The 57671-nt window shown below is 39.4% G+C and carries 52 protein-coding genes and 1 riboswitch (1 of these 53 running past the window's edge); of the genes, 18 read left to right on the top strand and 34 right to left on the bottom strand.

Annotation, left to right across the window (positions count from 1 at the left end; translation table 11 throughout):
• Positions 1–110: the 5' end (the start) of an ATP-dependent DNA helicase DinG gene (gene dinG, locus PR834_RS05055; RefSeq protein WP_272536484.1), read on the bottom strand. Its footprint begins 2002 nt before the window's first position; 110 of the gene's 2112 nt are visible here — the first part of the coding sequence; it begins with the start codon at positions 108–110; its stop codon lies off the left edge, out of view.
• Positions 111–367: 257 nt separating this feature from the next.
• On the opposite strand from dinG, the gene PR834_RS05050 reads away from it, so the two are divergent.
• Both PR834_RS05050 and sseA read left to right on the top strand, forming a co-directional pair.
• Positions 368–529: a hypothetical protein gene (locus PR834_RS05050; protein WP_004256593.1), complete on the top strand. Its 162-nt coding sequence runs from the start codon at positions 368–370 to the stop codon at positions 527–529.
• Between the two features lie 38 nt (positions 530–567).
• Positions 568–1407 (top strand): 3-mercaptopyruvate sulfurtransferase, encoded by an 840-nt coding sequence (gene sseA, locus PR834_RS05045; RefSeq protein WP_272525675.1) that lies wholly within the window; start codon positions 568–570, stop codon positions 1405–1407.
• An 80-nt stretch (positions 1408–1487) separates the two neighbouring features.
• Here sseA and PR834_RS05040 read toward each other — a convergent pair whose 3' ends face one another.
• The 3 genes from PR834_RS05040 to rhlE form a co-directional block, all read right to left on the bottom strand.
• Positions 1488–1736: a GlsB/YeaQ/YmgE family stress response membrane protein gene (locus PR834_RS05040; protein WP_004256598.1), complete on the bottom strand. Its 249-nt coding sequence runs from the start codon at positions 1734–1736 to the stop codon at positions 1488–1490.
• A gap of 159 nt (positions 1737–1895) precedes the next feature.
• A complete protein-coding gene (dusC, locus tag PR834_RS05035) occupies positions 1896–2837 on the bottom strand; it encodes a tRNA dihydrouridine(16) synthase DusC (protein ID WP_172767355.1) in 942 nt (313 codons plus the stop codon).
• Positions 2838–3005: 168 nt separating this feature from the next.
• Positions 3006–4334, bottom strand: a complete 1329-nt coding sequence (rhlE, locus tag PR834_RS05030) for an ATP-dependent RNA helicase RhlE (protein ID WP_110591365.1) — start codon at positions 4332–4334, stop codon at positions 3006–3008.
• Between the two features lie 285 nt (positions 4335–4619).
• Between rhlE and cecR the strand changes: the two genes are divergently transcribed.
• The 5 genes from cecR to PR834_RS05005 all read left to right on the top strand — a co-directional run bounded on the left by cecR (position 4620) and on the right by PR834_RS05005 (position 10468).
• The gene (cecR, locus tag PR834_RS05025) at positions 4620–5318 is read left to right on the top strand and encodes a transcriptional regulator CecR (protein WP_004256610.1); all 699 of its coding nucleotides are present in this window, start codon (positions 4620–4622) and stop codon (positions 5316–5318) included.
• Positions 5319–5471: 153 nt separating this feature from the next.
• Positions 5472–6467, top strand: a complete 996-nt coding sequence (gene hlyD / locus PR834_RS05020; protein ID WP_272525687.1) for a secretion protein HlyD — start codon at positions 5472–5474, stop codon at positions 6465–6467.
• 9 nt (positions 6468–6476) lie between these two features.
• Entirely contained in the window at positions 6477–8216 is a 1740-nt protein-coding gene (locus PR834_RS05015) for an ATP-binding cassette domain-containing protein (protein ID WP_004256654.1), read from the top strand.
• Positions 8213–9352: an ABC transporter permease gene (locus tag PR834_RS05010; RefSeq protein WP_196731827.1), complete on the top strand. Its 1140-nt coding sequence runs from the start codon at positions 8213–8215 to the stop codon at positions 9350–9352. The genes PR834_RS05015 and PR834_RS05010 overlap by 4 nt, the downstream gene beginning before the upstream one ends.
• A 9-nt stretch (positions 9353–9361) precedes the next feature.
• Positions 9362–10468 (top strand): ABC transporter permease, encoded by a 1107-nt coding sequence (locus PR834_RS05005; protein WP_094962425.1) that lies wholly within the window; start codon positions 9362–9364, stop codon positions 10466–10468.
• 211 nt (positions 10469–10679) lie between these two features.
• On the opposite strand, the gene PR834_RS05000 is transcribed toward PR834_RS05005, so the two are convergent.
• The 5 genes from PR834_RS05000 to moaA form a co-directional block, all read right to left on the bottom strand.
• On the bottom strand, positions 10680–11387 hold the full coding sequence (locus tag PR834_RS05000) for a Bax inhibitor-1/YccA family protein (RefSeq protein ID WP_004256664.1): 708 nt from the start codon (positions 11385–11387) through the stop codon (positions 10680–10682).
• Positions 11388–11520: 133 nt separating this feature from the next.
• On the bottom strand, positions 11521–11973 hold the full coding sequence (moaE, locus tag PR834_RS04995) for a molybdopterin synthase catalytic subunit MoaE (protein ID WP_004256668.1): 453 nt from the start codon (positions 11971–11973) through the stop codon (positions 11521–11523).
• 1 nt (position 11974) lies between these two features.
• Positions 11975–12220 carry a molybdopterin synthase sulfur carrier subunit gene (moaD, locus tag PR834_RS04990; protein ID WP_004256672.1) on the bottom strand — a complete coding sequence of 82 codons (246 nt, stop codon included), beginning with the start codon at positions 12218–12220 and terminating at the stop codon, positions 11975–11977.
• A complete protein-coding gene (gene moaC, locus PR834_RS04985) occupies positions 12220–12696 on the bottom strand; it encodes a cyclic pyranopterin monophosphate synthase MoaC (protein WP_094962424.1) in 477 nt (158 codons plus the stop codon). The genes moaD and moaC overlap by 1 nt, the downstream gene beginning before the upstream one ends.
• 24 nt (positions 12697–12720) lie before the next feature.
• On the bottom strand, positions 12721–13701 hold the full coding sequence (moaA, locus tag PR834_RS04980) for a GTP 3',8-cyclase MoaA (protein WP_094962423.1): 981 nt from the start codon (positions 13699–13701) through the stop codon (positions 12721–12723).
• Positions 13691–13830: riboswitch (molybdenum cofactor riboswitch) on the bottom strand. (Overlaps the previous gene by 11 nt.)
• A 657-nt stretch (positions 13831–14487) precedes the next feature.
• On the opposite strand from moaA, the gene PR834_RS04975 reads away from it, so the two are divergent.
• Positions 14488–15396 (top strand): gluconeogenesis factor YvcK family protein, encoded by a 909-nt coding sequence (locus PR834_RS04975; RefSeq protein WP_094962422.1) that lies wholly within the window; start codon positions 14488–14490, stop codon positions 15394–15396.
• A 222-nt stretch (positions 15397–15618) separates the two neighbouring features.
• Here PR834_RS04975 and uvrB read toward each other — a convergent pair whose 3' ends face one another.
• From uvrB to bioB, 5 genes are all read right to left on the bottom strand, one after another.
• Entirely contained in the window at positions 15619–17637 is a 2019-nt protein-coding gene (uvrB, locus tag PR834_RS04970; RefSeq protein ID WP_004256681.1) for an excinuclease ABC subunit UvrB, read from the bottom strand.
• A gap of 627 nt (positions 17638–18264) precedes the next feature.
• Positions 18265–18942 (bottom strand): dethiobiotin synthase, encoded by a 678-nt coding sequence (gene bioD / locus PR834_RS04965; protein WP_262960929.1) that lies wholly within the window; start codon positions 18940–18942, stop codon positions 18265–18267.
• Positions 18935–19720 (bottom strand): malonyl-ACP O-methyltransferase BioC, encoded by a 786-nt coding sequence (gene bioC / locus PR834_RS04960; RefSeq protein WP_004256683.1) that lies wholly within the window; start codon positions 19718–19720, stop codon positions 18935–18937. Before bioC ends, bioD begins: the two co-directional genes overlap by 8 nt.
• On the bottom strand, positions 19698–20855 hold the full coding sequence (gene bioF / locus PR834_RS04955) for an 8-amino-7-oxononanoate synthase (protein ID WP_272536483.1): 1158 nt from the start codon (positions 20853–20855) through the stop codon (positions 19698–19700). The genes bioC and bioF overlap by 23 nt, the downstream gene beginning before the upstream one ends.
• Positions 20855–21892, bottom strand: a complete 1038-nt coding sequence (gene bioB, locus PR834_RS04950; protein WP_164455864.1) for a biotin synthase BioB — start codon at positions 21890–21892, stop codon at positions 20855–20857. The genes bioF and bioB overlap by 1 nt, the downstream gene beginning before the upstream one ends.
• Before the next feature lie 93 nt (positions 21893–21985).
• On the opposite strand from bioB, the gene bioA reads away from it, so the two are divergent.
• The gene (bioA, locus tag PR834_RS04945) at positions 21986–23254 is read left to right on the top strand and encodes an adenosylmethionine--8-amino-7-oxononanoate transaminase (RefSeq protein ID WP_196724495.1); all 1269 of its coding nucleotides are present in this window, start codon (positions 21986–21988) and stop codon (positions 23252–23254) included.
• Between the two features lie 163 nt (positions 23255–23417).
• On the opposite strand, the gene pgl is transcribed toward bioA, so the two are convergent.
• On the bottom strand, positions 23418–24404 hold the full coding sequence (pgl, locus tag PR834_RS04940; protein WP_164455865.1) for a 6-phosphogluconolactonase: 987 nt from the start codon (positions 24402–24404) through the stop codon (positions 23418–23420).
• Between the two features lie 299 nt (positions 24405–24703).
• On the opposite strand from pgl, the gene PR834_RS04935 reads away from it, so the two are divergent.
• Positions 24704–25522: a pyridoxal phosphatase gene (locus PR834_RS04935; RefSeq protein WP_004256692.1), complete on the top strand. Its 819-nt coding sequence runs from the start codon at positions 24704–24706 to the stop codon at positions 25520–25522.
• Between the two features lie 121 nt (positions 25523–25643).
• Here the strand turns inward: PR834_RS04935 and PR834_RS04930 are convergent, their stop codons facing one another.
• From PR834_RS04930 to PR834_RS04915, 4 genes are all read right to left on the bottom strand, one after another.
• A complete protein-coding gene (locus PR834_RS04930) occupies positions 25644–26819 on the bottom strand; it encodes an ROK family protein (protein ID WP_094962416.1) in 1176 nt (391 codons plus the stop codon).
• A 229-nt stretch (positions 26820–27048) separates the two neighbouring features.
• On the bottom strand, positions 27049–28080 hold the full coding sequence (locus PR834_RS04925) for an N-acetylglucosamine-6-phosphate deacetylase (protein WP_004256698.1): 1032 nt from the start codon (positions 28078–28080) through the stop codon (positions 27049–27051).
• Between the two features lie 24 nt (positions 28081–28104).
• The gene (locus PR834_RS04920; protein WP_004256714.1) at positions 28105–28848 is read right to left on the bottom strand and encodes a glucosamine-6-phosphate deaminase; all 744 of its coding nucleotides are present in this window, start codon (positions 28846–28848) and stop codon (positions 28105–28107) included.
• A 40-nt stretch (positions 28849–28888) separates the two neighbouring features.
• On the bottom strand, positions 28889–30226 hold the full coding sequence (locus PR834_RS04915; RefSeq protein ID WP_004256715.1) for an MFS transporter: 1338 nt from the start codon (positions 30224–30226) through the stop codon (positions 28889–28891).
• A 467-nt stretch (positions 30227–30693) separates the two neighbouring features.
• Here PR834_RS04915 and PR834_RS04910 point away from each other — a divergent pair, with 467 nt between their 5' ends.
• Complete coding sequence (locus PR834_RS04910; protein WP_272536482.1) at positions 30694–32178, top strand: mannitol dehydrogenase family protein; 1485 nt, start codon at positions 30694–30696, stop codon at positions 32176–32178.
• Between the two features lie 118 nt (positions 32179–32296).
• Here the strand turns inward: PR834_RS04910 and modC are convergent, their stop codons facing one another.
• The 3 genes from modC to modA are packed head-to-tail and all read right to left on the bottom strand — an operon-like array spanning position 32297 to position 34857.
• Positions 32297–33364, bottom strand: a complete 1068-nt coding sequence (modC, locus tag PR834_RS04905; protein WP_181489509.1) for a molybdenum ABC transporter ATP-binding protein ModC — start codon at positions 33362–33364, stop codon at positions 32297–32299.
• A gap of 1 nt (position 33365) precedes the next feature.
• Entirely contained in the window at positions 33366–34055 is a 690-nt protein-coding gene (modB, locus tag PR834_RS04900; RefSeq protein WP_272536505.1) for a molybdate ABC transporter permease subunit, read from the bottom strand.
• A 25-nt stretch (positions 34056–34080) separates the two neighbouring features.
• Positions 34081–34857 carry a molybdate ABC transporter substrate-binding protein gene (gene modA / locus PR834_RS04895; RefSeq protein ID WP_096864111.1) on the bottom strand — a complete coding sequence of 259 codons (777 nt, stop codon included), beginning with the start codon at positions 34855–34857 and terminating at the stop codon, positions 34081–34083.
• 276 nt (positions 34858–35133) lie between these two features.
• On the opposite strand from modA, the gene PR834_RS04890 reads away from it, so the two are divergent.
• Entirely contained in the window at positions 35134–36210 is a 1077-nt protein-coding gene (locus PR834_RS04890) for an ElaD/SseL family deubiquitinase (protein WP_262960927.1), read from the top strand.
• Between the two features lie 84 nt (positions 36211–36294).
• Here PR834_RS04890 and PR834_RS04885 read toward each other — a convergent pair whose 3' ends face one another.
• Entirely contained in the window at positions 36295–36447 is a 153-nt protein-coding gene (locus PR834_RS04885) for an AcrZ family multidrug efflux pump-associated protein (RefSeq protein ID WP_004256731.1), read from the bottom strand.
• Between the two features lie 218 nt (positions 36448–36665).
• On the opposite strand from PR834_RS04885, the gene modE reads away from it, so the two are divergent.
• The 3 genes from modE to PR834_RS04870 all read left to right on the top strand — a co-directional run bounded on the left by modE (position 36666) and on the right by PR834_RS04870 (position 40101).
• Entirely contained in the window at positions 36666–37454 is a 789-nt protein-coding gene (gene modE / locus PR834_RS04880) for a molybdenum-dependent transcriptional regulator (protein ID WP_094962410.1), read from the top strand.
• Positions 37455–37600: 146 nt separating this feature from the next.
• Positions 37601–39070 (top strand): molybdate ABC transporter ATP-binding protein ModF, encoded by a 1470-nt coding sequence (gene modF / locus PR834_RS04875; protein ID WP_004256733.1) that lies wholly within the window; start codon positions 37601–37603, stop codon positions 39068–39070.
• Positions 39071–39273: 203 nt separating this feature from the next.
• The gene (locus PR834_RS04870; RefSeq protein WP_272536481.1) at positions 39274–40101 is read left to right on the top strand and encodes a CPBP family intramembrane glutamic endopeptidase; all 828 of its coding nucleotides are present in this window, start codon (positions 39274–39276) and stop codon (positions 40099–40101) included.
• A gap of 120 nt (positions 40102–40221) precedes the next feature.
• Here the strand turns inward: PR834_RS04870 and PR834_RS04865 are convergent, their stop codons facing one another.
• The 7 genes from PR834_RS04865 to PR834_RS04835 form a co-directional block, all read right to left on the bottom strand.
• Positions 40222–42339 (bottom strand): metallophosphoesterase family protein, encoded by a 2118-nt coding sequence (locus PR834_RS04865; RefSeq protein ID WP_272536480.1) that lies wholly within the window; start codon positions 42337–42339, stop codon positions 40222–40224.
• A gap of 32 nt (positions 42340–42371) precedes the next feature.
• A complete protein-coding gene (locus PR834_RS04860) occupies positions 42372–43079 on the bottom strand; it encodes an oligogalacturonate-specific porin KdgM family protein (RefSeq protein WP_094962407.1) in 708 nt (235 codons plus the stop codon).
• 176 nt (positions 43080–43255) lie between these two features.
• The gene (locus tag PR834_RS04855; RefSeq protein ID WP_181489505.1) at positions 43256–44806 is read right to left on the bottom strand and encodes a fructose PTS transporter subunit IIA; all 1551 of its coding nucleotides are present in this window, start codon (positions 44804–44806) and stop codon (positions 43256–43258) included.
• A gap of 17 nt (positions 44807–44823) precedes the next feature.
• Positions 44824–47409 (bottom strand): glycoside hydrolase family 38 C-terminal domain-containing protein, encoded by a 2586-nt coding sequence (locus PR834_RS04850; protein WP_272536479.1) that lies wholly within the window; start codon positions 47407–47409, stop codon positions 44824–44826.
• Between the two features lie 91 nt (positions 47410–47500).
• Positions 47501–48619: a PTS fructose transporter subunit IIC gene (locus PR834_RS04845; RefSeq protein WP_004256743.1), complete on the bottom strand. Its 1119-nt coding sequence runs from the start codon at positions 48617–48619 to the stop codon at positions 47501–47503.
• Entirely contained in the window at positions 48606–48926 is a 321-nt protein-coding gene (locus tag PR834_RS04840; RefSeq protein WP_004256746.1) for a PTS fructose transporter subunit IIB, read from the bottom strand. Before PR834_RS04840 ends, PR834_RS04845 begins: the two co-directional genes overlap by 14 nt.
• Positions 48927–48947: 21 nt before the next feature.
• Entirely contained in the window at positions 48948–49394 is a 447-nt protein-coding gene (locus PR834_RS04835; RefSeq protein WP_004256749.1) for a hypothetical protein, read from the bottom strand.
• A 931-nt stretch (positions 49395–50325) separates the two neighbouring features.
• Between PR834_RS04835 and gpmA the strand changes: the two genes are divergently transcribed.
• Both gpmA and PR834_RS04825 read left to right on the top strand, forming a co-directional pair.
• Positions 50326–51078: a 2,3-diphosphoglycerate-dependent phosphoglycerate mutase gene (gene gpmA, locus PR834_RS04830; RefSeq protein WP_004256752.1), complete on the top strand. Its 753-nt coding sequence runs from the start codon at positions 50326–50328 to the stop codon at positions 51076–51078.
• A gap of 164 nt (positions 51079–51242) precedes the next feature.
• Complete coding sequence (locus PR834_RS04825; RefSeq protein WP_004256754.1) at positions 51243–51989, top strand: hypothetical protein; 747 nt, start codon at positions 51243–51245, stop codon at positions 51987–51989.
• Between the two features lie 47 nt (positions 51990–52036).
• Here the strand turns inward: PR834_RS04825 and PR834_RS04820 are convergent, their stop codons facing one another.
• The 4 genes from PR834_RS04820 to nadA form a co-directional block, all read right to left on the bottom strand.
• Entirely contained in the window at positions 52037–52981 is a 945-nt protein-coding gene (locus PR834_RS04820) for a hypothetical protein (protein WP_196724490.1), read from the bottom strand.
• Positions 52982–53184: 203 nt separating this feature from the next.
• Positions 53185–54240 carry a 3-deoxy-7-phosphoheptulonate synthase AroG gene (gene aroG / locus PR834_RS04815; RefSeq protein WP_036957937.1) on the bottom strand — a complete coding sequence of 352 codons (1056 nt, stop codon included), beginning with the start codon at positions 54238–54240 and terminating at the stop codon, positions 53185–53187.
• 353 nt (positions 54241–54593) lie between these two features.
• Entirely contained in the window at positions 54594–55316 is a 723-nt protein-coding gene (pnuC, locus tag PR834_RS04810) for a nicotinamide riboside transporter PnuC (RefSeq protein ID WP_262960923.1), read from the bottom strand.
• A 66-nt stretch (positions 55317–55382) separates the two neighbouring features.
• A complete protein-coding gene (nadA, locus tag PR834_RS04805) occupies positions 55383–56423 on the bottom strand; it encodes a quinolinate synthase NadA (protein WP_112307259.1) in 1041 nt (346 codons plus the stop codon).
• 251 nt (positions 56424–56674) lie between these two features.
• Here nadA and PR834_RS04800 point away from each other — a divergent pair, with 251 nt between their 5' ends.
• Positions 56675–57544 (top strand): aminoglycoside 6-adenylyltransferase, encoded by an 870-nt coding sequence (locus PR834_RS04800; protein ID WP_096864099.1) that lies wholly within the window; start codon positions 56675–56677, stop codon positions 57542–57544.
• Positions 57545–57671 lie beyond the last annotated feature (127 nt).

The following is a 57671-nucleotide window of genomic DNA, read 5'->3' as shown; positions in this document are numbered from 1 at the left end:
TGCGCGATCATCTGCCGCTGCGGTGATCGGGAAACAAACCCGTCAATTTGTACGGACAACCCTTTATACCACTGAGTTATTTGTTCTTTAGTTTTATTCGACAGGGACATAAATTATGCAGGTGACCAAAGTTAAAATGAAAGATAACGAAACTGACAACAATACGGAATATGTAAAAAACGCTTTTGCCAACCGCTTCGCAAAACTACTGTATTAATACCCATTATACATAAAAATTGGGAAGCTTTTTGCAAAACGCCCATTCTGCAACAGAAAAAATAGCTTTTAACTTGTTTGCAACACTCATCCGGTTATACTTTGAGTTCTTATATCATTTGGATTTTTATCACTAGGCAGGCTATAGAAAATGAAAAAGGTTGTTATCGCACTTTGCGCATTATGCGCTTTTGGTTCTGTAGGCGGTATTGTTTTAGCGGGTATGAACATTTATACACGTTCAACCACACCACTTGAGCAAGGGCAACCGCAATCCCCTTCAGCACTGCCAGCACCCAATCAAATTCAGTAATTTTAAAATAATTTATCAGCCCAGGATGGAGATAGCTTATGTACAACGATTATTTCGTAACCCCACAATGGTTAAATTTACATCTATTTAATGATAACATCATTGTACTCGATGCATCTTCTCCGCCACCGACCGCACCTTATGATTGCCGCCAACAATATTTAGAAGAACATATTCCTAACGCTCAGTTCTTTCATCAAGATGAAATTGCAGACAAAAGCTGTGATTTACCCCATATGCTGCCAAGTGCCGATGTTTTTAGCCAAGCAATTAGTGCCATGGGCATAGGTAATGACACCCAAGTTATTATTTATTCGCAGAATAACTTATTTTCATCCCCAAGAGCGTGGTGGACTTTCACCACTATGGGCTGCAAAAACGTTAAAATTTTAGCCGGTGGCATCGATGCTTGGAAAGCAGCAGGGTTTGATGTTCAGTCCGGGGAAGTTACTCCGCCAGCTGCGAAGCAATTCCATGCCACACGTAAAGACAGTAACGCACTGAATCAAGAGCAAATGCTTGATATTGTAAATCAAGGAAAAATTCAAATTATTGATGCTCGTGCAGAACCACGCTTTCTTGCTCAAGCGCCAGAACCACGTCCGGGTCTACGTATGGGGCATATTCCTGGGAGCAAAAACGTCCCATGGGATCTTCTCGTTGAAAAGGGTGAATTCAAATCACCGGAGCAACTTAAAGCTATTTTTACTAAACAAGGTGTCGATATCCATGCACCTTCAGTGATGACCTGTGGTTCAGGAATGACCGCAGCTGTGGTATTAATGGCATTAACATTATTAGGTAACCAAAACGTGCGTTTGTATGATGGTTCATGGGCCCAATGGGGGCAAGATAACGGCCTGCCAATCGAGTCGTAATCCTCTTCTTCCATAAAAATATAAGCCACTTGATATTTAAGTGGCTTATAGAATGAAGATTTACCAAGTAGAGGAAATGGTTATTTGGCAAATATCCCGGCTAAGAACAGTACGACAATCGCACCGATAACCGCGACAACAAAACTCCCAAAGTTGAAACCATCAACTTTTCCTTTACCAAAGAAAGTACTGATGTAACCACCCACAACGGCACCAACGATCCCCAGCACGGTGGTCATAATGAACCCCATGTGATAAGTACCTGGCATCAGCCACTTAGCTAAAACACCTGCAATTAGACCAAAAATAATCCAAGCAATTACACCCATCTTACGCCTCCCAGACTAGGTAATTTCACTATAATGTCAAAATGTTCTCATATAATAGTAGAGCTTTAAATAAATAAAATCGCTCTCCTACCAATTAAGTAAAGACCCTATAAGTTAATTTCGCAACTATAAAATTTTGCCAATCAACATTATTCATAACTAATTGCTCACAATTTCAGTTATCACTTGCGCAATCTGTTGGGCATTTTTTAACGACCTAACCTGAGAAAAAAGTTCATCTGCTTGATGATATTCTTTACGTAAATAGCCTAGCCATTGCTTAATCCGAGCTGCATGGTAATGGCCGGTATCCCCTTGTTTTTCAAGTTCTGTATACTTTAATAACAACCTGCCAACTTGCTCCCAAGGCATTTTAGATTCATTAAATTTGACCACTCGACTTAGGTTTGGGGTGTTTAGTGCTCCACGACCAATCATCACGGCATCACAACCTGTGATTTCAAGGCAGCGCTGTGCACTTGCATAGTCCCAAATTTCACCATTAGCAATCACTGGGATCGATAATTTACGGCGGATCTCTCCAATGGCAGACCAATTAATACTCTCTGCTTTATAACCGTCTTCTTTGGTTCTACCATGGACAGTAAGTTCTGTTGCCCCCGCCTGTTGAACCGCATCTGCAATTTCATAAGCAAATTCAGAACTGTCCCACCCCAAACGAACCTTAACCGAAATAGGTAATTCTTTTGGAACTGCTTCACGCATTGATTTCGCAGCTTGATAAATCAAATCAGGTTGCTTCAATAACGTCGCACCACCACCGTGGCCATTAACTGTTTTTGATGGACACCCGCAATTTAAATCAACCCCCCAAGATCCTAACTCGACCGCTCGGTTTGCGTTCTCTGCCAACCACTGAGGGTGTTGCCCTAATAACTGCACGCGAACTAATGTCCCTGAAGGGGTACGACTGCCATGTTTTAGTTCAGGGCATAAACGGTAAAAAGTTTTTGCCGGTAAAAGAGTATCAACCACGCGAACAAACTCTGTTATGCACAAGTCATAGTTATTAACTTCGCTTAATAGACAACGTACTAAAGGGTCTAAAACTCCTTCCATAGGAGCTAATAAAACGCGCATAAATGGCTCACAAAAAACGTAATAACACCTGCTTATCATACCGTTTATTGAATAGATGAGCAGGAAAATTCTAAGATGGGGGTGACCAGTGACAGGCTTGAAATAGTTTCACAGGTAGCTCTAGTTAATGCCATTAACATTAAAAAGAGCTACAAGCTTTATGGAAGATTAACTGTCACTTCGCCCTTGTTTGACTTTTTTCTGGGCGTTTTTCCATGGGGAACTTGCCCCCTTCCCTGAACTAGGCTTTGACGATGGCGAATTACTGCGACGTGGTGGTTTACCTTGGTTTCTATCACCTGAACGACGTTCATTGCGTTGTGGTGTTTTTTGAATAGGCTCCGCCTTTATGGAGGGGTCGGGCTCATAGCCTTCAATCGCCATCAATGGAATCGATTTTTTCAATAATTTTTCAATATCCTTGAGTAACTTAGCCTCATCGATACATACTAAGGAAACTGCCATCCCAGTTGCTTCTGCACGGCCTGTACGACCGATACGGTGAACATAGTCTTCTGCAACATTAGGAAGCTCAAAATTCACCACATAAGGAAGCTGTTCAATATCAAGGCCACGAGCTGCAATATCCGTTGCCACTAACACACGAATATCCCCAGATTTAAAATCAGCTAATGCACGAGTACGAGCCCCTTGGCTCTTGTTACCATGGATAGCAGCAGCTTTGACACCATCTTTATTTAAATGCTCAGCGAGACGGTTTGCACCATGTTTTGTACGTGTAAAAACAAGAACTTGTTGCCAGTTTTCACGGCCAATCATAAACGAAAGTAATTCCGCTTTTCGTTTTTTATCAACCAGATGAACATATTGAGTCACTTGCTCAGAAGCTGAGTTTCGCGGAGCAACCTCAATAGTTACAGGGTTATTGAGTAATTTATTCGCCAATTGTTTGATTTCGTCAGAAAACGTCGCTGAGAACAATAAGTTTTGACGTTTTTTAGGTAATTTATTAATCACCCTACGAATATCATGAATGAACCCCATATCTAACATACGGTCAGCTTCATCCAGAACAAAAACTTCGACTTGGGAAAGATCTACTGCATTTTGGTGTTCTAAATCTAATAAGCGCCCCGGAGTTGCAATTAAGATATCAACCCCGCCACGTAACTTCATCATTTGTGGGTTAATACTTACCCCACCAAAGACGACAAAAGAACGAATACGCAGGTGACGGCTATATTCTTTTACATTTTCAGCAACTTGCGCTGCAAGCTCCCTTGTTGGCGTCAAAATTAACGCACGAATAGGCTTGCGATCCTTTCCTGCTCGAGGAGTTGTAATAAGCTTCTGTAAAATTGGCAATGTAAAACCCGCTGTTTTACCTGTACCAGTTTGGGCGCTAGCTAAAAGGTCGTTTCCTGCAAGCACGGCTGGGATAGCTTGTTGTTGAATAGGCGTAGGGCTTTCATAACCTAATTCATTAATGGCAAGCAAAATTTCCTCGTTTAACGCGAGGTCTGAAAAAGTAGTCAAATTAAATTACTCCGGGCTTCACCGCTTCAAATTGAATGTGGCAGTTATGGGGGAAGTGAGTCAGAAGAAAAAGCGCAAACTGCCGTGCGACACTGTGTAAAATTCTAACATTATTTACAGATGATAAATATATTAATTTAGTTTGGTTAATAAATTAATATAAAATCCGACCCACATAGTATATATACTTACATTGTACTATGAGATGTCGTTTTTTACTTTTTATAAAAATGAAAAGCCATTAAGAGCTAATTAGGTGTTATTTAATTCTGAATTTTTAAAGGAATGGTTATGAATACAGGTTCATCGTCAACGTTGCGAGGAGAAAATGCGAAAATGCAATTGCTTCTCACTGCTGCTGATGTATATGGAGAACAAGGGCTTGATGGCGCTACTACACGCAAGATCGCACAGGCATCAGGGCAAAATATTGCCGCAATTTCTTATTATTTTGGCTCAAAAGAAGGTCTTTACTTAGCGGTAGCTCAGCTTATCGCAAAAACTATTCGGGACGATTTCCATGATGTTTTTCAAGCAATTGACAACTTTCTAAATCAACCTTTGTCAGTACAAGTAACTGATGATGCACTTGATTTACTACAAAAAACAGTCATTGCCTATAATCATTTTCAGTTGGAAAAGAAAAATTTAAGTTTTTCTCGGATATTAGCACGTGAACAACTCAACCCGACCGAAGCCTATACGGTAATCCATGAACAGGCTTTAGGCCCAATACATTCGCGCCTAAACCGCTTGATTGCGATTTACATTGGTGCTGACCCCAATCATTTAACAACGCTAATCCACACACACGCAATCCTTGGCGAAACACTTTCATTTCGAATTGCTCGAGAAACTTTGTTACGCCAAACGGGTTGGAAACATATCAATGAAAATGAATTTAAAATTATTAATCAAGTTCTTATTGAACATACAAATATATTATTAGCAGGCTTACGCCATCGCAAACAATATGAAAAGTGATATGATAAAATAATTAAAGTGATTCATTCACATTGATAATAACTAGAGGCTGGTGATTTTATTGCAGCTGGTGCCACATTTCTTCATTAAAAACAGCGGCCTCTAACAACAAATTTTGTTTTCATATCGTTGATTCTTTAAGTAAGGTTAGCTATGAGCAATAAAAACCGTTCTGTTGTTGTTTTCATTATTCTCATATTAATCGGTGCTGCAATTGGTGGTTATTACTACTATCAATCACAGCAAGACAAAATATTAACACTCTACGGCAATGTTGATGTCCGAACGGTAAATCTTGGTTTTCGAGTGTCAGGTAAGCTCAAATCCCTAAGCGTTGATGAAGGTGCAAAAATTATTGCAGGCGAGCAACTTGGCCTACTGGATGATGCCCCCTACATTAACGCGTTAAATAAAGCCAAAGGGGTGCGTGACAGCGCCAAAGCCCAACTTGCTTTAAAAGAAAGTGGTTACCGTACTCAAGAGGTTGCACAAGTTGAAGCTGAAGTGGCTCAAAAACAAGCGGCTTGGCAATATGCCGATAACTTCTATAAACGTCAGCAAGGGCTTGCTGCCTCCCGCGTTATTTCAGCTAATGATTTAGATAACGCGAAGAACAATCGAAACCAAGCATTTGCCGCCCTTCAAGCGGCACAAGATAAACTAAATCAATACCAAAGCGGTTTTCGCCAAGAAGAGATAGCTGCCGCTCGAGGCGAATGGTTACAAGCCGAAGCGGCTGTCGCTCAAGCTGAACTCGACTTACAAGACACCGTTTTAACTGCACCTTCCTCTGGGACTATTTTAACCCGAGCAATCGAACCTGGCACAATCATCGGTACAGGTAATACCGTATTTAGCGTCACTTTAACAAATCCTGTTTGGGTCAGAGCCTATGTTAGCGAACCGCACCTCGGTGATGCCATCCCCGGTAGAGAAGTCTTGCTGTATACGGATAGCCGCCCAAATCAGCCTTACCATGGTACCATCGGGTTTGTTTCCCCTACCGCCGAGTTTACCCCTAAAAGCGTACAAACACCGGATTTACGAACCGATTTAGTCTATCGACTACGTATCGTCGTCAATGATGCAGATGATGCTTTACGCCAAGGTATGCCTGTAACTATTCAATTTACTGATAATAAACAGTAAGAGTTTGCTATGAGTGATGATTACAGTATCCGCCTATCCAATGTCGAGAAAACATTTGTTGGCTTGGATACTCCAGCCGTTGAAAGCTTAACAATCGATATTCATGGGGGCTCTGTAACAGGCCTTGTCGGCCCTGATGGTGCAGGAAAAACAACTTTAATGCGCATGATTGCAGGGCTATTAAAACCAGATGCAGGGAAAATTAGCGTGATGGGGCTCGACCCTATCGACGACAGCATTGCTATGCGAGCTGGCCTTGGTTATATGCCCCAAAAATTTGGTTTATATGAAGACCTGACCGTACAAGAAAATTTAAATTTGTACGCAGATTTGCGTGGCGTACTCGGCGAAGAGCGCCAAAAAACCTATCAGCAACTGCTTTCTTTCACCAGCCTAGCCCCTTTTACCAATAGGCTAGCCGGTAAATTATCGGGGGGGATGAAGCAAAAACTCGGGTTAGCCTGTACATTATTAGGAAAACCCAAGGTCCTTTTACTCGACGAACCCGGTGTTGGTGTTGACCCCATCGCTCGACGCGAACTATGGCAAATGGTTCATACTCTTGCCGATGATGGAATGCTCATTCTTTGGAGTACTTCCTATTTAGATGAAGCTCAGCAATGTAAAAATGTGCTGCTATTAAATAAAGGCAAACAGCTTTATGCAGGCAAGCCCGAGTTATTAACTGAAAAAATGGCGGGACGCTCGTTTTTACTTGATGTACCAGCCACACAAAAACGCACTGTATTACAAAACGCACTCGTATTACCAGAAACCACCGATGGTGTAATCCAAGGCCGCTATATTCGCTTAATTTTGAAGCCTAATGCATCACAGACAAATTTATTAACTGCATTAAATATGGCAGATGGAAAACTCATTGAAGCACAGCCACGTTTTGAAGATGCGTTTATTGACTTATTAGGCGGGGGCCCATCTCATCGTTCGGAATTAGCCGCTATCGTACCGCAAATTCCACCTAATCCTGAAGAAACCGTCATAGAAGCGCGTAATTTAACCAAAAAATTTGGCCAATTTGCGGCAACTGATACCGTAAATTTCCAAGTTAAACGAGGAGAAATTTTTGGTTTATTGGGGCCAAATGGTGCGGGAAAATCGACAACTTTTAAAATGATGTGTGCGTTAATGAAGCCAACAGATGGGCAAGCACTCGTTCTTGGAATGGATTTAAAAACGAGTTCAAACAAAGTCAGGCAGCACCTTGGCTATATGGCACAAAAGTTCTCGCTGTACGGTAACCTAAAAGTGGGGCAAAACCTGAAATTCTTTTCGGGTGTTTATGGTTTACATCATCAACAACAAACCAAAAAAATCCAAGAAATGGTTGAGGCCTTTAATTTCAAACCGATTATCAATCAGGTGACTGAATCCCTCCCTCTGGGGTATAAGCAGCGTTTAGCCCTCGCCTGCTCATTAATGCATGAGCCTGATATCTTATTTTTAGATGAGCCAACCTCAGGTGTTGACCCACTAACTCGTAGAGAATTTTGGTTACATATCAATGGAATGGTTGATAAAGGTGTTACCGTTATGGTCACGACTCACTTTATGGATGAGGCAGAGTATTGTGACCGTATCGGGCTGGTTTACCATGGAAAAATTATTGCGGCAGGAACCCCTGATGAACTGAAACAGCAAGTCGCAAGTGCTGAAAACCCTGACCCATCCATGGAAGATGCATTCATCGAGCTAATCATGAATTATGATAAGCAACAGGAGGCACTATGACTCACACCGCTTCTCATTTTTCATGGCGTAGGCTTAAAGCACTATGCTGGAAAGAAAGTAAACAAATTGTGCGGGATCCTAGCAGCGCTCTTATAGCTGTGCTTATTCCATTGATGTTACTATTTATTTTTGGTTATGGTATCAATTTAGACTCAAGTAAATTACGTGTCGGTATTTTACTTGAGCAACAAAGTTCGCAAGCTCGTGAATTGGTTGATACCTTCACTGGTTCGCCATTTATCGATGCGACTATTAGTAATAACCGCCATTTATTAATCGATAAAATGCAAGCGGGTGAAATTCGCGGCATTATCGTCATTCCTGTAAATTTTTCAGCCCAATTGCTGCAAAAACAAGGTCATGCCGCAATTCAAGTCATTACTGATGGCAGCGAACCGAATACGGCTAACTTTGTGCAAGCTTATACTCAAGGTGTGTGGCAAACGTGGCTGGTGCAGCAAGGGGAAAATAAAGGCTACCCAACAGACCCACTAATTGAGCTCAATATGCGCTATTGGTTTAATGAAGCGGCAATTAGTCAGCATTTTATTATTCCAGGGGCAATTAGCATCATTATTACCGTAGTTGGTGCTATTTTGACCTCTTTAGTTATCGCAAGAGAATGGGAACGTGGCACGATGGAAGCATTGCTTTCAACCCAAATCACTAAAACTGAGTTATTACTTTCAAAATTATTGCCTTACCAAGTGCTTGGTACTTTTGTGATGGTGTTATGCATGTTTGTCACCACATTTGTCTTAGGAGTACCTTATCGCGGCTCTCTATTGGTATTATTTGTCATTACCAGCCTTTATTTGGCAACGGCATTAGGGATGGGGTTATTGATTTCAACAATTACTCGTAACCAATTTAATGCAGCGATGGTTGCTCTGAATGCCGCTTTCTTACCTGCTATCATGTTATCTGGGTTTATTTTTGAAATTGATAGTATGCCAGCCATTATTCAAGCTGTGACTTATTTTATCCCTGCTCGGTACTTTGTCAGCAGCTTACAAACTCTCTTTCTTGCGGGTGATATCTATATTGTTTTATTGATAGATTTCCTGCTACTCATCGCTTCTGCAACACTATTTATTGGACTGACGGCGCTAAAAACTCGCCGTCGTTTGGATTGAGGTGAAGTTATGTTTTATCGCCTATACACCTTAATTATGAAAGAGCTTCAATCATTACTTCAAGAACCACAAACACGGGCTATTTTGATTTTACCCGTGATATTTCAGATGATTTTATTTCCTCTGGCTGCCACTCTTGAGGTCACTAACACCACCATTGCAATTTTTGACCAAGACAGTGGTGAGCATTCTATCGAGTTGACTCAACGTCTCGCCAAAGCCAGTGCGTTTTCTCAAGTTTTATTATTGAAGAATGAACATGAAATTCGTGAAACGCTCGATAACCGTAAGGCTCTGCTGGTTGTCCGTTTTGGGCAAAACTTTAGTGCTGATATTGCAAGCCACCATAACGCTAATATGCTGTTACTCCTTGATGGACGTAATTCAAATAGTGCGCAAATTGCAGCAAATTATGTTGCACAAATTGTCACTCAATACCAACATGAGCTAACGCAATCACAGACTTTGCCAAATAACAGTGAATTAATCGTTCGTAATTGGTACAACCCCAATTTAGATTATAAGTGGTTTATTGTGCCTTCATTAGTAGCTTTGATAACTACGATCGGGGTACTGATTGTGACATCTCTTTCTATCGCGAGGGAAAGAGAACAAGGCACCCTGGACCAATTGCTCGTTTCTCCCCTTACCACTTGGCAAATATTTATTGGTAAGGCGGTGCCTGCATTGATAGTAGCGACTGCACAGGCAAGTTTGGTCCTAGTTATTGGGATCTTTTGCTATCAAATTCCTTTTGCTGGCTCCCTACTCCTCTTTTATGCCACCATGTTATTCTATGGGTTGTCCTTGGTGGGGTTTGGTTTACTTATTTCAGCACTGTGTTCAACTCAGCAACAAGCGTTCATTGGGGTATTTGTATTTATGATGCCAGCAGTGCTGCTATCAGGTTATATTTCCCCAGTCGAAAACATGCCAATTTGGCTACAACAAATCACTTGGATTAACCCAATTCGTCATTTCACTGAAATCACCAAACAGATATACCTAAAAAATGCTGATTTTTCAGTTATCTTCCATAGTTTATGGCCATTATTCATCATTGCGATAATCACCAGTTCAGTGGCCTATTACTTATTTAGGAAGAAAATAGCGTGATCAAAAAAAATAATATTACACTTTGAAAATACAATTAAAAGCATTGGAACTATCATTAACGCCTTGAATCACAAACAAGTTAATAATATTCAAATCATATTTTACGATAGTATTTAGATCAAAAAACCCTTGTTACCAAAGTAACAAGGGTTTTCAATTTTAACGACTTCTATCCCCTCATTTCACTGAGTAATGAGGAAAGCCACTCAAATTAGCGACGGTCACCAAAGATACGCAGCAACATTAAGAACAGGTTAATGAAGTCTAAATACAGAGATAATGCACCCATAATAGAGTATTTACGCATTGTTTCTCTGTCGTCTTCATCAATTTGTGAACCCATTTCTTTCAGTTTTTGAGTGTCATAAGCAGTTAAAGCAGCAAACAGTAAAACACCACCGTAAGTGATCACCCAATACATCATGGTGCTTTGCAGCCAGATGTTAACCAAAGAAGCGACAACAATACCAATCAGCGCCATAAACAGGAAGTTACCCATACCTGTTAAGCTACGTTTAGTGGTATAGCCGTAGAAACTTAATGCACCAAACATTACCGCAGTAATGACAAATGTGCCCGCAACGGACTCACCAGTATATGCGGCAAGAATAACTGAAATCGTTAAGCCGGTGAGCAATGAATAGAGCATAAACATGCCCGTTGCTGCCATGCCACTAATTTTTTGCAGCAAGAATGAAATGCCCATCACTAAACCAAGTTCAGCAATAATCATTCCAAAAAAGAGAATCTTATTGGTTGCAATGGTGTAGTACAAACCACTGCTTACAGAATACCATGCCACAAAAGCTGTCAGCAGTAGACCGACTGTCATCCAGCCGTATACTTGCGACATAAATGCCTGAACGCCAGTATTGGCACCCTGGACAAGAGAATCATTACGTTGATCAAACTGACCCATGATGGTTACCCTTTCGCTAAAAGAAAAATCGACCCAGTAAAAATACTGCAATCGGAGAAATTAACCAAAGTCTAACACATTCTTTTGACAATACCATTCAGCAAATTCGTATTTTTTAGCGGAAAAAATGCGATTACCAACGGTTTGCAGACGCCTCGTCAGTTTCTTTCGCTTCCACCCAACGTTCATTTTCAGGTAAGGTTTCTTTTTTCCAAAATGGGGCTTTCGTTTTTAAGTAATCCATAATAAATTCAGCCGCTTGAAATGCAGCATTACGATGAGCACTCGTGACCCCAACAAAAACAATTTCTTCGCCGGGTTGTAAGGTGCCAATGCGGTGGATCACACTAACTCTCTGCAATGGCCAACGCTCTTTTGCTTCTATGACTATATTCGCTAACGCTTTTTCAGTCATTCCTGGGTAGTGTTCGAGTGTTAATGCCGCAACGCTGTCACCTAAATTATGGTTACGCACTTTCCCCGTAAAAGTCACCACTGCGCCATCACTATCACACTGTGCAAGCCATTGATATTGCTCACCAACACTAAAATTTTCAGTTTGTACTGCAATATGGGTGTTTTCCATATTACCCCCCAGTGACAGGTGGGAAAAATGCCACTTCGTCCCCTTCTGAGAGAGGGTGGTCTAGTGAAACAAATGATTGATTAACAGCGGCAAGTAATTTGCCATCTTCAAGTGCCAACGCCCAACGATCCCCTTTTTGTGAAAGTGCTTGGCGCAAGTCTTCCACTTTTTGGTACGAGTCTGTAAGTTCTAAACGTTCCGTTCCAACTAGCTCACGTACCTGAGCAAAAAATAATACTGTGATCATTATTCCACCTTAAAATGTCCAGATTTGCCGCCTGTTTTCTCTAATAAACGAACAGGGCCAATCACCATATCTTTTTGCACGGCTTTACACATGTCATAAATCGTCAACGCAGCAACGGATGCGGCTGTTAACGCTTCCATTTCTACCCCTGTTTTCCCTGTTAACCGGCAACAAGTTTCAATACGGACGCGGTTATGTTCAGGTTCCGCTTTCAAGGTCACTTCAACTTTGGTTAACAACAATGGGTGGCATAATGGGATAAGCTGCCAAGTGTTTTTTGCCGCTTGAATACCCGCAATACGTGCCGTGGCGAACACATCCCCTTTATGATGGCTACCATCGACAATCATCGTTAAGGTTGCTGGGTTCATGGTGACATAAGCTTCTGCGCGAGCTTCACGGACAGTTTCAGCTTTGGCTGAAACATCAACCATATGCGCCTCGCCCGACGCATTGAGGTGAGTCAGTTGGGACATATTTTCTCCTGAAATAAAAAAGAGTTAACCGCCGATTACGGATAAATTTGGTGTAATTCCGCTATCGCCCATATGCAGAAAATGGGTTTCTCGTTTATGGTGTAAGCCCCGTTGAATACGCGCTTTTAACGCTTCGTTTTGGTCATCTGCGCCCAATAAATCACGAAGTGGAATACCATTTTCACCAAATAAACATAAATGGAGATTTCCTAGTGAGGAAACGCGTAAGCGGTTACAACTTTGGCAAAAATCTTTTTCGTAAGGCATGATAAGCCCAATTTCGCCTTGGTAATCTGGATGACTAAAGACTTGAGCTGGCCCATCACTACGAGAACGAGGAAGCATATACCAGCCTTCTTCGATTAAACGTTCGCGAATAGTTTCGCCTGAAATATGAAAGCGTTGGAAGATATCACTTCCATCACCGGTTTCCATGAGTTCAATAAAACGTAATTGAATTGGTCGGTGCTTGATCCAATTTAGGAATGACTTCAACGCAATATCATTGACATTTTTCATGAGCACTGCATTGACTTTTACTTTTTCGAAGCCTGCTTCAAAGGCGGCATCAATGCCTTTCATCACCTGAAAGAATTTATCTTGCCCTGTGATGGCCGCAAATTGGCGTGGATCTAAGCTGTCAACGCTCACATTGATGGCGTTCAACCCTGCGGCTTTCCATTCATGCACATCTCGCGCCATACGGTAGCCGTTGGTTGTTACGGCTATTTTTTTGATTGATTCATTTTCATTGATGGCAGCAATAATATCACTGAAATCTTTGCGCATAGTCGGCTCACCGCCCGTAATACGCACTTTTTCTGTGCCTAATTCTGCAAATGCCGTACTGATACGACGAATTTCATCTAATGTTAAGAATTCATGGCGACCGCTTGGCTTGTAGCCATCGGGTAGGCAGTATGTGCAACGAAAGTTGCAAACATCTGTTATAGAAAGCCGAAGATAATAAAATTTCCGGTCAAATTGATCGACAAGTTGCTGCATAATCACACCTTTCCAAGTACGGGAGATGCAGACATTTCTATCTTGCACCCTGGTGGCTCTAGGCCACGGCCAGTGCATCATATTCAGTCGTTCAAACTTAGACGCAAAGGCTAGGAGTTTTATCTGGAACCGAGTCACTGATTTTAAACTGCAAAATGCGTCACTCTGTTCACTTAATTTATGTAAGGATTCTAGCCGATAGAAATTGAAAAAGCGAATTGCAATTCGATATATATCATTATATACAACGACTTACAAAAGACATAGTTGAATCACCGAAGCTATTATTATCAATGACAATTTTCCATTTTGAGTGGTTTCAAACCGTATAATTTCATACTAATTGATTAACATCCCTAACTATTTAATTAAACATTTATTGATATAGATCTAAAATGGGGAGCAAGCTCCCCATCTGATTGTTTACGTTATAAATATCAGCACTTAACGCTTATCAAAACCGATATTTCAAATTGAATAATTGGCATATCAATTAAAAATAAATAGTGAAGCACAGAATTCATTAATCAAAACGCTAAATAATTTGCGTTGTTAGTTGTGATTAGGCGACAGATGAAGATACCTTGGAATTACACACCAATACAGAATCGTCTCTTTTATTGTTTTTTGTCACGGTACTTAAGCCAAGAATGATGTTTTATGGTAGATTAACGCCCAATTTATTTTAGTCGCCATAAAACGGGCATTAGCGTAAAAAACGTATTTCGTAACTCGCTGGTTTACTTGCTTTTATAAGTACTGAAAATTAACTGATATAGGAACACTATGCCGAATTGTAGTCTGGCGGATCTCAAACATGTTGTCGCTTTAGGTGGCGGCCATGGGCTTGGTCGCGTGATGTCTTCACTTTCTTCTTTAGGTTCTCGTTTAACGGGTATTGTCACCACAACCGATAATGGGGGCTCGACTGGTCGTATTCGTCGCTCTGAAGGTGGGATAGCTTGGGGAGACATGCGTAACTGTTTAAATCAGCTAATTACTGAGCCGTCCATTGCTTCAGCGATGTTTGAATACCGTTTTAGCGGAAATGGTGAGCTTTCAGGCCATAATTTAGGTAATTTAATGTTAAAATCATTAGATCACTTAAGTGTGCGACCACTAGAAGCCATAAATCTTATCCGTAATATGCTAAAAGTCGATGCGCAGTTGATCCCGATGTCGGAATCTCCTGTTGATTTAATGGCTGTCGATGAAATGGGTAATGAAGTGTACGGTGAGGTGAATGTTGATGCCTTACATGAAATCCCACAAGAGTTACGTTTGTATCCAACAGTCAAGGCAACTAAAGAAGCCTTGCAGGCTATCCACCAAGCAGACTTAATTATTATCGGCCCTGGCAGTTTTTTTACTAGTTTAATGCCATTATTACTTTTGGATGAAATTGCGGCTGCACTACGCGAATGTAAAGCCCCGATGATTTATATTGGCAATTTAGCGAAAGAAATTAGCTCCCCTGCTGCAAACCTGTCTTTACCTGACAAACTAAAAATGATGGAACAGTATATTGGCTGCCAAAAAATTGATGCGTTAATCCTTGGCCCACGCACACAAACCAATAATATCAGCCCTGACCGCAAAATAATCCAACGGGTACTCGAAGCTGACGATATTCCGTATCGCCATGATAGAAAGCTGTTACTGCAAGCCATCGAAGAAACCATCAACTTGTTATAATCCCCAACCGCCATTCCGCTGCTAAATACCCGCAGCGGAAAACCTTCCCTAAAATTAGCCCTTTGTTTCCCGTATTTCCACAAAATCTATTTTCAAAATACTTTGCGTTGTGGGTAGGCGGCAAGTGAAGGCAGCTCGGGGAGCATACATAAAGTATGTGACCCGAGTGACTGAACGAAGCCAACACCCCCACAACGCGAAGTATGAAGAAAATGATGAAAATTAGGAATTAGCGATAAACTGGGAGCGTATCTCCTGCAATTCGTCTCTGACTCGCGCAGCCGCTTCAAATTCAAGATCTTGAGCATGTTTATACATTTGCGCTTCAAGTTGCGAAATCCGTTGCTCCAATTCTTTTGTTGACATTGATTGAATATCAACCGAATTATTATTTTTGGTATTGTCTTTCGTGCGACTTTTTCCTTTGCCACCCACTTTGTGACCAATTTGCAGAATATCACCGATTTTCTTATTCAACCCTTGTGGAACAATGCCATGTTCTTCGTTGAACGCCATTTGTTTAGCACGGCGACGCTCTGTTTCTGCAATCGCTTTTTGCATGGAGTTGGTGATCCTGTCTCCATAGAGGATTGCCTTACCATTTAAGTTACGAGCCGCACGCCCTATGGTTTGAATAAGCGAACGTTCCGAACGCAAGAAACCTTCTTTATCCGCGTCTAAAATAGCCACCAGAGATACCTCTGGCATATCCAAGCCTTCTCTTAATAAGTTGATCCCAACCAGCACATCAAACTCACCAAGCCGCAAGTCGCGAATAATTTCCACGCGCTCGACTGTATCGATATCTGAGTGAAGATAACGAACTCGCTCCCCGTGTTCTTCGAGATATTCCGTTAAATCCTCGGCCATACGTTTAGTTAATGTGGTGACTAACACACGTTCATTTTTCTGCACACGTATACGAATTTCAGACAGTAAATCATCTACTTGGGTAGAAACTGGGCGAACTTCAATTATCGGGTCAAGTAGGCCTGTAGGCCTAACAACTTGCTCAATCACCTCATTGCCTGATTTATCAAGCTCATAGTTACCCGGTGTTGCTGAAACATAAATAGTTTGCGGCGCTAAAGCTTCGAATTCTTCAAAACGCATTGGCCGGTTATCTAATGCAGAAGGAAGACGAAAACCATATTCAACTAAGGTCTCTTTTCTTGAGCGGTCCCCTTTGTACATCGCGCCTATTTGTGGGATGGTAACGTGAGACTCATCTACCACTAGCAAGCCATCTGCAGGCAAGTAATCGAATAATGTCGGAGGTGGTTCACCGGGCGCACGACCCGATAAGTAGCGCGAATAGTTTTCGATACCTGAACAATAACCGAGCTCATTCATCATTTCTAAGTCGAATTGTGTTCGTTGGGTAATACGCTGTTCTTCAAGTAGTTTATTGTTTTCCAGTAATACTTTTCGCCTATCCGCTAATTCAACCTTAATTTGTTCCATTGCTTCAAGGATACGTTCTCTCGGTGTGACATAGTGCGTTTTTGGATAAACGGTAAAGCGAGGAACACGATGTTGTATTTGACCTGTCAATGGGTCAAATAATGATAACCGTTCAACTTCGTCATCAAATAGCTCAACGCGTAAGGCATATTCGTCTGATTCCGCTGGGAAAATATCGATAACTTCGCCGCGAACACGGAAAGTCCCTCGCGTGAAGGCTTGGTCATTACGCGTATATTGTAAGTCCGCTAAACGCCTTAAAATTGAGCGCTGGTCGATGATCATGCCATCCGTTAGGTGCAACATCATTTTTAAATAGCTGTCAGGGTCACCCAAACCATAAATAGCTGATACAGAAGCCACCACAATTACATCGCGGCGTTCGAGTAAGGCCTTAGTCGCAGATAGACGCATTTGCTCAATATGTTCGTTTACAGAGGCGTCTTTTTCAATGAAAGTATCTGAGCTTGGGACGTAAGCTTCAGGCTGATAATAGTCATAGTAAGAAACGAAATATTCCACAGCGTTATCTGGGAAGAAGGCTTTCATTTCACTATAAAGCTGTGCCGCTAAGGTTTTATTATGCGCCATTAGCATGGTGGGCCGGTTCTCTTGCGCAATGACGTTGGCAATAGTGAACGTTTTACCGGACCCCGTTACGCCTAATAGAGTTTGATGAGCAAGTCCATCTTGTAGCCCTTCCCTTAATTTATGGATAGCTTCGGGTTGGTCCCCTCCCGGCTGAAAATCAGAATACAGCTTAAAATCCTTACTCATATTAACGCCCCTTAACAAGTTTCTTCCAATATAATACTGGATAAAAAACCAGCTTCAAGTATTGAAGCTAAATTTTCTGTTAATCTCCGCTCTGATATGTTTATAAAAATGTTATCCCCAAAAAAGTACTTGACCTTTTTGAAACTTTATATTTTATGCTATTGCATTTTTATGCCATACCTCAAATACAAATTGAAGGCTTGATTTTATTTAACCATTTGTATTTATTATAGATTAGTTTAAAGTCCAGAATCACATCAAATAAACCCAAAGCCGCTTGTCACCTAGCGTAGAACTTGTTTTATAACGTTAATACACAAGGTTATCCACAGAAATGGTGGATAACTCTTGAAGCCCTTAGAGCTCATGGATTCACAGGATCTCTAAGATTTGCTCAATGGAGGCAAAATGACAAAAAGATGGCAGTTTAATGAAAAAATTTTTAAGTAGTAACTGCTATGAAAAACAGATTTTATATTTTTTATTAAGATCTGAGTGGTATTTTTACTGAAATACTTGACAGTATTTTAGTTGAGAACGTTAAAAAAGATCGGCTCCCTATTTAACAATTGATCAGCCCCAAGCATTGAGTGTGGCTTGGGGAAAAGTATTGATATTTTTATATAATCAAATAGTTAATAAAGAAAGATCCAAATAGCTTCCTAATTTACCGTTGAGTGTTTTTTGGTGTGGGATCACCCCTAAACAAGGTGCTTTGATCATTCGGTTAAGTGTTGACAAATATTGCTCTTGGAAAATACCTGCGGGTTCAACTTCATTGGCAACCCAGCCGGCTACGAGTAAACCTGCAGCTTCGATAGATTCCATGGTTAACAATGCATGGTTTATACAGCCTAACTTAACACCAACAACTAAAATAACGGGGAGTTGCTGTTCAATCACCCAATCTGCATAAGTTTTTTCTACAGATAACGGAGTATACCATCCACCAGCCCCCTCGACTAATAACCAATCCGCTTGGGACTTCAAATAAACCAACCCTTTATTTATCACTGAAAATTCAATGGGTTGATTTAATTTCTCACTGATAATGTGCGGTGAAGTTGGCGCTTCAAATACAATAGGGTTAATCGCCTCATAGGGTAATTTTACTCGACTATTGGCTTGTAATAACAACGCATCGCTATTACGTAGGCCATCCGCCGTGAGCTCACTCCCAGATGCGACAGGCTTATAGCCCACCGTATTCAAACCTTGATAACCCGCAGCTTGCAATAAAGCACAACTTACAACGGTTTTCCCTACTTCTGTATCCGTTCCTGTTACAAAGTACATTTTAGTCACGGTAAATCGCTCCAAACACCGTATGATAAGTTAGAGGTAAGCCTTGCTCTGTCATTGGATAGAGCAAAGCAAGTTGCTGCAAATGCTGGCGGGTCATTAACCCTGCTTTACGCCCAGCAGTCAAATGTGTCGCTCCAATGCCTTTCAATGAATGAAGCAACGCTATTAATTCAGGAAAATAGACGGTATCCTTCTGAAAAATAAGTTTATGTCTCCATGACTGACAACTATTTTGTATCTGCTGAACACTGAGAAAGGAATTCACATGTGAATAGCCGTCAAGTGAATGCCAAGCTGAAGACAATTCTGCGAGAGAATGCTCTGCAAGTGTGGTGAACACCACAACTCCCCCCGGTTTTGTCACTCGATATAATTCACTTAATGCTTTGCTGAGATCTTGGCACCATTGGACCGATAAATTGGAAAAAACCACATCAAAGGTTTGTGAATCTAACGGAATGGATTCTATATCAGCACATAAATAATGATCAGCCACAGCTTTCGTTTGCGCCATTTCGAGCATACCAGCAGAAAGATCTAAAGCCGTGATGTGATGTCCTTGATTTTTCAGTTTATGGCTAAAATACCCCGTACCGCACCCTGCATCTAAAATATGTAATGGTGCTGTGAGTTCTGAACTGTTTAAGACTGAAGTCAGTTGACCAAGCAGTTGTGTTCCTGTTGATCGTTGATAACTTGCCACTGAGTCATAACTTTTAGCCGCACGGCCAAATGCCGCTGCAATTTTATGCTTTTCACGACTGAGCGATAAAGTCATGTAAAGCCTCCAATAATTGATCGATATCTTGACGTTGATGCGCAGCGCTTAATGTGACTCGTAACCTAGCACTCCCAGGCGGAACCGTTGGCGGCCTGATCGCTTGCACCCAAATATTTTTTTTGCGTAAGAAATTGGCTAACTGTTGGCTAGCTTGGTTTTCCCCGATAATTAATGGTTGAATAGCCGTCATTGAATTAGCCAGCTGCATGCCATTAAAATCAGCATTATTTCTAAAATACGCAATATGTTGGTTAAGGTCTTCTCGTGCTTGATCTGCGAGCTGAATTTGCTCAACTGCCGCTAGAAGCGCGACAGCCTGAGCCGGAGGCATTGAAGTGCTATAAATTAAATGGCGTGCGGATTGGACAAAAAATTCAGCCGTTGGCTCATCACACAATACCGATGCGCCACTTAAACCAAACGCTTTACCAAATGTCACGACTAAAATTTCAGGTTTAACCCCATTCGCGAAGCAACTACCACGGCCTTGTTCTCCGATAACACCAATACCGTGTGCATCATCAACCATCAGCCAAGCATGCTGATTTCTAGCGATTTCCTGCAATTGTTGAAGTGGAGCACTATCGCCATCCATACTAAAAACGCCTTCTGTGACGACAAGCGTTTTTCCCGAAACGGGTTTTTGGATTAAGTTATCAAGTGATAGAGGGTTATTATGCTTAAAGCGCCTTAATTGAGCCCCTGAATGAATCGAGGCCTCCATTATCGATGCATGACTAAGTTTATCCGCTAAAATACGATCATTTTCCGACATTAATGCCGTGATCACCGCATGGTTCGCGGCAAAGCCTGAAATAAACAATAAGGCTTTTGGGTAGCCGAGCCAATCAGCGAGAGCTTGCTCTAATTTATCATGTGCTTTGGTGAACCCTGTAATATGGCCCGATCCTCCACTACCCACACCATATTCATCAGCCCCACGTTGCCACGCGGCAACCACTTGAGGATGATGGGCTAATCCCAAATAATCATTGGATGAGAAATTAAGAAATTCTTTTCCAGCCAGAAAAAGCGAACGACCATTGGCACTATCAATACACTGCCGTTGACGCCAGATAGAAGCCTGCTTACGCTGCTCTATCTGGTTTTGTATAAATGATTGCCAAGTCATTATACTGCTGCGTTATAAAATTGAGGGTTATCGGCGGTTAACAACGTTTCGGCTAACTTAGCGGCTTGATGGTTATCCCCTTCGTCAGTTTCAATTCGCTCAGGGTTAATATCCAGTTTTCTAAATAGTGCTAAATCTTTGTTTTCATCAGGATTTGGCGTCGTTAATAATTTACACCCATAGAATACTGAGTTCGCACCGGCCATAAAACATAATGCCTGAGTTTGCTCATTCATGTATTCACGGCCTGCCGACAGCCTAACGTATGACGTTGGCATCATGATACGTGCAACGGCAATAGTACGAATAAAATCAAACGCATCGACATCTTCGTTATCTGCCATCGGGGTTCCTTCAACCTTCATCAACATGTTGATCGGCACACTTTCTGGCGGTTTAGGTAAATTTGCCAGTTGCACCAATAAGGCCGCTCGGTCACTGACTTTTTCGCCTAAGCCTAAAATCCCACCAGAGCAGACTTTGATCCCTGCGTCTCGGACATTTTCGAGTGTATTTAAGCGGTCTTGATAACTGCGAGTCGTAATAATATTGCCATAGTATTCAGGAGAGGTATCAAGGTTATGATTATAATAATCTAACCCGGCTTCTGCTAAGCGTTGAGCTTGAGAATTATCAATCATCCCTAAAGTCATACAGGTTTCCATCCCTAATGACTTCACTTCTTTTACCATCATTTCAAGATAAGGCATATCGCGTTCTTTCGGATTGCGCCATGCCGCGCCCATACAAAAACGAGTTGAACCTGCTTGCTTAGCTTTTTTCGCAGACTCCAGAACTTGCTGAACTTCCATTAGTTTTTCAGTTTCTAGTCCTGTTTTATAGCGCGCGCTTTGCGCACAATACTTACAATCTTCTGGGCAAGCCCCAGTTTTAATCGATAGCAAAGTACTGACTTGCACTTGCTGGGGGTCGAAATGTTGGCGATGAATTTGCTGTGCCTGAAATAATAATTCAAAAAAAGGCATTGAAAACAGTTCATTAGCTTGTTTTATTGTCCACTGTTTTAATTGGCTCACGGAAACTCTCCAGTTGAAAAAGTTGTTGCCAGTTTAAATATTGCGATTATCATGTCAACTAAAATGATCTAAAAAAGTTGACGATGATAGCAAATGGATAACGTAGATATTCAGTTTGATGCCAAACATATTTGGCACCCTTATACCTCGATGAGCCAGCCAATTCCGGCTTATCCGATTGTTGAAGCCCATGGAGCCGAGCTAATCATGGCCGATGGGAAAAAATTAATTGATGGTATGTCTTCATGGTGGGCAACCATTCATGGTTACAATCATCCTGTATTAAACCAAGCGGTAACAACGCAATTAGCGAAAATGTCCCATGTGATGTTTGGCGGGATTACGCACCCACCCGCAGTGAATCTATGTAAACAGTTGGTTGCTATCACACCAGAGCCGCTGGAATGTGTGTTTCTCGCTGACTCAGGCTCCGTGGCAGTTGAAGTTGCTCTGAAAATGGCATTGCAATATTGGCAAGCAAAAGGGGAAAAGCGTCAGCGCATCCTGACATTACGCCATGGATATCATGGTGATACTTTCGGTGCGATGGCCGTTTGTGACCCAGATAATTCAATGCATGGCCTGTATAAGGGGTATTTACCTCCGCATATTTTTGTGGAAGCCCCTCAATGCGGTTTTTACGACGAATGGGACAGCGCCGATTTGCATCCTCTTGAAGTTCAACTTGCCGAAAATAGCGATAAAATTGCGGCGATCATCCTTGAACCGATCGTTCAAGGGGCTGGTGGAATGCGTATCTATCACCCTGAATATTTAAAGGGAGTCCGCCATTTGTGTGATCAATATGGTCTACTGTTGATCGCTGATGAAATTGCGACTGGTTTTGGTCGTACGGGTAAATTGTTTGCTTGCCATCATGCTGATATATCACCCGATATTATGTGTTTAGGTAAAGCACTAACTGGGGGCTATATGACACTTTCTGCCACACTCACAACTCGCCATGTGGCAGAAACCATTAGCAATGGTGAAGCAGGTTGCTTTATGCATGGACCAACCTTTATGGGTAACCCTCTTGCCTGTGCGGTGGCGGATGCCAGCCTGACTTTGTTACTCAATAGTCCTTGGCAGAAAATAATTGCCACTATCGAACAACAACTTAAGGCTGAACTGATGCCTTTAATATCCCACCCTAGTGTTGCAGATGTACGTGTTCTTGGTGCAATTGGCGTGGTTGAAATGAAGCAGCCAGTCAATACAGCCGCTTTACAAAAAGTATTCGTGGAAAATGGTGTTTGGGTTCGCCCATTCGGCAAACTTATTTATGTTATGCCACCGTATATCATCACCCCCGAGCAACTCAGTAAAGTAACAAATGCAATGGCAAAAGTGTTGGGATAGCACAATAAATGCAATGATAATCGAAGTGATTGTTACTGAATTTTTAATCTAGAGTATTTCATAAATCATTTGAGCTGTAACAAGGCGGCAAGTGAAACTAAGCCCTAGGAGCATACACAAGTATGTGACTAGGGTTAGTAAACGTAGCCAACACAGTTACGGCTCAAAGGATGACTGAAATAACCCACATAGGACCTTTCCCGACCATATACCTTCCTATTTGTGTCAATTTCCCTGTAATCGGGTCAATTTCAGAAACTGAAATATGGTCTGATTTTTGCCCACTCGAAATTAAAAAACGCCCTGTCACATCAATATTAAAGCCTCTTGGGTGCGTCTCTGTTGGGTAACGTGCTTCTAATGTTAGCTCGCAACCGTCATCAGAAACCAGATAGTGGCTGAGGTAACTTTCAGAACGTTCACTAACATACAAATGGCGGCCATCTGGCGTAATGTGGATATCTGCAGCCCAGCGCTGACTTTCGTTACCTAATGGGTAATTTGCCAAAGTTTGCATGTTACGATAGCGAGTAAATTTACGATACACGCCTACCGTTGAGTCTAACTCATTCACACAATAAATGACTTTTTCAGTAGGATGGAAAGCCAGATGACGGGGGCCGGATTTCGCAGCTGTGGTAATTTGATCTGCGGTTGCTTCGGTTAAATAACCATTTTCATGTAAATCGAATAAACGGATATGGTCTTCGCCTAAACAAGGAACCCAAAGCTGTTGGTTATCAACATCAACATGGGAAGAATGTGGATTACGCAAGCCTTCAATCACTTGAACAACGCGATCTGGGACGCCTTCTTCATTAATGGTTAACACTGACAAGTTATGTTGATGATATGAAGGAACAAATAGATATTTGCCATTATTATCAAGGGATAAATGAACTGGTGTACCTGGAATTGATGTCTCCGCTTTTAAACGTAGTAACCCTTTCTCTTCAATTTCATAGGTTACGACACGGAAATTCGGGCGCACACCAATATAAAGGTGTTTTTTATCATGGCTTAATGCCATAGGTTGCACTTGACCCGGTGTTTTTACCGTTTGCAGAAGAGTAAGCTCCCCAACCTCATTCATCGACCACACGTGAATTTGCTGACTCTCGGGGCTCGCAATATAAACAACCTGATTCATCCTGACTCCTTAATTCATGATAAAAATACAAAACCGCATCTATAATCCACTATATTGGCTTCACTATACTTTATATTATGCAAATTACACTGGGTAAATAGCACTGATGCGGCTGTTACATATCGTACCAAGAACAAATAATAATGATACTAAAACGGTTCAGTTAACGTTATGATGATAAAACATATCAAGTTGACTATTTTTATAGCAATAATTTCTCGTTATTCGTTAAATTCATCATCTCCCTATCTCTACCCCTTTAGTAAGATAGGTAACAACTAAATCACGTGGAGCCGTTTATGTCATACCGCGTTATTGCGCTCGATCTTGATGGAACACTGCTTGATCACCAAAAGAAAATTCTGCCTGAATCTTTAGCAGCCTTACAAGAAGCACGCCGCCAAGGCGTCAAAGTGATCATTGTCACAGGCCGCCATCATGTTGCGATTCATCCGTTTTATCAAACTTTAGATCTCGATACTCCAGCCATTTGTTGTAATGGAACCTACCTATACGACTATTTAGGCAAAAAAGTTCTAAAATCAGATCCTATGACCCTCGATTCTGTCACACAAATGATAGACAAACTGCGTGGAACAGATATTCAGCATTTAATGTATGTTGATAATGCAATGCTCTATAACGCACAAACGGAAGGCATTAAACGTACATTGAATTGGGCCGAATCCTTACCTGTTGCACAGCGTCCAACCATTGAATTTGTTGAAGATTACGCTGATGTGATGCATAACTATGATTCTATTTGGAAATTTGCTGTTAGCTCGCCAAATACGGAGCAACTTCATCGAGTCGTTAGCGAAATTGAAAATGATTTTGGTTTGGACTGTGAATGGTCTTGGATGGATCAGGTTGATGTCGGCCGCAAAGGCAATAGCAAAGGCCAACGCTTAAAAGAGTGGGTCGAATCCCAAGGGATGACGATGAATGATGTTGTGGCTTTCGGTGACAATTTTAATGACTTAAGTATGCTGACAACCGCAGGTTTAGGTGTCGCAATGGGCAATGCCGTTGATGAAATCAAGCAACAAGCCAAGCTAGTCACTCGCATCAACACGGAGCCGGGTATTGCTGAAGTTATCCGTAAATACGTTCTCTAACGGGGTTATGAAATAACAAGAAAACTTAGTTCAATTCAGGTTACTGACACTCTCCATACTTTTCGGTTAAAGATTGTCAGTAACCGGAAAAAACTCTACATAATTGATGAATCAATACAACTTATTGGGTAAGTAATTCGATTAACGCTTGCTCTAATACAGGTAAGGCCGCGCCATAAATTCGTGAGTTTCGGCTCATCTGACTCATTGAGAGTTCCGGTAATGATTGGCCAAAAAAACGATTTTGCTGTTGGAAGCTCTCACAAAACGCAGCCCAAATTTGCGGGTTTTTCACAAAAGGCCCCGACACAATTAAACGTGAAGGGAAAAATACACGACAAATATTTGATGCTGCATTTGCCATATGAGAAACAGCTTGCTGCATCGTTGCATTATTAACTAGATCATGAGTAGCCAAAATTTCTGCCACATTTTCTTCATCATCATGGGCTTTAAATTTACCAGCAAGCACATCTGGACCAATTGCCCATAATGCAGTAACCGTTTCTAAGCACCCAACTTGCCCACACTGACACGGCTTATTTTGCCCTGGGATATGCCAATGCCCTATTTCACCAAAAGCATGTCCACCTATATTGATGTAATTATCTGCGGTACTAAAGGCAACCCCGACACCGTACCCCCAATGCAGTAATAACGTACTTTTGCGACGCTCAAGTACATGTAGCATTAACTCGTCGTCCAAAGTTCTTGATAAAACAACACGATACTCAGGGGGAAATAAACTTTTGATATCTAAATTATTCATTCTAGGCCAACGAGATGCATGTATCCAATGATAAGTTTTGCGATCAAATAACCCCCCTAAAGAGAAGACACACCCCGAAACTTCCGCTGTTCTCGGTATTTTTTGCAGAATATTTTTGTGAAGTTGGCTAATTTTGCTGGCTAATGCTTGGCTATCACACTCAGGTGATGCTTCAAGCTGCTCATGCGCAATGACATTAGAAACTAAATTGATAGCAAAAACATGTAATGACAAGCTAATGACTTGGAAAACTAATGTTACTAAACGATTAGGATTCACTACCAGTATCATTGATGGCCGACCTCGCCCTGAATGTTGGCTGATTGTTTCGGTCAATAAACGGTTATCTAAAAGCTCAGTAACATGTTCTGATACGGTAGTTGAGCGGATATTCAGAAATTTTACTGCTTCACGACGTGTCGTGATTTGGCCATTTAAAATGGCAAAAAAAATACGTTCCTTATCATTTGTAATAGACTGAGTGATCGGTAAATGTGATAAAAAGCCAGTCGTTGTTTTTAATATCATAATAATTCGATATAAAGCCGTTTAATCTAGGTCCCTGCACCATTCATCAAATAGGAATAGGCAACCTACCTACAGCTTACCCCTTCTCAAGTCAGAAAAATGGTAAATAACTATCGATAAAGTATGCCTCAAGGGTCTATCGTCAATCAATCCTTATTAATAAAAGAAAAAAGCCAGAACGCGGTAAGGCAGCCTGGCTTTTGCTGGTTAAAACAATACGCTAAAGTAATTAATATGTATATTCACGCACAACTTCACGATTGATAGTGCTCTTTACAATATTTAGTTGATCATCCCAGGTAATTGCTGATACTGGAGGGGTTATTCCACACCTCATCAATGCGGGCTGTAAATAATGGCGTGGATTAGTGGTCGCCATCATAATAGCTTCATCAAAGCTTGCTATCTTATTGTTCACTATATTACGTACCGCTTGGTCTAATGTCAGGCTAGACCCCGCTAAATTAGCTTCCCCGGGAACCCGCACGGTGCCATCATCAGTACGTTCAATTGACATCGCTGCAAATTGGTAATTCCCTGCTTTATTACAACCTGCAGCGCTGACAGCGTCTGTCACTAAAATTGACCTAGCGACCGTCTTAGTTCGTAATAAATTTTTTAATGCGGGAAATGGAATATGTATTCCATCAGCAATAAAACTGGCACCAATAGCATCGCAACTTAATTGAGCTTGAAGCGTATTTTCCAATTTATGTAAATATTGAGGAATACCATTTCCTAAGTGTGTACTCATGCAAACACCCTCTTTGGCCGCTTCCTCCATTTGGCTAAAATTGATATTAGAGTGCCCTACCGCCACACACTTCCCCATGGCAACTAACTGTTTTACAAATTGAAATTGCCGGTCAAACTCTGGAGCATAAGTCACTAGCAATATCGGCTTGCTAACCTTTCTTTCTAAACTAGCAACCAAATTAATATCTGGTTTAATAATATCGCAGGGAGGATGACATCCCGCATACCCCACTTCTGGATTAATAAATGGCCCCTCCAAATGGTAACCAGGAACCATAAGTTTACCAAGATGGCTTTTCGATACGGCCTTATCTAATGCCCGAAAACGCTCTATAAGAGAAGACTCCGATGCTGTAATTAACGTTGGTAAACAAAATGTTACTCCTGTTTTTAACATTTTATCTAGTGCATAATCTAATGCTTCTGCAGTAATATTTTCATCATTAAAATCAATACCTGCAAAACCATTTACCTGAATATCAAATAGTCCACTGGTTACCTTCATCGTTTGATCCCTCAATACTTTTCCTTAATAGCGCCCTGTTAACAAGGAAGCAGAATCTTTATCCAAGAATATTCGGCAATCTTGATGTTGTTGAATAATTGACGCAGGAACTTGGTTGGTTATTTCACCTTCTATTGTATTTTTTACTGCAATAGATTTACGTAAGTCAGGTACGCTAAGTATTAAAGTTTTTGAACTTAAAATATGCGAAATACTCATAGAAATAGCTTGCTTAGGTACTTCATTCAAATGGGCAAACCACTTTTCGCCCAATTGCTGTTTTCTACATGCTTCATCAAGGTTAACCACAAGATAAGGCGAGCTCACGTTAAAGTCTGCAGGTGGGTCATTAAACGCTAAGTGTGCATTTTCTCCTATTCCTGCAAAACAGACATCAATGTCATACTGGCGAATAATATGATTTAGCCTCTGAATTTCTTTTTCTATATTCTCAGCAGAACCATTTACCCCAATAAATTGCTTCAGTGATGGCAATTTATTGACAAGTCGTTCTTGTAAGTAACGGCGAAAACTAGCCGGATGTCCTTCATTCAGGCCAATATACTCGTCTAAATGAAAAATAGTAATCCGAGACCAATCAATATCTTCATTAATTAAATTTTCCAGCATTTCAAATTGGCTAGCTCCTGTTGCGACGATAATGGCGACATCTGCTTTTTTACTAAGCGCCTGTTTAATCGCAAGTGCTCCCGCTTGGCTGGCCTTTTTACCTAACATTTGTTTATCTTCAGAAACAATAATATCCATATGAACCTCATACTAAATAAGTAAAAATTTAATCTGTATCTTATTGGTGTTGTTTTAATTTTCTGGCCATTTGCACGGCGATTAATGTCAGCACACAGCAGAAAATCAAGTAGTAAACAACATAAGTCGGTTTTCCATCTCCAACAGAAACTAAAGCAGCTGCAATAACTGGGGTTGAGCCTGCAAAAATAACACTGTTTAGTTCACGAGAAAGTGCAATACCTGAATAACGATATTGTGTTGGGAATAGATTAGCTAAGAATGCGCCTTGAGCTCCTGATGTCGCGCCATGGCCAATACCATAAGCAATACACATACCCAGTGTTGCCAGTACTAAACTACCACTGCCAAGGAACCAAAATAATGGGAACGCAAAAGCCCCTAAGAAAATAGCGCCGAATGAGAAGATTGTAGTTGTGCCATATTTATCAGTTAATTTCCCCATAACAGGCGTCATGACTGTATTAACAAGTACAGCGACCATTAATGCCATCAATCCATCAGATTTTTCCATTCCTAACGTATTAGTGAGGTAGCTAATACTGAATACACTAAGTACATAACCATTTGCTTGATGCCCCGCCAAACTAAAAAAACCACAGAGTAAATTTTTTCGACTATGAATAAATAATTCTTTAATCGGAATTTTTTGCTCTTTTTTATCTTTCTCTGCTTTTTCGACTGATTTAACATATTCAGGGGTTTCATCCAATTGCTTGCGAATATAAATAGCGACAATAAATAAAACGATAGATAGCAAGAAAGGAACACGCCAACCCCAGCTCATAAAGGCATCATCAGGGAGTTGTGATACAGCAAAAAAAGCGGCAGTCGACAATAGAATGGCGATCCCTGTAGATGCATTAATTAACGAGGTATAAAACCCCCGCTGCTTCATAGGGACATATTCCGCAACAAAAGTTTGGGCACCTGCTAGCTCAGCGCCTGAACCAAAACCTTGCATTAATCTGATTACAACTAATGCAATCGTGGCCCAAATGCCAATGTGGTAATAAGTCGGAAGTAATCCAAGAGCGAGTGTTGCGATCCCCATTAAAACAATGGCAAAAATAAGAGCTGGTTTGCGCCCGTATCTATCTCCTATATGAGCTATTATTACCCCCCCTAAAGGACGTGAAATAAAGCCTACAGCAAAGGTAAGAAACGCTGCTAATGTTGCAATTGTGGGTGATAGATTCGGAAAGTAAAGTTTATTGATCACTAGCCCTGCTGCTGCACCATACAATGAATAGTCGTACCACTCTATGACCGTTCCTGACACGCTAGCCATCATCACTTTTCTAATCGTTTTTTTATCTGCAGCTGGCTTATCAGCTGCAGTATCGGTAGCTAATTGTTCTGAAATAGTGTCACTCATACTGCCCCCTACATTTATTTTAGGAATACATTATTTGAGGTATGTTTTGTTCAAACAAAACGGACAAAAAGCGCGCACTATTGAAATTAGCACTATTAAACGGAATTTAGAACACGATCGTTCTTAAATTATTTAGAAATGAGATCGAAATCATATTTCAATGATAAAACATATACTTTTATTTAAAATAATTTATTTTAATTTTATTTTAATTTTTTATTAAAAACACAAACAAACAATTAGCATTATAAGAAAAATCAAATAGATATAACAAAAAAGACATTGTAACCATTAAAATAACCCCTGCTCAATTAAAAATATATTTATAATATAAAAGATATTTGATTATAAATAATCTCTCTATAACCGCCAATTAATTTAAAAACACATTTGTTTTTTAATATTTAATTTGCCATATTGAAATGTCTTTACTCTACATTGATTGCTTCTATTATAAGGATCGAGTTATGCCACATACCCCTCACTTAAATAATCAAACTTTCCAGCCCGTTCAAGAAGTTAAACCATTGCTCGTTCCCCGTATCGTTCACCTTGGTTGTGGTGCATTTCATCGAGCTCATCAAGCTCTTTACACTCACTTATTATTTGAACAATTTCTCTCTAATTGGGGATATTGTGAAATTAATTTGATGTCCGATAGCGGAGCTGTGTTAATTAATCAATTAAATAAATATAACGGCCATTACACTTTACTTGAAAAAGACGAAGAAAAATCGACCGTTAGAACGATTAAGGTGATAAAAGAAGCAATGCATCCACGCATTGATGGCATAGATGCTGTGGTAGAAAAGATGGCTTCCCCTGATACAGCAATTATTTCATTAACGGTCACAGAAAAAGGCTATTGCCTTTCTCCTGCAACAGACCTGTTGAATTTGTCACACCCCAACATACAACATGACATCGCACACCCAACAAAACCACGATCGGTTTTAGGTTATATCGTCGCGTCACTTCGTTTACGTTTTCAACGACAACAACCCCCTATTACCATTCTTTCTTGTGATAATATTCGTAAAAATGGTGAGGCCGCACGGCGTGCTATTGTTGGTTTAGCCGCTCAACAAGATAAACAACTAGCGCAATGGATTGATCAACACATTTCATTCCCAAGTACAATGGTTGATCGAATTGTCCCAGCCATGACTCAAGAATCATATGCAGAAATTAAACAATTAATTGGCAGAGATGACCCATGTGCCATCATTTGTGAATCATTTCGCCAGTGGGTTATTGAAGATAATTTTGTGAATGGTAGACCAGACTGGCAGCATGTCGGTGCTCAATTTGTGCCTGATGTCACACCCTATGAAATGATGAAATTACGTATGCTAAACGGAAGCCACTCTTTTCTTGCTTATCTAGGTTACTTAGGTGGTTATGAATTTATTTCCGATGCTATGCAAAACTCTGATTACAGTAGAGCGGCGTACAGCTTAATAATAAACGAACAAGCACCTACACTTTTCATCCCTGACAATACAACCCTATTACAATATACACAAACTTTAATAAAGCGTTTTTCTAACAAGACAATCAAACATAAAACTGCACAAATTGCGGCTGATGGGAGCCAAAAATTACCTCAACGCTTACTAGACTCAATAATGTGGCATCAAAAGCACGGCTCAGACTATACATTTCTCGCTCTCGGAGTTGCTGCCTGGATGAAATATGTCAGTGGACAAGATGAGCAAGGTAATGCAATAGATATTAAGGATCCTTTACAACATAAATTTGCTGAAATCTATCACCTATGTGGGGTTGGTTTGGAAGCTGTTGATAGGCTTTTAGCAATTAACGCTATCTTTCCACTTGAGTTTTCTCAAAATCAAGATATCGTCAAAAATGTAAAAACAGCCTATCAGCAGCTAATCTCTGTTGGCGCTCGTGAAACAGTTAAGCACTATCTACAGCAAACAGTAAAGTAGAGATTAACTTTATTTATACATAAAAATTAATCTATGAAAGGAGATATCGTATTTTATACGTAAGCTGCGATATCTCTTATTGATTACTTTTTGGATAAAAGAGAAAAATATGTCCTTGCTATAAATGGCGGGAAAGTGACACCGACTTCACTTGCGCATAAACTTTACGCCCTTTGCGAATAGAAAGCTCATCCCTTGCCCAGCGAGTGATCCGCGCCCATAAATAATGTTCTTCGCCTAAATCTAGCTTCACATCTACTTGCTCGCCATCTTCAATCCATTCAACCACTTCTGCGGCTAAAATATTACGAATACTGCTCACTTGCGGTTTTTCAAGCACCAAAGAAACATCAGCGGCGTCAATACGTATACGCACATCAACACCTTGTTGGGCTTCAACGCGTGGGATCCACAGTTTTTGGCTACCTACAATCACCGCTGTCATTTCATAATCAGGGTGTTGGCTATGCACCTTTGCACTTACCACACTGCTTAACGTTTCTTGCTGTAACCAAGGGCGCAAAGCACTGCTTGCCCAAACATCTTCCAAAGCGCCAAAAGCTTTAACTTTTCCTTGCGCCATGACAATCACTTTGTCAGCCAGACGCAAAATTTCATCCAAACTATGGCTAACATATAAAATGGGAATTTTAACGTCTTGAGAAAGCTTTTCTAAATACGGCAGCAATTCACGCTTTCTGGGTAAATCCAAAGAGGCTAATGGCTCATCCATTAGGAGAATTTCAGGGGCTGTTAATAGCGCCCGTCCGATAGCGACACGTTGTTTTTCACCACCAGAAAGAGTTATAGGGTAGCGATTGAGTAATTTTTCAATCCCTAATAATTCAACAATATCATCGAAGCGATCTTTCATTACGGGTGACATGCCATAACGCAAATTGCTTTTCACCCGATAATGGGGAAATAGCCGTGCATCTTGAAATACATAACCGATATGGCGTTGTTCAGGTGGTAAGCAAATACCTTTTTCCATATCCACCAATGTACGGCCATTTAATACAACACGCCCTGTATTAGGTTTAGTTAACCCACCTATCACATTGATAAGCGAGGTTTTACCAGCGCCTGAAAGCCCAAAAACGGCAGTAATACTTTCCGTTGGCAATTGCGTTGTGACTTCAAGCTGCAAGTCCCCTAGTTTTTGAGAAAAGTCGAGTTCTAACATGCTAAGCCACCCCCAAACGCTTTTTACCCCAACGGGTGAGCCACTCTGAAATCAGTAATGAAATCAAGGCTAAAATAATCGCAATCACACATAAACGTACAGCGTCTACCTCAGCCCCTGGCGTTTCAATTAAGGTGTACATCGCTAATGGGATGGTTTGTGTTTCACCTGGTATATTCGAAACAAAAGTAATTGTGGCGCCAAATTCACCAAGTGAACGTGCAAATGCTAATACTGTTCCGACAATAATACCGGGAAGAGAAAGCGGAATGGTGATCGTGAAAAAGACACGTAACGGTGTTGCGCCTAATGTCCTCGCGGCTAATTCCAATTTTTGGTCAACCGCTTCAAGCGCCAAACGGATCGCACGCACCATCAGTGGAAACGCAACCACAGCAGACGCAAGCGCAGCCCCCCGCCAACTAAAGGTAAAACTAAAGCCAAACCAGTTATATAACCATTCACCGATAAAACCGCGTTTACCCATACTGATCAATAATAAATACCCCACTACCACTGGCGGCAATACCAGTGGTAGATGAATAATACTATCGAGCAGTGTTTTTCCAGGAAAATTACAGCGAACCAATACCCATGCCATTAAAATACCCAATGGCAAACTGAAAATTACAGCCACACTGGATACTTTTAGACTTAGATAAATCGCTTCCCATTCATAAGGACTTAACATCTGCAAAAAAATACTCTCTTAACATTTATTTAGTACGAGGTTCAAAACCATAACGTTTGAATACTTCTGAAGCCGCTGGGGTTTTCAAGTATTCATAATAATCACGGGTTGCTTTGTTATCTTGATCTTTAACAATTGCCATTGGGTATTCAACAGGTTTATGGGTATCAGCAGGGAAGACACCTACCACTTTGACTTTTTGGCTAGCGACAGCATCAGAGCCATATACAATACCTAAAGGCGCTTCTTGGCGCTCAACCAATGCCATACCACTACGCACGTTATTTGTACGTGCTAACAGCGGGTCAACTGTTTCCCATGCACCTAAGTTGCTTAATGCTTCTTTGGCATAAATACCAACAGGGACATGGTCAGGGTCACCAACGGCTAAACGACCACCATCTAACAGTTTTTTCCAATCAGTTTGTTTATTAATTTCAACTTTATCAATTTTGGCATCTTTCGGTGCAATTAACACCAATTCATTACCTAATAATGTATAGCGTGTATCTTCTACCATCAATTTTTTATCGATAGCATAATCCATCCATTGCTGGTCAGCCGAAATGAATAAATTAGCGGGGGCACCTTGCTCAATTTGACGAGCCAGCGTTGAAGAAGACGCATAGGATGCAACAACCTCTACTTTAGTGTCTTTCTTATATTGCTCAGAAATTTCATTCAGTGCATTAGTTAGAGAAGCCGCTGCAAAAACCGTAATTTTATCAGCTGCAAAGCTATTGCTAGCCATCGTTAACGTCAATGTTGCGCCAGCGAGAAGTGATACCAAACCTTTTTTCATTTTTATCTACCCTAGTATTAATCGACACGTTATATATAACAGGACACAGCGATAACTTAAAGTCAAACTCGTAATAAAAGTGTGCTGGCGCAAGAAATGATGCAATTTTGTTGCATGTTTTCTCTAAAATCCCACGAACGATGAAAAATTCCTCAGCCGTAAAATCGTTTTTATATAGAGAACAATTTATATCCTTTGTAACTTTATCGGCACAAATCGTACACAATTGAATATTTTATCCAACTTTTGCAGATAGATAAAAACAGAGGAGATAATATGGCTATTCAACCGACAGCGCTTTCTCCAACCCAAGCTCACTATATGAGTGGATTAACCATTGAGCAATTTAATGGGTTATTTGAAAAAAATATTTCCCCTGAAGCTTTAGCTTCCTTAGCAGAATCAGCGGGTAATGGGAACTTAGAGAGTATCGATTTATTACACAATATCGCTCTACGGCAAGACAACGAAGGAAGAAAAGCAGAAAATATTCTGTTTGATTTATTTAGTGGAAAGCTGCCTGCAAAGAAAGGTATAGATAAAGAAATACAAGAAACTAGCAAAAAATTATATCAATTACACCTTAATACAAAAATCAAAAAACACCTAAAAGATTCGAAACTAACGACCCCTTCTAAGCTCCTTTATATTGTCGGATCTGCAATAGAAAAAGTTATTGATAAAATTAGTTTAACTAAACTATTGATGAAAAATGAACCCGAGGAATCTACTCTTTGGGATAATAACAGGATGACAACAAGTGATGAGATTGATTCAAGTAATAAAAATAACCCAACTTTGCCATCAAATATGATGGTCAATAGCCCAATAGGCCTCATCCAAAGCGGGGACAATTTATTAGCAGAGATAATTGAACAAAAAGCCCCTGAGAGTGTAAAATTAAAACAATTCGAATTATTCCCTATCAATGTCAATGATAACCATTGGGTCTTGTTTGTACTCTATCAAGCAGATCCAATACATCAACCAGCGGATAATAATCAATCAGCGAATAATAAAAGAAAATGCATTCTATTTAATTCATACGATAACGTGAGTACCGATATTCGAAAAGAAATAACAGTGGCAGCAAAAAAGGCCGATGTCGCTGAAGAAGATATCACTTACATAGAAGGAAACATCCAACAACAAGTCCCTAACGGATGTGGATTATTCGTTGTTGAAGCTATTAAGCAACTCACTGAAAATACTCAGCAAGATCCTTATTATACATTAAAAGAATTTCAAGAAAGTTTTATAAAAAAGACGATGGCTGAACAAAAAGAGTTTAATATTCAAAACCGCAGACAGCTATATTCAAATTACCATGATAGCCAATATCCATCATTATAATGCCCACTGCTATATGAAAAACCCCCTGACTGCATTTACAATCAGGGGGTCTATAATCAGTCAGACAAGAAATTTTGTTAAAAATTACTTGTTTTCAGTATTATGATGATGAGGTACGTGTGCTTTAGACAGTAAGTTAAAGAACGCGCCCAAACCGTAGATCAAACCCATGATCAAAAACATAACAACTGGAACCATCATCAGGGCAAAACCCAAACTTTTAATTAGTTCTAACATAGGAAAAAGCCTCTTCAGTGATACTGTACCCACCAGCCTACAAGATACGCTGACGAGGGAAAACTTGACTCTCAGTATATTGAGTATAAATCAAATCAAAATAATAACGCACAATTACGTTATAATGGAGACTATTTTAGACAAAATATTATACTAACGACATACTAAACGTGCTTTTTACGTCTGTCATCACCAGACACGCCGGAAGGGAGAAATTTATGCAGGCCGAAATTTTACTCACACTGAAACTACAGGGCAGTTTATTTGCTGATCCTCGCCGTATCGCGCTACTAAAACAAATTAAAGCGACAGGGTCAATCAGCCAAGGCGCTAAACTCGCAGGGATCAGCTATAAAAGTGCTTGGGATGCCATCAATGAAATGAATCAACTCACTGATGATATCCTTGTTGATAGAGCAACAGGTGGTAAAGGCGGTGGCGGCACAACACTCACCCACTATGGTGAAAGATTACTTCAACTTTATGATTTACTGGCGCAAATTCAACAAAAAGCCTTCGATGTACTCAAAGAAGATAATCTCCCTTTAGACAGCTTATTGGCGGCTATTTCACGGTTTTCATTGCAAACCAGTGCCCGTAACCAATTTTTTGGTACTTTAATTTCCCGTGACCATATGCAAGTTCAACAACATGTACAAATTCGCTTAGCCGATAACAGCACTGTGATTAATGCCGCACTAACAGAGCAAAGCGCTAACCGTTTAGGGTTAACAGAAGGGAAAGAAGTGCTTGCATTGATTAAAGCACCTTGGGTCAAAATTACTAAACAACCTAACCCAACAGGCTTTGATAACCGCCTTGAAGGCAAAATTACCACTTTAGAGCGGGGTGATGAGAACAGTGAAGTGATTGTGACACTCACAGGCGGTGAAACTTTATGTTCAACTATGCCAAATAGCGAAATCGATGCCCAATCTTTGAAAGTGAATAATAGCGTTATGGCGTTATTCAATGCGGACCAAGTGATTGTTGCCACACTTTGCTAATTTGCTAGTTTGCCCTGCTTACTTACAATAAAAGTAAGTAAGCATTCACCTTTTTTCCTTATCATATCGTTCTGTTGTTGACTTTAGCTTCAATCCTGATTATTTGTGATAGATGACAAGGTAAATAATCATGATAAGGAAGCTTGATGAGCACAATAACAATACAACATGGCAACTTTAAGCTCAGCGAAATTCAGACTTTAGACATTCAGCAACTTAACATCGAAAAAGGGGAAAATTGGGCTTTTATTGGTGCCAATGGTAGTGGTAAATCATCACTTGCTCGAGTACTTTCCAATGAGCTCCCTCCTCTTTCTGGTGTCGTAAAAAATACATTCACCTCTCCTGTTCGTCTATCATTTGAACAATTACAAAAAATCATTAATGAAGAGTGGCAGCGCAATAATACAGATATGCTCAGTGATGATGAAGATGACACGGGATATACAGCAGCTGAAATCATTCAATTTAACCATAAGGACAATGAATACTGCCTTGAGCTTGCCGCTCGCTTCGGTATCAGTGACTTGTTGTCTCGTCGGTTTAAGTACCTTTCTACGGGTGAAACTCGCAAAGTACTGTTATGCCAAACATTGATGGGTAATCCTGACTTACTGATCCTTGATGAGCCATTTGATGGCCTAGATGTTTATTCAAGAAGTCAGCTCAGCGAACTACTATCAAGTTTGTCTGAAAAAGGCTTAACTTTAGTGTTAGTGTTGAACCGCTTTGATGAACTCCCTGATTTTATTGAAAACATAGGTGTTGTCGCTGATTGCAAACTAGCAATGGTGGGAAATAGGGAGTCAGTACTTGCTAACACGCTAATAACGCAATTACAGCATAGTGAGAAAATTAAACAGCTTTCTATCCCTGAAACTGAGGCTCCAACCGCAGATGAAAAACTGGATGACACGACACCTCGTATTATTTTGAAAAATGGAACTGTTAGCTACAATGACAAACCGATCTTGCACGGTTTAAATTGGCAGGTAAACCCAAACGAACACTGGCAAATTATCGGTGAAAATGGCGCTGGAAAATCCACCTTATTGAGCTTGATTACAGGAGATCACCCTCAAGGGTATAGTAATGACTTAACCTTATTTGGTCACCGTCGTGGGTCAGGAGAAACCATATGGGATATTAAGCGCCATATTGGTTACGTCAGCAATAGCATTCACCAAGAATACCGTGTCGCAACCAGTGTACTCAATGTCATTATTTCCGGTTTTCATGATTCTATTGGCTTGTACCAAACCCCCTCTGATCGTCAAATACAATTAGCGTATGAATGGCTAGCGCTGTTAGGTTTTTCTACGCAAACAGCTCAACAACCTTTCCACAGTCTTTCGTGGGGGCAGCAGCGCTTAGTCTTGATAGCTCGAGCACTAGTTAAACACCCTGCTATGCTTATTCTAGATGAGCCATTGCAAGGGCTTGATGGCCTTAACAGGTTGTTAGTTCTGCGGTTTATTGATGTAATGCTAAGACAAGGTAACACACAACTCTTATTCGTCAGCCATCATCAAGAAGACGCCCCTGCTTGTATTACACATCGGCTCACTTTTGTCCCTGATAATGGGAAATACCGTTACGATATTGAAAAACTTTAATTTTTGACTTATTTGCCAATAGACACGATGAAACTGTTGGCAAATTAATCTAATGTTTAATAGATGGTAACTAAGTTATACACAAATAACTCTTTGATTTTATTTTATTTATATTTTTTAGGTTATTTTAAATTAGAAAATTCACATAAAATCATTACACTGCGCCTATTCTAATAATTTAGACATCATAATGGATATTTTTTATGGCTTGGTTAATGTTAGCCTCTTCACTTGCAGTACTTGCAACACACCGTTTAATTGCTCTTTTTTTACTCGCTTGCACAATTATTACCGCAGCACTTACACACGTTATTGATTGGCAAGCGGTTCTACTATTGGTTTGTATTACAATAATTGCCATTATTCGTTTGCGTTTCCAACACTATCTATCCACCAAAATTATTAGTGAAATCATCTTACTAATCTGTACGATTGGGTTATTTATTCACTTATTCCCTGGGTTTAATAACCTGAGATATCTCGATAACGTTACCGTAGGGGAACATAGCGCCCCTTTCACAATGTATTTTAATTTTGATAAGGCACTCGTCCCTTTTATTTTACTCGCCTGCTTACCAACGTTATTTGTCTGTCGGCCAGCCAAGCATGCAACTAAAATTCAATGGGCACTGCTGGTTATTTCTATGCCACTTTTATTTCTGGTCGCAACTGCTGCTGGCGGATTAGCCTTTGAATGGCATTTTCCTAGTTGGTTACCTGCTTTTGTGCTCTGTAACCTACTTTTTGTTTCATTAGCTGAAGAAGCGCTATTTCGTGGCTATTTGCAACAACGTCTAACCCTTTGGTTGAGGTCTCCTTACCTAGCACTAGTGATTACCTCACTGTTATTTGGCGCCGTGCATTTTGCAGGTGGAGCACTGTTAATTCTCTTTGCTACATTAGCGGGTTTGATTTATGGCCTAGCTTGGATGTGGAGTGGTAAATTATGGTTTGCTGTATCGATTCACTTCGGGTTAAATTTGGGACATCTGTTATTTTTTACTTATCCAATTAAGTTGGTTTCTAATTAATGTTAACTAATTAAAAATTCATAATCACTCAAAAATTGGATGATCTTCACCGTAAAAAATCACTAACACGAATAATGTTAGTGATTTTTCATTATTATAACCATGTTATCTATCGTTAATCTAATGACTAGTTTGATTAACATTCATTGGCTTAATTTCCCCAGACTCAATATTAAGATAAAAATCTCGACTTGGATTTCCTTGTAGATATTTATCAATTACAGTGAAAATACTGCCAAAGCGTAATTTAAAAATATTCTCAAATGAACTATCCGCGTTAATTTTATCAGTCTCATTTGGTAATGACGATAACAAGGTTCCTGTGAGGAATCGATATTGGTTTAATCTTTCTACAGGTATATCTTGCAACGCAAGCTCGTCTGCATTACGTAAACGATAAAAATCCACAGCAAGGTCAAAACCATTCCATTTTGCAAAATCATTTAACTGATACCCTGTATTTTTAGCAAGAGTAGCAGCTTTATCACTGGCTTTTTTCCATGCATCGGAGTCTTTATTCAAGTAGATTTCGGTGACATTGACAGTTCCCGGGTCTTTAGCGCAAATTTCATGATTTTGACTCAATGGTGCCGTTAATACTTCATTATAAGCTTTCTTAGTATCTAACTGGCTTAAAATAAGCATCTCTTCGCCATTCAAACTAAATAACATTTGACGAATTTCACATGGCCATTCCTCAGGAATAAAACGTAAACGTGTCAGTTCAGTAATATGCCAGTTAGTGAAGTCATAATAATTATTTGCGCTTAAGATATCTTTATTCCAAAGATGCGACGAATTAGTATTTTTGAGGTGTTCCCACTCTTGCTGATAGTGCTCAAATAACTCATCAAACCGAGGAACATCTTCTATTACAATGGTTTGTACATCAATTTCATTCGCATTTCTAAAATTCAATATTTTATAAGCAGGAACATATGCAGCCATTGAAGGAGCTTGAATATTAAAAAGTAAGCTGCCATCCGAATACTTACGTACACCTGTATCATTAAAATGCATATGACCGCCAACATGAACACCGATACCTGTTTTTGCCATTGCATGGCTAGTGTCTTCTTTTGGTGCCCTTTCTAACTGAAATTTACCTTTGCCAAAAATGGTTTCAAGGTCATCTGCTGCACCATTATCAAATTCAACCATCGGGAAATGGCTAAACGTGATTAATGTTTTATTTTGCTCTTTCGCGCGCTTTGCAACATCTGCCATCCACTCAACAGTCTGTTGTTTGTGTGTCAACATTTTGTTGTAACCCGCATTCCCCGACCCTGCAAAGTTTTTAGCTGCTTTAGGATGATTAATATCTGCTTTTTCAGAAGGAACATAGACATTGGCATCAACGGCCATTAACCACAAACCAGGAATAGGCTCAACAAGGTAACTGCTGTCTGCAACATTAAAACAAGGCCCATATCCCTCTTGTTTATATTTACCGCCTGTTCCTTGAGTACAAATTTCATACTGCCTTTGGTTAAAATCACTGGCTTTTAAGGCTGCTTCATAGTTGTAACCTTGAGAACCATAGTTTGAGTATGGTGTTTCCCAATAAATATCTTCTGGTAACGGATTAATACCAAATGATTTCATTGCATCCATCACTCGACCATAACCACTATATACCATCTCTTCAGAGCAAATTGTTGGCAGCTCAGCTCCCGTTTCTATAACGGCAGTCTTTCCTTTATATCCCGTACACTCACTTGCCCCTAAACTAAAGATACGCTGCGTTTTACCATCAGTTCCAAGAAAATCTTCTTTTCCTGCTGGTATATCAAATGGACGGTTCGGATCATGATTCCCTGGTGTAGCAAAGAAACGCATACCATATTTTTGCTCGTACTCTTGCAATACTTTTACTAACCCACGTAAGTGAATAGGTTGGCCGTCATCAGTAAAATCACCAGGTAATGCAATAAGTTTAATACCTTTCTTACCTGCATCATCAAGTGCAGCACGTAGAGCAAAATAGTTTTCATTAAATAAACGCGTAGATGTTAATTGTGCATACATAGAACGAATAACGGCATTTTGACCACTTTTACTATTTTTTAATCCTTCAAATGCATTATCAGCAAACTGCCCATATACATCATGAAAATGGATATCAGGCATAAACGCGACGCGATAATTATAAGGTTGAGCCGTAGGGGCATTTGCCATTGCGACAGTTCCAATGGACATTAATGCAAGGGCAAAACTATATTTTAATTTATTGTTCATATTTGTTCCCTTTAGATAATTAACTATTTCTATCAGAAGTTATATGCAATGCCAACGCGATAACGCCACTGCCATGCATCACGGTAAGTTTGTCCATTTTTGACATATGAACCATCATCATAGGACACATACCCTAATTCAACATAAGGAACCCATGTCTTATTACCAACCCAAGACACATTCAGATTATGTGCATAATCCTTTTCTTTACCTTTATATGCAGGATAATCAGTATTAAATTTATATTCAAAGTCATAACTTAATGAAAAATCTTGCAGCTTATAACCTAAATAAAAATTACTCTGCCAATAATGCTGATTATCTTTTTTAGGCTTATTAGAGTTATCATAATGTCTTACGCCATAACGTAAACGAGTTCCAATATTAAAATCATCCGTTAAATTATAGGCAGCTTTGACACTGAATTTATAAGCCGTATCTTTATCTCCTGAATCTAAAGCAAAAGAAGGTGTTAAAACAAAATCTTTTGTGGCTTTATATTTATAACCAACTTCAACCTCATTTCCTTTTGATGATAGGTTTTCACCAAAACCACCATCTCGACTTCTCCATTTTCCTTCAAGGCTAAAATAAGTTCCATTTTGCATGCTATGGCCAATTTTGACACGGTCTTCATGGCGATGTTCATCCCCTAACCATTCATGACGATAGTCAATATATGTCGCATTCGCTGCTGTGCAAAATAATAATGTAGAGATACCTAGAGTTAAGTTTTTCATAAACTGATTCCTATAATTAATATTTATTTTTTATTTAATCGTTAAAACAATGATTCATTATCTATCTTTTATTTATAGATATACCCCTTATATTTTTAGAAAAAAACCATCCCATCCTTTTAAATAACTTAAAAGAAAATTAATTTATTAAAATTTTAATTTTTTATATTCTTATCTCATAACTCTAATTCCAGCTTCAATAATTCAACAATATCCTCTGATTTTTTAGCATTTAACATTTCATTTCTAAAAGACTCATGCATTAATTTACGTGCGAGAACAGAAAAGATTCGCATATGCTGATTTTCATCTGAATCATTAATTGTTAGCATAATTACTAATTTAACATTAACACTATCTCCCCACGCTAACTCATTCGGTAAACGTAATACAGAAATACTACTGTGTTTAACAAAAGGTGATTTACAGTGCGGTATTGCAATTGAGAAACCTAATGCCGTACTAAAAATCTCTTCTCTTTGCCATATTGCTTGTTCAACTTGTGATCCAGAGTCAGTTCGGTGATTAACTTCTAAATTATCAGTTAATCGTTTAATAACTTCCTCTTTACTTTCCATTCTTTCATCAAGAAAAATTAAAGACGGATCCAATACTGAATAATCATTTTTTGGCGTATTAGCAGAGATAGACAAACGAGATAGTTTATCTTTTTCAAACTTGAACCAATTATCTGCATATGTATCAGGCTCAATAATTAATAAATCGTATTGCGTATCTAATAATAAAACATGAGCAGATTGAATTGATTCAATTATGGAAGATGAAAGACATATTAAAGGAAGAGAGAAAGATTGTGCTAAAATAGCGGTATGTGATGTTTCTGCCCCTGAAGCCATCACAATACCTTGCAAATACTCCCCTCTCAATGCCAATAATTCGCTTGGTGTCAGTAATCCTTGGCAAATAATAATCGAATCTTCTGTTAATTTAGGAAGTTGTATTTTAGATTCGATACCAAGATGCCTTGCTATACGCAATCCCAGATCCTTAATATCTAACTCACGTTGGCGTAAATATTCATTACTACTGCTTCGAAATGGTAAGCTGAGCTCTTCAATTGCCATTGATAACGCAGCAATCGCATTATTTGCCTCTCTTGGTTCAAGTAAGCACGCTTCAATATCCTCATCATCCAATAATTGGCTTTGTGCCTCTAAAATATCAACCGCTGTTTTATCAGCTTGCTGAATATCTAGACTAAATTGTTGACGAGCACTTTGTAACGCACGTTTTAGTATTTCACATTGTTCTGATTGTGAATTTGATGGCTCTAATAATGAAATCTTTTGTAAATCAAAAGATTTCATATAGATAGCCCTACCTTTTGCAATCCCTTGGCTAACACCATAACCCTGAATAATTTGAGATGATGTCCGACTCAGATATATAGGGATCATTCCTTGCTCTGGTTTATCTTTTTTTGGCATTAATCCATCACAATGAATAAATTCTTGTTCAATAAATACCTTTAGTTTTTCATAAGCCAGATTTTCATCATCTCCACTGATTGTAAAATAACATTCATCACCAACAGCGACATCTGCCCCAACAAGAGCCAAAACACTTTTTGCATTGGCTTGGCGTAGTTTGCTTTTATTAAAAAGTAAAATATCTGATTGAAAACAAGCTGTTTTTTGCTCAATTGCACTCGCTGGTCTTGCATGAATACCATTAGGTAACTCACAACGAAATGGAAGTATTTGCATAATTTTTCCTTTATTAATTAGTCAATTAACCAAGACACAGGTGTACAAGGAGCTGCTTTATCTGTGTTTATGCATATAGACTCCGATAAAGTAACTTGATGTATCAACGTATTCGACTTAGGTTCTGTATAGGTTTTGGTTTCACTACTTGGGTTCCACCCACGTAAAATCAGTGACTCTTGATTCTGTGCTTTTTTCAACGTGCTGAAGTGCAGCTCACTATCCCACGTCAATAAACTATAATTATCAGGAAAAACAATATAATGAGGATTCGTTTTAAATTGAGACCAACCGGAATCTAGGTAACCAAATGCAGGTAAACGCCAATGCTCAATATCACGCCATAGTTGAGCGCTTTGGCCATTTTCTATCGGCAATATAGCAAAATGGAAATGATGAAGCCCCTGAATTTGTGATTCCGGTGACGGCAAAACCATACCTGATGCACGCCCTGGCCGCCAAGTTAGTTCTGCTTGGCCTAGCCAACCCACACTGCGCAAAAGTGTTATTCTTATCATGTCAGGTTGATTGGCTGGGATTTCATACTCTCTTAGCCCTTCAGTGACGATACAAATACCTTTTTTATCATCATGTTGCATTACCAGACTTTGCATTGGGTAAAGTGCCGTTGGTGCCTCTACCCAATTTTCACTTTGCCAAATATCCATATTGGCTGGATTATTTTCTCGCTGAATTAAACCAAAAGGTTGGTCTGCAAAGTGAAATGTCTGTTGAATTTCCGTAGGAATTTCAACCTGAATTCGATGGTCTTCAATGGTATTATCAATTGTGATTTCAACATCTAGCCATGCCTTATCATGAGGTAAAGAAACCTGCATTGTGGCAGATAAATGCGCATTAACCTGTTTGGTTTGGCGAGCAATTGCATTCTGTGGTACTGGAATTCGCCAATTTAGAATAAATGAATCCATTAACGATGCTCTTACACAGTTAAATTGCTGTAAGTGTCCATCACTACTAATTAACCAATCATCTTCAGGTGGCGAATAGTTATAATTATCTCCTTCGTCTCCACCATCAATTAATCTAAGAATATTTGGGTATTGTTGTTGATTACGTTTATCAGTTAATAACAATCGTCCTTGGTGCAGTTCAAGTTTCAGCCATTCATTCTCTAATGTATTTTCAGTTTGAATGTTTTGTTGAATTTCAAAACCTGAATTTTCCCCTTCAACCAAATAAAAAGTCTGATAACCACATGAAGGTAACTCTTTCACTTCAAGCAAGACTTCGCATTTCCGGTACCATGTCGTTGTCGTGCTATTCGCCAATTCTTGTACAATCAAAGACATATCTTGTTTTTCTTCATGAATAAGTTGCCAGCGGCAAGGTTTTCCTGCATCGTCTTTAATACAAAAATCATTTTCAGGTGTATAAAGAGTAATACGAACTTGAGCATCTCTTTTATGTGGCAACGAATTGAAAATGATAATTTTTTTACCATCTTGTTTTGCTTCAATCCCACGAGCAAGCATCTTCATATTAAGGTCAAACAATTGATTTGCACTTTCTAAACCATCTTGTAAGCGTGCTTTCACCATGCTATTAACACGATCAGAATTACATCCGCCGATACTATCATGAGCGTGTGACTGCATAGCTTTACGCCAAATATTGTCAATCGCAGTTTGTGGATAAGGTAAACCAAGCCGCCAGTTAATGGATAGAAGAGGCTCAAGTTGTTGACTAACAAATTGTTCTAATTTTGCATTTAATAATTTAATGTCCATTCGAGTAGAAAAAATACCACGATGTACACGCATATATTTCGGGCTCAGCAATTCACCATTAAATTCAGGTAGTTCAGTGCTATTTGCTTGTAAAGCATCAAAAAATGCACTGAAACTACTTTTGACAAAATAATATTCCTTTTGAGCTTTATTTAATTGCTCAAGCATCGCAGGTACGGCATATTCAAAAGGGGATTGGTCATTACCATTAGGTAGTAATATTTGGTCTGAGTGAGCAAAACGGGCTTGTTTTTCCAAGATAGCAGGTAAAACGGCAGAGGCTTTTTCTGGATTATCAGGTAACCATTTCGCGCAGCCGTAGCCCCAAGGTAATACAGCAGTAGCCACACTATGACCTGACTGCGATTTCCAAATAAATTCACTACTTGCGACATCATGTTCACACCATCCACGCCATACGACCGCATGTTTGATACCAAACTCTTGCAAAAACATAGGTAGCTGTGCACTTTGTCCAAATGAATCAGGCACATAGCCTATTGGCATATAACCGCCCCATTGCTCACAATCTACTTTTCCCAACAGTAAGTTTCGCGTGATAGATTCCGCTCCAACGACTAAAAAATCAGTTTGTGTGTACCAAGGGCCAATAAGAATTCGGCCTTGTTTAATTAATTTCTGTAAGCAATCACGCCTTTCTGGTGCAACCTGTAAATAATCTTCCAGCACCACGGTTTGCCCATCTAAAACAAAGGGGCCAAGAGAAGGATCTTCTTCTAAATGTTTAATTAAATCATTCATGAAATAATAAAGAACAATTTTTGAATCATTCTCAGTGAAATACCATTCACGATCCCAGTGCGTATGTTGAATTAAATGTACCGTTTTCATTTTATGACCTTAAAATATTTTTAGCAGAACAGCCCCGTCACGTTATTCACGCTAATTAACACTGTACGACATTATTAAAATAACTCTCTAATTAACGACCGACTTTAAATTTAGGAATAGCTGTTTCTGTTTTTTTAGTTTCTATCGTTTCATTACCACGAAATATTAATAAAGAGCCAATAGTAATAATTGCAGATCCCACAGCAACCGATAATATATATATCGGCCATTTATCTACGGCTAACCACCCATAAAATCCCGAAATAGGAGCATGATTTATCGCACCTAGACCGACCGCCATAGCTGCACCTGTTGCTGCACCAATAATGTTAATGATAATAATCTTTGGATTAGCAAGAGCAAATGGGATCGCGCCCTCAGAAACGCCAATTAATCCCATTAGCGTAGAAGCTTTTCCTGCTTCTCTTAATGATTCAGGAAAACGTTTTGACCAAATTAGCGTTGCTAAACCGATCCCAATTGGGGGAATAATAATAGCAACTTGAGCTGCTGTATTTGGCTCGTAAATTTCCGATGCTAATAATGCCATTGCAGTGGTTACTGCGGCTTTATTAACCGGGCCACCAAGGTCAAATCCAACCATTGCGCCAATAACGGCAGCAAGAATTACTTTATTAGATCCCGACATTGATAAAAGCCATTGCTCCATACCATGATTAAGTGCCGCTAAAGGTGCACCAATCACAAATGCCATAATAATACAGGTGAGTAATGTACCACCTACTGGCAAAATAAAAATCGGTCCTGCTGATGCAAGTGATTTTGGTAATTTCGTATATTTAGCTAATAAACGTACAATATAACCAGCAATAAACCCTGCTGCTAAGGCCCCTAAAAACCCGGTGCCTAAATTACTTGCCAACAAACCACCGACCATTCCAGGCGCTAAACCAGGCTTATTCGCGATAGCAAAGCTGATATACCCCGCGACGATAGGTAACATAAGAGAGAGTGCTAATCCTCCAAAACCATCAAATTTATGAAGCACTTGGACGACGAAATTTGTAGCTTCCAGATGGCTAGAATCCCAAATATTATCAATACCATATAAAGATGCACCAATACGAGATATCCCCATAATCACTGCACCTGCGATAACAAATGGCAGCATCCATGACACACCCGTCATAATGGCATTTTTTATTTCCGTACCAATGCCTAGTTTCGATGTTCCATTAGACTGCCCCATTTTTCATTTCCTCCTCAATTGCATCAATAATTGCATCGCCATACTTGATTGGGTCTGCAACACTGCATTCAAGCTTAATCATCCCATTAAATCGCTCCTTATTAATAACAGCGACATCAGCAGCCAAAATGACCGCATCTGCTCTTGCTAAATCGTCACTGGTAATCTCATTTTCAATTCCCATACTCCCTTGAGTTTCAACTTTAATTTCATGGCCTCTTTTTTTTCCTATGATATCCAACGATTCAGCAGCCATATATGTATGAGCAACACCAGTAGGACAAGCCGCAACACAAACAATAAACATAACAACTCCTTAAAATTTAATTCAGACAATAAAAAAAGCACAATGGCATAAATGCGCATTGTGCTTTTTAAAGGCAGCTAAAGGTAAAGAAATAATATTTCCAGGTGCACCACTAGAATGACGACAAATCATTATGTGGCGCAAACTGGACACAAGGAATAAAAAGATCAATTCGTGACGTTTACGAATATTTAATGATATTAAAGGATTAACATAAGCATTTCTTTCTAATTTAGTTAAATCGCTATCAAATACAGAAATATAAAGCTTCTGTGCACTCTGCCATAACTGCGACCAATTAACTGAGAAATCATTTTCAGATTGATTAGAATTCTCAGATTCATCTTTTTCAAGGGAAGCAATTGGTACAAACCAGCAAATTTTGCTTAATAAAGCTTTCATTTTGCTATCAAGTGATAGTAAAAATAAAATGCAGCCTTTAAAAAATAAAGCAAAATGTAAAGACATAGTGTCCCCCTTTAGAAACTAGTACCATTCTAAACGTATAAAATAGAAAATTACTGTGATTCCACCCTCATTTATTAAATTAAATAAAAATTAAAATGCTAAAAATATTAATGGCTATTTTCATTCTTCAATAAAAACCTGATTATCAAAGATTTATCTAAAATAAATTTTTTAGATAAATAATAACCTCACTGAAAACCTAAAAGTATAATAATCTAAGAATTTCGCAATACTATTAATTATTAATCTGAGCTTTTTATATTAATCCAATAGAAGCTATTTTTATATGTTTTTATATAGAATGTCATTTTTCTTATTGGCTAAATTTAAAGAGATACAATGAAACAAAAAAATCAAAAAACAATTAATTTAGGATAGAGGGATATAATAATTCGATTGATACCCCTAAAGCACCTAAATGATATTACTCAATATAAGATTATAAAATAACGCATAAATAAACATTAAAAAATTCAACCTTATCAATCCATTATTCACTTTCATGCTCATTTTTCTTAGCTATATCATTAAAAAATTTAGAGTGAATGCATCCTTGAACAAAAATCATACGAAAAGAGAATCTAATGCTGTAAAATTATAGATAGAAGCAATAATCTCCAATAACTCGTAAAAAATAGCCATTACCGGTTCTTCTTGTTAGAGGTAATTGAGTGCTTAGATTGATATCTATCATGGGAATGCACAAACAATCATTTTACCACTTGCTGTATCGATTCAATTCGAGTTAAATTTAGAGTATCCACAGGATCTATGAACCTAGAAAACAAGTCATCACTCTCGTGTAAAATTTGTTTTTCGCATTGATAGGGAGAAAATGCAAGTTGCTACTAGCGTTCGAGTTGACTATCCCTATAATGTAGGTCAGCAATAATTCATTTTTAATTTGAGTGTACTGATAGGAGTTTTAGCTATGGCTGTAACTAAACTGGTTTTAGTAAGACACGGTGAAAGTGAGTGGAACAAAGAAAACCGCTTCACAGGTTGGACTGATGTAGAACTGTCCGATAAAGGCCGCGAAGAAGCAAAAATTGCAGGCCAACTGCTAAAAGACGAAGGTTTTGTGTTTGATTTTGCTTACACTTCCGTTCTGAAACGCGCTATTCATACTTTATGGAATATCCTTGATCAAGTTGAACAATCATGGCTACCCGTTGAAAAAAGCTGGAAATTAAATGAACGCCACTACGGTGCTCTGCAAGGTTTAGACAAATCAGAAACCGCGGCAAAATACGGTGACGAACAAGTTAAATTATGGCGCCGTGGTTTTGCTATCACACCTCCAGACCTAGAAAAAGATGATGAGCGTTACCCAGGGCACGATCCTCGCTACGCGAAACTGTCAGATAAAGAATTACCCGTTACTGAAAGCTTAGCAACCACTATTGAGCGTGTCGTTCCTTACTGGGAAGAAGTCATCAAGCCTCGCGTTACTAGTGGCGAGAAAGTCATTATTGCCGCTCATGGTAACTCTCTGCGTGCTTTAGTGAAACACTTAGACAACTTAAGTGAAGATGAAATTTTGGAATTAAACATCCCAACTGCGGTACCAATGGTTTATGAGTTCGATGAAAACATGAAACCAATCAAACGTTACTATTTAGGTAACCAAGATGAAATTGCTGCAAAACAAGCCGCAGTAGCAAACCAAGGTAAAGCGAAGTAATTATTAACTTTATCTCTAAATATTGAAGGGCTAAGCCATATGCTTAGCCCTTTTTTCTTATCCATTTACTTCTATTCCTCAAAAAAACTTAACTCACTGTGTAAGAAATCCCAATAACCGATTATTATAGGGAAAACACATTGAAAGGTTGATAAAACAATAAAATGAACAAATTTAATATGTATGTTTGGGTTGGCCTTGTACTTAGCGCCAGTATCTTGGGTTCCCTGCTGTATATGATCCAAGGTGGCGAATTAGTCGTTGATGGTTCAAATGGTGCTGCTAATGCCGAGCTGATGAAAACCTTAATGATCATTGCTTGTATCAGCTTCCCAGTACAAATTATTAGTATGATGGTGATGACTTATAAACCTCGGTTATCCATTGTCCTTGCCGTACTCAGTAGCCTAGCATTAATGCCAATCACCATTGTATTTACCATGGGAATGATTTTCTCTGCGATCCGCTGGCGTTACCATCAGTTAACCCAATTTGATACCTCTTTAAATGTTCAATTTGACCAACGCGTTGAGTTCAACAAACGCAATAACCGTATTTTAGTTGTTGCACTTGGCTTAATCAGTATCACCTTTATTATATTAAGCCAAAGCTTAGGGATGTTCCTGTTTGTTTTCACCATTTTCCTTGGTTACTTTGGCAAAAAAGCGGGTGATGGTGTCTATTTAGCGATTAAAGACTCATATTTCTATATTCGCCCAAACATTTTCGCTTACTGTTATCGTATTCCATTAAAAGAGGTGGAATATACAAAAGGCGAGAAAGGCAAAGTACATTTTGATGTCCAGACCGATACTGAACGATTGCAATTAACGGCAACTCCGGCGAATGCAACACCTGAAGAACAGTCAAAATTGAATACCTTCATTAACCAAATTCAAAAAAAACAGTAAGTGGGCGACATAATGACTGCCGCTTGACAAGCCGGCAGTCGTTACGATTAATTTGCGTTAGGTATCATAGGCATTACAGGTGGAGTCAAGTTAATAATATTCACTTCATTAGGAGAACCTATACTAATAAAGTGATTATCTATGAACGAAACAGTCCATTCTCCCAAAATATCTACTGGAGAAAAACCACTATTCCCACTTAAATGAATTGTACTATTAGGATTTTTAATTGCATATTCTTTAATAGTTTCATTAATAATAGAAACTATTCTTTTATCTTCTTTAACTTTATCTTTTAAACTTGATATAAATTCATTGTAATATTCAGTGCTAGGAAATGATTCTTTGTCCGATACATAGTCTGCCTCATATTCTAAAATTGATTTCTCAATGCGGGGGATTCCTTCCCGAATATATTTAACATCCTCCATATAATTATAGACATTATTGGAAATATATCCATTATCGTTATCTATTTCTGCATTCATTAAATTAAATACATTCCCAACTTGATATTTAAAATCATTATCTATTCTAGGTCTGTAAATATTCGACTTCAAATCATACCAAATTGCCGAATCCATTGAAGGATAATCATTTCGAGACAAAATAGGTTCATTACGTAATTGACTTGCTTTTTTAGCGAGAGGACGGATTTGTTCTAAGATAGTCGTTCTTTTATCTGGGTTTTCAATGTATTCATTCATTAACTCAGATAACTTAATATTATCCTTATATTCACTTGCTCTTATGTTAAGATAATCATTTAACGAATCAACATATTTAAATGAATCTGCTCTATCTTTCTCGCTTCCCCTACCCGCAACAATACTAATATCTAAATCATTACTAAGTTTTTCCTTGTTTTTCTCTAACTCTTCCCTAGCATTCAAAATACTTTCCTGCATTATTTCAGCATCTTTTTCTAGTTCACTAGATAGTATTCTAAGATTGATTTCATAATTAATTCTTGATCTATCAGTTAATGCCATTTTATATACTCCTTTATATGAAAACTTAACTAACTTTAAAGAATGCCATTAATGAAAATGACAAAAAAAATAATAATGCAGCTTAGAATAAAAAACTAATTTATTTTTTGTATAATAAAAAATATAAAATTCCATCGTGCTGTATATATATAAAAAAAGCCAGATATTAAAATATCTGGCTTGATGTACTTATTATTCTTAAATTATTTATTTCGACGAGCGATCACCGCATCTGATAACTGACGCAATACTTTTTCAGTATCACTCCAACCAATACACGCATCCGTCACACTTTTACCGTAAACTAATGGCTCATCAGATTCGAGATTCTGGTTACCTTCAACAAGATTACTTTCAATCATAATCCCTGTAATCGAACGGTCACCTTGGCGGATTTGCTCGCTAACGTCCGTCGCCACTTCCATTTGTTTTTCGAATTTTTTGCAGCTATTTGCATGGCTAAAATCAATCATGATACTAGGCACAAGCCCCGCTTTCTCTAGCCCTTCACGGACTTCTTGCACATGCTTAGCACTGTAATTTGGTTCTTTACCACCACGTAAAATAATATGGCAATCTGGGTTTCCGCTGGTGTTCACTATCGCAGAATGGCCCCACTTGGTCACTGACAAGAAACAGTGGGCTGAACGCGCTGAGTTAATTGCATCAATGGCAATTTTAATTGTGCCATCTGTACCATTTTTAAAACCAACAGGGCAAGATAAACCAGACGCTAGCTCACGGTGAATTTGTGATTCCGTGGTTCGAGCACCAATAGCTCCCCAACTCATCAAATCTGCCACATATTGTGGGCTGATGACATCTAAGAACTCACCCGCAGTTGGTAAGCCTTGGTTATTGATTGTCAGCAATAATTCACGAGCAATACGTAAACCTTCGTTAATATCAAAGCTACAATCCATTTTAGGGTCATTAATTAGCCCTTTCCAACCTACCGTTGTGCGTGGCTTTTCAAAATACACGCGCATCACAATTTCCAGAGAACCTTTTAATTCCTCACGTAATTTACCCAAGCGCTCTGCGTATTCTAAAGCCGCTTTAGTATCATGAATCGAGCAAGGGCCAATAACTACCACTAAACGGTCATCTTTACCGGCTAAAATATTGTGGATTGCCAGGCGTGCTTCATGAACGGTAAACGCAGCTTTGTCGGTTGCTGGAAATTTTTCAAGTAGAGCAATTGGTGGTAATAATTCTTTTATTTGTTTTATTCTGACGTCATCGTTCTGATAATTCATACCTGTATATCCAATGTTTATTATTTTTACTGTAGTTGATTTACATGCCAAATTTATCCAAGTTGGTTTCGCCCGAACAAAGCGCAGAGTAGACAGCTGAATTCCTTCACTGTACTCGAAAGGATAAAAGATAATTAGCATCGAAATTTTAATCTAACCGTTCAACAGACATCTGTAAACAGGCAAGCGCACGATAAAACTAGGACTTTATTAGTAGTCAATTATAAAATGAGGTGAAATGTTGAAATTTAGCATGATAAGTAGGCAGAACTGGCATTTTTCAGAGCAAATAATAACTAAAACAGCTAAATGGCGATAATGCCACTTTAGCTGTTTTAGATGATTTTTTCTGTCTAAGTACGAGAAACAGGCAAAGAGCCGTTTTCTTTTGCTGATTTTATCCAAAGTCTAGAGCCATTTAGGGCGATACCTAATAAAATTAAGTATTCTAAGGACATGGCATAAACACCTTGAATAAAGAAAATTACAATACTGATGACGTTAATAATGACCCACAACAACCAGTTTTCCACATATTTACGTGTCATTAAAATCATCGCGACAACGGAAAGAATGGTCATCGTCGAATCCCAGAATGGGAAGGCATCAGGTTCAATTGCAGGCATTGCGAGGTTAGCGCCAAATAGATTTAATAACTCGACGGCCCATTTCGCCAGCACGCCAAATACCGCATCAATATTAAATGTCAGATAAATAATCGCGATAATTGCAATAACCAGTGTTATAGCTGCTTTTGGTAAGCTCAACCAACGAATTTTTAGCTCTGCTTGCTGCGAACTAGTAACTCTGCTCCATGCGTACCAGCCATAGATATTGGCGGCAAAGAAAAATATCTGTAATAATAGATTTGCATATAGCTGAATTTGAAAGAAAATAACTGCAAACAGAGAAACGTTAATTAACCCAAATAGATAATTAATCGTTTTTTCTAGACTCGCAAGTAGAATACAAAGTAAACCAGCAATGGTCCCCACGGCTTCAATGTAAGATAAATCATAAACCGATCCCCAAAGCGGGATCTGCACTAACGTATTGGCTGTACTAAAGAAATCCATCCCAAAATCCTTTATAAGTGTTCGTTAATGTTGTATTGCTCAGTATTTCATTGAAATTGTATTTTATTATTTTAGACTCTCTGCAAAATCTAGCATTTTATTTAATGGTCGTAATGCTTTTTCTCGTAATATCTCACTGACATGAATTTGATGGTCTTGCGAATTCCCTTCCAAAGCGTCAGCAATCGCTTTTAAGCCATTCATTGCCATCCAAGGGCAATGTGCACAAGTTCGACATGTTGCGCCCTCACCCGCTGTTGGAGCGATATAAAGCGTCTTCTCCGGGCAAGCTTGCTGCATTTTGTAAAAAATACCTTTATCCGTCGCCACTATCATCGATGGGTTAGGTAAATTTTGTGCTGCTTTAATTAACTGACTTGTAGAACCGACCGCATCTGCAAGGTCGACTATCGCTTGTGGCGACTCAGGGTGAACCAATACCGCAGCTTCAGGGTATAGGGCTTTCATTTTTTCTAATGATTGTGTTTTAAATTCATCATGAACGATGCAAGCCCCTTGCCAACACAGAATATCAGCCCCGGTTTGTTGTTGGACATAACGCCCAAGATGGCGGTCTGGAGCCCAAATTATTTTTTCACCTAAGCTATCAAGGTGCTCTATTAATTCAACAGCAATACTGGATGTGACTACCCAATCAGCCCGAGCCTTTACTGCTGCTGAAGTATTAGCATACACCACCACAGTCCTATCTGGATGCTCATCACAAAAACGGATAAATTCTTCTTCAGGGCAACCTATATCAAGGGAACATTGGGCTTCTAATGTTGGCATTAAGACTTGTTTTTCTGGGCTGAGAATTTTTGCTGTTTCGCCCATAAATTTCACTCCAGCAACAACTAAGGTAGATGCCGAATGTTTAGCCCCAAAACGCGCCATTTCAAGTGAATCTGCAACACAGCCCCCAGTTTCTTCTGCAAGTGCTTGAATTTCAGGATCAGTATAGTAGTGTGCAACGATTACCGCATTTTTCTCCACCAATAGCGACTTAATCTTCTGCCGATAAAATTCTTTTTCATCCGAGCTTAATCGTGCTGGTTTTGCTGGGAACGGATAAACTGACTGGTCAAAATCGATAAACACGCTCATTGGTTGCCTCTGTTTAGCAAAAAGCGATTTTATTACCTTATTCAAGTTTAAAACCGCAAGTTTACACACATTTTGTTTTATATACTAAACAAGATACCCCACTTGGCTTAATAAGTCTCCTTTCTTTTCACTCATTAGAGAACCTTTTATGGCTTTGCTTTAGCTTTTTTACGCTTTTTAGGTTTGAACCTTCGCTTTTCTACCTCTTTATCGGTATCGTAGCCATCCTTACTTAATTCATTAGGTCAGTTATGGAATCACCTGCATTATTAATAAATAAAATTATTTCAGTTTCATTGCTCGATCCAAGAATTGAAGCCGTGGTATTAACCGGCTCTCGAGGGCGAGAACAACATATCGATAGTTATTCTGATATTGATATCGAATTGATTGGCCACGGGGTGACAGAGCTATTCCAACAAACACATTGGATTAATAACTTTGGTACCCCCTTGGCTGCTCTTCATTTACTTAACGAAGAAAATGATGCGCCAGACTGGCCTACTTGCTTGGTGATCTATGAAGAAGGCCGCAAAGTTGATTTCACTTTTGCAGAACCTGAGCGTCTCGAAAAAATGAAGTGTGAAGGTTTAGATGCGACATTTTCACGGGGCTTTACTGTTTTATTGGATAAAACAGGGATCGCTAATGGCCTGCCTGAAATTGCCAATTCAACATCTTTACAGCCAAAGCCTGTTAGTGCCTCTGAATTTGCCGAGATAATCACCGATTTTTGGCATGAGGCTCATCAAGTCGCCATCGCACTCACACGAAATGAGTTATGGGTGGCATGGTCGCGAAGTGCAGATATGAAGCAGTATTTTCTCGCACTAGTTGAAAACCTAGTTTCTCTGCAAGGTAAGCATGTTTGGTATAAAGGCCGTCAATATCACGAATGGATGCCTAAACCCTATATCGAGGCATTGGAGGTCATTTTTAATTGTGGAACGGCTCACAGCGCTTCATTGTCTCTTCAGTGTTTGATGCGCTGCTTTAATGAAGTAGCTACCGAGCTCGCTAGCCTTCAAGGCTTCAATGATATGCAGCTTATGGCAGAAAAAATGCAAGAACTGCTTATTGGCATTTTGCAGGATAACGCCCTACTCCCTGACACACTGTAAAATAAGATAAATATAAATGAAGCACAGCAAAGGAATGCGGTGCTTTTATTGTTGTGAGCGATTAGACAACTAAGTACTTACTTAGGTAAATATTACTTGGATTGCTTGCTTGATAATGGCTTGAGAT

Source organism: Providencia sp. PROV182 (assembly GCF_028480325.1).
GTDB classification, from domain to species: domain Bacteria; phylum Pseudomonadota; class Gammaproteobacteria; order Enterobacterales; family Enterobacteriaceae; genus Providencia; species Providencia hangzhouensis.
Note: the sequence above shows the minus strand (reverse complement) of the source record. Positions and strands in the feature narration are given on the sequence as shown.

Coding starts and splice junctions, on each gene's coding strand:
- pgl (WP_164455865.1), bottom strand. CDS start 24,404: ATGAATCAGGTTGTTTATATTGCGAGCCCCGAGAGTCAGCAAATTCAC.
- moaD (WP_004256672.1), bottom strand. CDS start 12,220: ATGATCACAGTATTATTTTTTGCTCAGGTACGTGAGCTAGTTGGAACG.
- dusC (WP_172767355.1), bottom strand. CDS start 2,837: ATGCGCGTTTTATTAGCTCCTATGGAAGGAGTTTTAGACCCTTTAGTA.
- PR834_RS04870 (WP_272536481.1), top strand. CDS start 39,274: ATGGCTTGGTTAATGTTAGCCTCTTCACTTGCAGTACTTGCAACACAC.
- PR834_RS04890 (WP_262960927.1), top strand. CDS start 35,134: ATGGCTATTCAACCGACAGCGCTTTCTCCAACCCAAGCTCACTATATG.
- PR834_RS04925 (WP_004256698.1), bottom strand. CDS start 28,080: ATGAAGGTAACCAGTGGACTATTTGATATTCAGGTAAATGGTTTTGCA.
- PR834_RS05050 (WP_004256593.1), top strand. CDS start 368: ATGAAAAAGGTTGTTATCGCACTTTGCGCATTATGCGCTTTTGGTTCT.
- PR834_RS04825 (WP_004256754.1), top strand. CDS start 51,243: ATGAACAAATTTAATATGTATGTTTGGGTTGGCCTTGTACTTAGCGCC.
- PR834_RS04820 (WP_196724490.1), bottom strand. CDS start 52,981: ATGGCATTAACTGATAGATCAAGAATTAATTATGAAATCAATCTTAGA.
- PR834_RS05015 (WP_004256654.1), top strand. CDS start 6,477: ATGAGTGATGATTACAGTATCCGCCTATCCAATGTCGAGAAAACATTT.
- gpmA (WP_004256752.1), top strand. CDS start 50,326: ATGGCTGTAACTAAACTGGTTTTAGTAAGACACGGTGAAAGTGAGTGG.
- PR834_RS04850 (WP_272536479.1), bottom strand. CDS start 47,409: ATGAAAACGGTACATTTAATTCAACATACGCACTGGGATCGTGAATGG.
- hlyD (WP_272525687.1), top strand. CDS start 5,472: ATGAGCAATAAAAACCGTTCTGTTGTTGTTTTCATTATTCTCATATTA.
- cecR (WP_004256610.1), top strand. CDS start 4,620: ATGGTTATGAATACAGGTTCATCGTCAACGTTGCGAGGAGAAAATGCG.
- PR834_RS05000 (WP_004256664.1), bottom strand. CDS start 11,387: ATGGGTCAGTTTGATCAACGTAATGATTCTCTTGTCCAGGGTGCCAAT.
- modE (WP_094962410.1), top strand. CDS start 36,666: ATGCAGGCCGAAATTTTACTCACACTGAAACTACAGGGCAGTTTATTT.
- PR834_RS04840 (WP_004256746.1), bottom strand. CDS start 48,926: ATGTTTATTGTTTGTGTTGCGGCTTGTCCTACTGGTGTTGCTCATACA.
- pnuC (WP_262960923.1), bottom strand. CDS start 55,316: ATGGATTTCTTTAGTACAGCCAATACGTTAGTGCAGATCCCGCTTTGG.
- PR834_RS04885 (WP_004256731.1), bottom strand. CDS start 36,447: ATGTTAGAACTAATTAAAAGTTTGGGTTTTGCCCTGATGATGGTTCCA.
- PR834_RS04865 (WP_272536480.1), bottom strand. CDS start 42,339: ATGAACAATAAATTAAAATATAGTTTTGCCCTTGCATTAATGTCCATT.
- PR834_RS05005 (WP_094962425.1), top strand. CDS start 9,362: ATGTTTTATCGCCTATACACCTTAATTATGAAAGAGCTTCAATCATTA.
- PR834_RS04855 (WP_181489505.1), bottom strand. CDS start 44,806: ATGCAAATACTTCCATTTCGTTGTGAGTTACCTAATGGTATTCATGCA.
- aroG (WP_036957937.1), bottom strand. CDS start 54,240: ATGAATTATCAGAACGATGACGTCAGAATAAAACAAATAAAAGAATTA.
- moaC (WP_094962424.1), bottom strand. CDS start 12,696: ATGTCCCAACTGACTCACCTCAATGCGTCGGGCGAGGCGCATATGGTT.
- bioC (WP_004256683.1), bottom strand. CDS start 19,720: ATGACTTTATCGCTCAGTCGTGAAAAGCATAAAATTGCAGCGGCATTT.
- PR834_RS04845 (WP_004256743.1), bottom strand. CDS start 48,619: ATGGGGCAGTCTAATGGAACATCGAAACTAGGCATTGGTACGGAAATA.
- sseA (WP_272525675.1), top strand. CDS start 568: ATGTACAACGATTATTTCGTAACCCCACAATGGTTAAATTTACATCTA.
- PR834_RS05040 (WP_004256598.1), bottom strand. CDS start 1,736: ATGGGTGTAATTGCTTGGATTATTTTTGGTCTAATTGCAGGTGTTTTA.
- PR834_RS04835 (WP_004256749.1), bottom strand. CDS start 49,394: ATGTCTTTACATTTTGCTTTATTTTTTAAAGGCTGCATTTTATTTTTA.
- PR834_RS04975 (WP_094962422.1), top strand. CDS start 14,488: ATGCCGAATTGTAGTCTGGCGGATCTCAAACATGTTGTCGCTTTAGGT.
- modC (WP_181489509.1), bottom strand. CDS start 33,364: ATGTTAGAACTCGACTTTTCTCAAAAACTAGGGGACTTGCAGCTTGAA.
- bioA (WP_196724495.1), top strand. CDS start 21,986: ATGGATAACGTAGATATTCAGTTTGATGCCAAACATATTTGGCACCCT.
- nadA (WP_112307259.1), bottom strand. CDS start 56,423: ATGAGCGTGTTTATCGATTTTGACCAGTCAGTTTATCCGTTCCCAGCA.
- PR834_RS04910 (WP_272536482.1), top strand. CDS start 30,694: ATGCCACATACCCCTCACTTAAATAATCAAACTTTCCAGCCCGTTCAA.
- PR834_RS04920 (WP_004256714.1), bottom strand. CDS start 28,848: ATGGATATTATTGTTTCTGAAGATAAACAAATGTTAGGTAAAAAGGCC.
- PR834_RS04860 (WP_094962407.1), bottom strand. CDS start 43,079: ATGAAAAACTTAACTCTAGGTATCTCTACATTATTATTTTGCACAGCA.
- PR834_RS04935 (WP_004256692.1), top strand. CDS start 24,704: ATGTCATACCGCGTTATTGCGCTCGATCTTGATGGAACACTGCTTGAT.
- PR834_RS05010 (WP_196731827.1), top strand. CDS start 8,213: ATGACTCACACCGCTTCTCATTTTTCATGGCGTAGGCTTAAAGCACTA.
- uvrB (WP_004256681.1), bottom strand. CDS start 17,637: ATGAGTAAGGATTTTAAGCTGTATTCTGATTTTCAGCCGGGAGGGGAC.
- PR834_RS04800 (WP_096864099.1), top strand. CDS start 56,675: ATGGAATCACCTGCATTATTAATAAATAAAATTATTTCAGTTTCATTG.
- modF (WP_004256733.1), top strand. CDS start 37,601: ATGAGCACAATAACAATACAACATGGCAACTTTAAGCTCAGCGAAATT.
- PR834_RS04915 (WP_004256715.1), bottom strand. CDS start 30,226: ATGAGTGACACTATTTCAGAACAATTAGCTACCGATACTGCAGCTGAT.
- moaA (WP_094962423.1), bottom strand. CDS start 13,701: ATGCAGCAACTTGTCGATCAATTTGACCGGAAATTTTATTATCTTCGG.
- bioF (WP_272536483.1), bottom strand. CDS start 20,855: ATGACTTGGCAATCATTTATACAAAACCAGATAGAGCAGCGTAAGCAG.
- modB (WP_272536505.1), bottom strand. CDS start 34,055: ATGTTAAGTCCTTATGAATGGGAAGCGATTTATCTAAGTCTAAAAGTA.
- PR834_RS04930 (WP_094962416.1), bottom strand. CDS start 26,819: ATGATATTAAAAACAACGACTGGCTTTTTATCACATTTACCGATCACT.
- modA (WP_096864111.1), bottom strand. CDS start 34,857: ATGAAAAAAGGTTTGGTATCACTTCTCGCTGGCGCAACATTGACGTTA.
- moaE (WP_004256668.1), bottom strand. CDS start 11,973: ATGGAAAACACCCATATTGCAGTACAAACTGAAAATTTTAGTGTTGGT.